The sequence below is a fragment of the Methylocystis sp. B8 genome, assembly GCF_005771425.1.
Taxonomy (GTDB): Bacteria; Pseudomonadota; Alphaproteobacteria; order Rhizobiales; family Beijerinckiaceae; genus Methylocystis.
In genome coordinates, this window is the sequence record NZ_VBTZ01000001.1 from 624,736 (window position 1) to 681,270 (window position 56,535).

The window sequence follows — 56,535 nt, forward strand, 5'->3', positions numbered from 1 at the left end:
ACTTGGGCCGCTGGTTCTTCCGGCGGCCCTTTTTTACGCCATGAGGTGGAAAAAGGAGCCGGAAACGCCGTTGCGCGTCAGCCCGGCGGGGCGCTCATCCTCGCTATAGGCGTCCTGCGCCAGCGCGAAAGGCGCGCCCTCTTCGCGCAGAACAGTCGCATAGTGGAACTCATGCCCGCGCAGTCGGAATCCGAGGACGCCCAACGGGTGATCTGCCGCCAGTCTCGCGTGGCGATAGCCGAGATGCAGCTTCCGCTTGGCGAAGCTCGTTTCCAGTTCGAGCAGTCCCGCCATTTCATGCGCCTCGCCAGCCGCATCGATCAGGGAGCGGCCCAAAACCATGTAGCCGCCGCATTCGCCGTGGACCCAGCGTGCTTCAGCGAAACGCCGCAACCCGCTCATGAAATTTTGAGCCGCCGCCAGCCGCCCGGCGTGCAACTCCGGATAACCGCCGGGCAGCCAGCAGAGATCGCAATCATTGGGCGGCGCCTCGTCGGCGAGCGGCGAAAAGAAAAAGAGATCTGCGCCGGCGTCGCGCCAACTCTGTGCGAGATGCGGATAAAAGAAGGAAAAGGCGTCGTCGCGCGCGACCGCGATGCGCTGGGCGGGGGGCGGAAACGCCCGCTCCCTGTCCCTCTCCTGCCTAGCGGCGCGAGATGTGACGCTGCGCACGCCCTCGATCACCGCCGTGACATCCACATGCGTTTCGACGAAATCAGCGAGAGCGTCGAGACGTTGATCGAGATCTTGTGTCTCGCCAGCCTGCACCAGGCCGAGATGGCGTTCGGGCAGTATGATCTTCTCGTCGCGCGGCAGCGCGCCAAGCACTTTTATGCCGAGCGCCTCTATTGCTTCAGCAGCGAGTCTGCGATGGCGCTCTGAGGCGACGCGGTTCAACACGACGCCTGCGACTTTCACGCGCGCGTCATGCGCAGCAATTCCGCGCACGATCGCCGCCGCCGTCTGCGCCTGGCCGGAAACGTCATGGATCAGCACCACTGGCCAGCCGAGCATGGCGGCGATGTCGGCGCTGGCGCCGACGCCAGCCGCTCCACCTGGCGCGCCGTCGAAAAGCCCCATGGCGCCTTCGGCGATCACGATGTCCGCGCCTTCGCTTGTGCGCGCGGCGAGGCGCGTGATCAAATCCGCATCCATCGCCCAGGAATCGAGATTGACGCTGGCGCGGCCGGTCGCCGCTGCGTGAAAAGCGGGGTCGATATAATCCGGCCCGCATTTGACGGGCGCGACGCACGAGCCGCGCCGCGTCAGCGCTCGCATCAGACCGAGCGTCAGCGTCGTCTTGCCCGACGAGGAGCGGGCGGCGCCGATCAGCAGGCCGGGCGCGTTCACCTTTCGCCTCTGGGCCGGAAGCGCCGATCATAACCCGCGTCATAGAGCGCGCTTTCGCGAAAATCTTCGCTCGCGAGCGCGCGCCCGACAAGAATGAGCGCGGTGCGGTCCATCGGCGTTTCGGCTGCGCGCGCGTCGATGTCTGCGAGGGTTGCGCGCACGATGCGTTCATCCGGCCATGAGGCGCGATAGACGAGCGCGACCGGACAGTCGGCGCCGTAAAAAGGAGTCAGTTCGTCCACGACTCGCGCGAGAACATGAATCGAAAGATGGATCGCGAGCGTTGCGCCCGATTGCGCGAAAGTCGCAAGCTTTTCATTCTCTGGCATCGACGATGCGCGACCTGACGTGCGCGTCAGCACCAGAGATTGCGCGACTTCGGGCAGGGTGAATTCGCGTTTCAACGCAGCGCTCGCCGCCGCAAAGGCTGGGACGCCCGGCGTCATCGTGTAAGAGATGCCGAGCGCGTCGAGGCGTCGCATCTGTTCCCCGACTGCGCTCCAAATCGAAAGGTCGCCGGAATGCAGCCGCGCGACGTCAAGCCCGGCGTCATGCGCCTCTTTCATTTGAGCGACGATATCGTCGAGCGACAGCGGCGCCGTATCGACGATGCGCGCGTCGGCTGGACAATGCGCAAGCACCCCCGCAGGCACGAGCGAGCCGGCGTAAAGGCACACCGGACATCGCGCGATGAGATCGCGCCCGCGCAAGGTGAGGAGATCGGCGGCGCCAGGACCGGCGCCGATGAAGTGCACGGTCATGAGTTTTCCTCTTCGCCGCGTTTCGCAAGAGCGCAGGCGGCGACCGGCGTCGTCACGCGCGGCGCGACGAGGCGGCTGTTCGCGCCGGCGCCGACGAGCGCCGCGGCCTCGGCGACGCTGCCGACTCCAAAGAGCGCCTGCACGCGTGGCGAATGCGTCGCCGCGGGGGCCTTGCGCGCGCGCAGCGCCGCGAGCGGCAGAAAGACGAGTTCGACGCCGAGTTCGCGCGCGGCCTCGTGCAGCCCGGCTTCCTCCGCCTTGCTTTCGAGCGCATATAGCCTCGCCTCGCGCAGATCGACATTATGCGTCTCAGCAACTCGGCGCACGAGTTCGACGATATCCTGCGCGGCGACGCCCCGTCGTGCGCCGAGGCCGAAGGCATAGAGCGCGTTCATCTCTTCACTGCGCGCCATTGCATCACCGCCATCGCCGGATCGAGCGTGTGAAAGCGGCCGATCGGGCGCGCATGCGCAATTTGCAGATGCAACAGCTCGCCGCCCTTTTCGTGATAAGCGCCAGCGAGAAGCGACTGTGTCTCTATCGTAACGGCGTTGACGACGATGCGCCCGAAGCGGGGCAGAGCGATCCATGCGGCGTCGAGCGTGGCGGCGTCTGCGCCGCCGCCGATGAAGATCGCCTGCGGCGGTTCGAGTTCCGCGAGCGCCTCCGGCGCTTCGCCATCAACGACGCGCAAATCTGGAACGCCGAGCGACAGCGCGTTGCGCGCGATGCGCGCCGCGCGCGCGTCGTCACGCTCAATCGCGATGGCGCGATTTGAGGGGTCGCTCAGCATCCATTCGATGGCGATGGAGCCCGCGCCTGCGCCCACATCCCACAGCAATTCGCCCTTGCGCGGCGCGAGCGCCGAGAGCGTCACGGCGCGAATGTCGCGCTTGGTGAGCTGTCCGTCATGCTCGAACCACTCGTCGGGCAGGCCCGGCGCAAGTGGAACGACCTGCGCGCCATCCTCGGCCTCGACTTCAACGGCGACGGTGTTGAGCGGCGCAATGTCGTTGAGAGCGAACGCGTCCGCGCGCGCATCGCGCATGCGCTCATGCGGACCGCCAAGACGTTCGAGCACATAGAGGCGCGATCCGCCCATCCCGCGCTCGACAAGGCATTGCGCGAGGCGCGCTGGCGTCGTCTCGTCCCATGAAAGCGCGATGATCCGCGCGCGCGGCTGCAAATGCGGCGTCACGCGCTCAAAGGCGCGGCCGTGCAGCGAAAGAAGCGCGCAATCCTGCTGGCTCCATTTGAGCCGCGCGGCTGCGAGCGAAAAGGCCGAAGGCGCCGGAACGCAGAAAATCTCATCGCGCGCGACATGACGCGCGATGAGATCGCCGACGCCATAGAAAAAAGGATCGCCTGAGGCGAGGATGACCGTCGGCTTGCCGCGTCGAGCAAGGATGTACGGCAATGCATCAGTCAGCGGCGAAGGCCACTGCAGATGTTCCGCTGGCGAGTCGACCATGGCGAGATGCCGCGCGCCGCCGACAATCAGCGAGGCTTGCGCGACGAGCGCGCGCGCCGCTGGCGTCAGCGCGTCGGCGCCATCTTCGCCAAGCCCGATCAGCGACAACCACGGCGCGCTCATGTCGCTTTCCGCGACGTATAGACCCAATCGCGGGCGCCCTCGCGCGCAACGCGGCGCGTGCCGCTCGCGCCGATCACGACAAGCGTCGACATGTCGACCTTGTCGCCCTCGGCTTCGTCGAGCCGCGTCAGAATGATCTCCTCATTCTCGCGGCCCACAGATTTTGCGAGGCCGACGAAGGTGTCGCCGGGAAGGTGACGACGGAGCAGCGCGAAAGCGTCATTAATGCGCGTGGGTCGAGCGCGCGACGCCGGATTGTAAAGCGCGATGACGAAGTCGCCTTGCGCCGCATGTTCGAGCCGCTTGGCGATGACGTCCCAGGGCTTGAGATTATCGGACAGCGAGATCGCGCAAAAGTCATGGCCGAGCGGGGCGCCGAGCCGCGCCGCCGCGGCTTGCATCGCAGAGACGCCGGGAAGCACGCGAATGTCGAGATCGCGCCACTCGCGCGGGCCGCAATCGACCGCTTCGAACACCGCCGCAGCCATGGCGAAAACGCCGGGGTCGCCGCCCGAAACGACGGCGACGCGGCGACCTTGCGCGGCGCGCGCGAGCGCTTCCTGCGCGCGATCAATTTCGACGCGATTGTCGCTTGCAAGCCGAGTCTGACCCGCGCGTTCGGGCACGCGCGCGACATAGGGCGCATAGCCGATAATGTCCTGCGCCCCGTCGAGCGCCTCTTGCGCCTCGTGAGTCAGCCACCGGGCGTCGGCCGGACCGAGGCCGACGATGTCAAGCGCGCCGCTCAAGGGCGCCGACCTCGCCCTGGCACAAGCGCCATCGAGAAATAGGGCGCCTCATCATCGCGCTTGTCCTCGAAGCGCATGATTTTCTCGCCGGGCATCGCGCCGCGCTCGACGTAGATTGCGCGATCGATGACGCCGGCGCGGGCCATTGCGCGACGCAGCTTGGCGAAATTGCCGCCGAGTTTCATCACCACGGCGGCATCCGTTTCGGCGAGACGCGATGCAAGTCTGTCTTCATCGAGCGTCGCCGGTAAAACGGTGAGAATGTCGTCGCCCCAGGCCATCGGCTGGCGCGCCGCGGCGAAACATCCCGACATGCCGGAGACGCCAGCGCAAATTTCGATGCGGAAGCGCGAGTCGAGCCGCGCGAACATATGCATGAAGGAGCCGTAAAGCAGCGGATCGCCTTCGCAGAGCAGCGTCACGTCGCGGCCCGCTTCAAGCACGGCGCGAATGCGCATGACGCAGTCTTCGTAGAATCGCTGAAGCGATTCGACATATTCCGGCCGATCGAATGGGATTTCCGTCGTCACCGGATAATCGAGCGCAATCTCTTCGCAGTCCGCTGCGAGATAGGGGGCGGCGATGGCGCGCGCCTGGCTCGCGCGTCCGCGCTTGGCGAAAAAAGCGACGACTTTCGCCGCGCCAATGAGGCGCGCGGCCTTTACCGTCACAAGCTCCGGATCGCCGGGGCCGAGGCCGACGCCGATCAGCGCGCCGAGCGCGGCGACGCCTTCCTGAGATGTTGACGCAAGCGCGTTCATTCCTTTTCGCTCGCGAGCGCGTTGATGGCGGCGGCGGCCATGGCGCTACCGCCCTTGCGGCCTTTCACGATGACGAACGGAATGCGGCCGTCTTCGCGCAGCGCTTCCTTTGATTCCGCCGCGCCGACAAAACCGACAGGCATGCCGATGATGGCGGCTGGCGGCGGCGCGCCTTCGTCGATCATCTCGAGCAGGCGGAACAAGGCCGTCGGCGCATTGCCGATCGCGACCACAGCGCCGTCCAAGCGATTGCGCCACAACTCCAGCGCAGCGGCGCTGCGCGTATTGCCGATCTCGGCGGCGAGCGCCGGCACGCTCGGTTCGAGCAGCGTGCAGACGACCTGGTTTTCCGCTGGCAACCGCGAGCGCGTGACCCCATGCGCGACCATGTTGGAGTCGCACAAAATCGGCGCGCCTCTTTGCAGCGCATCGCGCGCCGCCGCGACGAATTCGGGCGAGAACTCGATATCGTCGGCGAGCTCCACCATGCCGCAGGCGTGGATCATGCGCACCGCGACCTTTTCCTGCTCGGGCGTGAAACGCGTGAGATTTGACTCGGCGCGAATGGTCGCAAAGGAGCGCGCGTAAATCTCTCCGCCGTCGTGGATATAGTCGAAGCGGAGGGTCATTGCGGCCGTCCGGCCGCGCGCGCGGAAAGTTCGCGCATCACCGCTTCGAACGTCAGCGATCTGAAACGCGGCGCGCCGTCAGCGCCGCCGTTCTCGATGAGATCGAAACCCTCGGCGCAGGCAAGCAGCGTGATCGGCGACGCGCTCTGGCGCGCACAGCCCTTTGCGCAGCCCGAAAGATGCAGGCCGACGCCGTCAGCGCCGACAATTTTTTGCGCAAGCGGCGCCAGCTCCATGACATGCGCGCGGGTCTCAGCGAGCGCCTGCGGGCATTCTGGCGCGCCGGGACAGGCGATGACCGCGAGGCGCTGGTCATTGGACGATGTGATGAGATCATGATCTTGCGCGCGCGAAATGACGCGTCGCGCGGCCTCATTATCGGGCGTGACGATCAGCAAGGCGCGCCATGGCGTAAGACGCAACTCGCCCGTTCCCTCGTCTTGCGCAAATTCTGCAACAGCCGCGAGTTCGTCTGCACGCCAGCGGCCGAAAGGCGCGCCGACGCCCGCGTAAGCGACGGCGCCACAGCGTTGCGGACCAAAAATGCGCGCGCGAGGTGCAATCGTCCGCGATTCCTTAGAGACGCGCATCGTCAGCCCAGCCGCGTCGGGCAGCGCTTCGGCGCCTAGCGCCTCAACCAGCGTGCGGACGCGTTTGAAGGCATAAGCGTGTTGCGCGCGCAGCTCAACGAAGGCGCGCGCAAAACGCAACCCAACGTCGAGCGCTTCGTCGGCGGCGACGAATACTGCGCGATCGGGAACGCCGGCGATGCGGATCGCGACTTCTCCGTTTGCAATCGCTTCGATCCGAATGTCGGCCTCGACGTCGGCAAGCGACAGCGCCCCGCCGTCATCAAGCATGAACAGGAATTTCGGCGGCAGCGCGCGCAGCGTCGCATCGCGTTGCAGTTCGCCGGCGAGGACAGCGGCCATCTGGTTGGCGTCGAAGGCGCCCGGCGCGAGCCCGGCGAGCGGCGACGCGATGATATTCGTGACGCGCTCCGCGTCAGCATTCGGCGCAAGCATGCCGATCGCATCGAGCCGGCGCAGAGCTTCGGCGATCGTCGCCTCGCTGATGCCGCGCAACTGAAGTTGTGCGCGCTGCGAGAGGTCGATCAATCCATTGCCGCAGGCTTTGGCGATCTTCGCGATCCCTTGCGCCTGGGCCGCGCTCATGCACGAGCCGACCGCCTTGGCGCGGATCAGCAAACCATCGCCGCTCGGCATCGGCGCGAAGGCTCCAGGACACCAGCCTTTGATCTCAGGCCTCGGCTGCAAAACGCCCTCCCTCTTGGCGTTCGACATTGCTTAAGGCGTCGCGCACGCTGTTGCGTTGCGTATTCCACATGCCGCGCGCGAGCGCTTCGCTAAAAACGCGCGCGATCGCCGTGAGCGCGCGGGGATTTTCTGCGGCGAGAAAATCGCAGATCGCATCATCGCCCAAGGTGGCGTCAAAAGCGAGATCGAATTGCGCGTCGCTTATGAGACTGCTTGTCGCGGCGAAAGCATAGAGATTGTCGATCGTTTCGGCAATTTCGCCCGCGCCGCGATGACCGTGCCGCATCTGGCCTTGCAGCCATCGTGGATTTGCGAGCCGCATGCGCAAGATGCGCGCAATCTCGTCTTTCAAAGCGCGTGTCCGCAGTCGCTCGGGCCGAGTCGAATCGAGATGCAACAGATCGGCGTCGCCGCCGAGCATCGCGTTGGCGGCGGCGAAACCGCCTTCAAAATCGGCGAATGCGGGTCCGATCAAAACGTCGACCTCCGCCATGTCCTGAACATGGACATGCGCATCAGCCGCGGCGACGCGTTCGCAGAACGCCGCGACAGCTTCGTTGCTCTCTCCCGCGCGATCATAAGCGTGACCCGCTGCGGACAAATAGGCGCGCGCAAGATCATCGCGATTCGACCATTCGCCATGAACGACGCGGTCGCTGACGCCAAGGCCGTATGTTCCGTCAGCGGCGCCGAAGACACGGCGCAGATCGTCGGCCGTTTTCAGCGGATTGAACTCGGCGTCTTCATCGAGCGTGGCGACAGCGCGCACGGCGTCGTCGAACAGCGCGATGAGCCCCGGGAACATGTCGCGAAACAGTCCCGATACCTGCAGCGTCACGTCGACGCGCGGAAAGTCGAGCCGCGCTTGCGGCAGAATTTCAAAGCCAATGACGCGCGCGCTTGCGGCGTCCCAATGCGGCGCGACGCCGAGCAGCGCGAGCGCCTGCGCGAAATCTTCTCCGCCCGTGCGGATCGTCGCGCTGCCCCAGAGATCGAGCATGATGTGGCGCGGGAATTCGCCATGCTGTTGCGCGTGACGCGTCATCACTTCGGCGGCGGCGCGCCGGCCGATGTCGTGAGCTGTCTGCGTCGGCGCATGACGCGGATCGATGCAATAGAGATTGCGACCCGTGGGCAGGACGTCGGCGCGTCCGCGTGATGGCGCGCCGGCAGGTCCGGGTTCAATGAAACGCCCCGAAAGGGCAGCGATGAGCGCTTCACGTTCGGCGCTGGCGCTGGCGTCGCGCGCAGGATCGCGATCGGGGCGGCCGAAGACATGCAGTCCGTCGCCGATGCGCATTTCTTTCAGATCGCACATCCAGGCGTCGAGTCGAGTCAAAGTCTCGGCGATGTCCATGTCGCGCGAGACGCCGCATTCCGCTGTGAGACCATTGCGCTCGGCTTCGTCGATGATGGCGCCGGCGATGAGTTTCGCGCGTCGCGAATCGAGCGCGCTCGCCGTCGCATATTCATCGAGCAGCGTTTCAATCTTCGCCGCCGAGTCAAACAGTTCGGCGTCGACGAGCGGCGGGGTCAGATGGCCGATCGTCACCGCGCAGGTGCGGCGCTTCGCCTGCGCGGCTTCGCCGGGATCGTTGACGATGAAAGGATAGATGAGCGGCGTCGGGCCGAGCACGGCTTCCGGCGCGCATGTCTCAGACAGCATGACCGACTTGCCTGGAAGCCATTCGAGCGTGCCATGCGCGCCGAGATGAATGAGCGCGTCGATCTTTCGCACATGCCGCAGCCAGAGATAGAAGGCGACATAGGCGTGGCGCGGCGGGCGCTGAATGTCGTGATAGGTCTCGTAACGCTCAGTGCGCGCGCCACGATCATGCTGCAGCGCGATGACGAGCTTGCCAGCTTCGAGGCAGGAGAAGCGGAACGCTCCGTCGATAACAGCAGGGTCGTCCTGAGGCGCGCCCCAAGCGTCGTTGACGCCCATGACGAAATCAGCGGGAAGCGCGGTGAGCCAGTCGCGGTAATCGGAGAGCGAAATGTCGACGGTTTGCATCCCCTCTTCAAGGGCGCGGACCATCCTCAACGGACGGCTAAGGACTGGATCGACGTGATATCCTTCGTCGATCAGCGCCGAGATGATCTCATACACGCTCGCTTCGGCATCCAATCCGATGGCGTAGCCGCCGCGGCCGCGTCGCGCCGGATAATCCGAAAGAATAAGCGCGAGACCCTTCTCTTTGTTGGGCTTGCGCCGCAACCGCGCCCAGTTCAGCGCAAGATCAGCGACGAAATCGATGCGCGAGCGTTCCGGCCCATGGCGCGTTTCGCTGAATTCCGCCGCCAGACGCAGCGGCGCTTCTTCCTTGAAGGAAATCGCGCGCGTGAAAATACGTCCGTCAACTTCCGGCAAAACGACATTCATCGCGAGATCGGCGCCGTTCGCGCCGCGCGTCGATGACGCCCAGGTTTCGCGCGATGACGTCGCAAGAGCGACTTGCAGCACTGGCGCTTCGGCGAGGTCGAGAATGCTTCCCGCGTCGCGACGCGCCGAAAAGGCTGTGGCGTTCACTATGACGTCGGGCGCGAATGTTTCGAGCGAGCGCGATACGAAGACTTCGCTCTCGGCCTCTTTCAGGCTCGCGACATAGATCGCTTCGACGGCAAACCCGCGCTCAGCCAGAGCATCTGCGAGCGCGACGATCGGCGCGGAATCATCGGCGAGGAACATCGCGCGATAGAAGACGATTGTCGCGCGCAACGCGCCGCCAGCGCGGCATGCGGCGTCAAAACGCCCGGCGTTGGCGACCGGCGCGCTCTCGCGCCACTGCGTTGGATGGCCGGCGAGAGTCGATGCGTAACAGAGGAATGAATGCAAATTGTCAGGACCGCCGTCCTGAAAAAAGCGCCAGATCCGATTGAGCGCCTCTGCGTCGAGCGTTGAAGCCTGTTTCAGCCGCGCATCGTCATGTGCATCGCCGGGCACGATCGCGAGCGAGATTGAATTCGCGCGCGCGAGCGCTGCGAGCTGCTCGACGCCGTACACCCAATAATCCTTGCCGCCGAGCAGGCGTACGATAATGAGCCGTGCATGTCGCGCGACGGACTCGAGATAGAGATCGACGGAGTAGGGGTGCGTCAATTGCGCAAGCGACGCGCAGCGCAGGCTCGGAAGAGTCGGGGCTCCTTGTTCATAGAGCCGCGCAATCAACCGCAACTCCGAGTCCGAAAAAGATAGAAACACAATTTCCGCGGGAGATTGTCCAAGGTCGACCGCCGCGCCGGCGTCGTCGAGATTATGGAGATCGCGTGGGAGGAGATGCATCGCGCCTCACGGCTGCGCCAGCGTCGCAATAACGGCGTCGCGATTGAGGCCTTTCTCGCCGATGATCACGACGCGACTCATGCGCTGCTCGTCGGGCTTCCAGGCGCGATCAAAATGATGCTCGACGCGCGCGCCGACGCCCTGCACGAGCAGCCGCATGGGCTTCCCGACGACTTCAACGAAACCTTTGATGCGCAGCACGTCGTGCATGCGCGCCGTTTCGGCGAGTCTTGAAACGAGCGTCGCCGGATCGTTCACGGGCGAGAGAGACACGACGAAACTATCAAAGTCGTCGTGATCGTGTTCCGGTTCGGCGTCATGATGCGACGGACGGTTCGCAATATCATCCTCGGCTGCTGCGGAAAGGCCGAGCAACACGAGCGGATCGACTCGCCCGCTGCTGGCGCGCACGACCTTCGCCGCTTGACGCGCGCCTTGCGTCAGACGGCTGGCGACTTCTCGCTCTTCGTCGTCGTCGAGCAGATCGGTTTTGTTGAGGATGATGAGATCGGCGCAGGCGAGCTGATCTTCGAAGACCTCTTCAAGCGGATTGTCGTGATCGATGGTCCGCGCATCTTCACGCTCCTGCGCGATCGCCTCGAGATCATCGGCAAAACGGCCTTCCGCGACGGCCTTGCCGTCGATCACGGCAATAACGCCGTCGACGGTGAGCTTGGAGCGGATCGCCGGCCAGTCGAACGCCTTGACGAGCGGCTTTGGCAGAGCAAGCCCAGACGTTTCGATGATGATGTGGTCGGGACGCTTCTCATGCGCGAGCAGCGCTTCGATCGCCGGGACGAAATCATCGGCGACGGTGCAGCAGAGGCAGCCGTTGGCGAGTTCGACGATGTTCTCTTCGGGGCAGTTTTCGACGCCGCAGGCGCGCAGGATGTCGCCGTCGACGCCGACATCGCCGAATTCATTGATGACGAGCGCGAGGCGCCGATCTTTGGCGTTTTCGAGCACATGGCGAATGAGCGTCGTCTTTCCCGCGCCGAGAAAGCCGGTGACGATCGTTGCGGGAATTTTGGCGCCGCTCATCACGCCTCCTGTTCGCGCGACAAGAGCCGCCAGACGAGACCGACAAGCGCGCCTGCGAGCGCCCAGCTGATCGCCTGAACGGCAAGCGAGGAGGCCGCAAAGCGCGCGGCGAGTTCCGCCGGCGCCGTGCTTTCCGGAGTAGCGGGCTGCGGCGCGAAGAACTGCGGCGCGACGATCAATGCGACTCCGGCGATCTTCGCCGCCGTCGAGTCGAGCCGCAATAGGGCGAAGAGTCCGGCGCCGGTCGAAACCGCCGTCGCAATCCACCAGATTTGCCTCGCGGCGAGTTCCGTTTCCGCCATGCCAGGAAGCTGCGGCGCGAGGCCGAGAGCCGTCGCCAGTCCAGTCGCCGCGAATGCGCAGGCGCCCCACAGAGCAGCGCGTCGCGGCGCGATGGCGTCGCCCGAGAGAAGCATCGCGGCGAGCAGAATAAGAGCGTAGCCGATCGAGACGGCGATCGTCGCGACGCTGGTCGCCGCCGTGCGGCTTAGGCCTGATAGCGCAAGGCTTGCGTCGGCGCCCTCATGCGCATGCTGCGCTGTCTCATAAACCTCGGCGGCGAGGATGAGCGGCGTCGTCGTGAAATGCTGCAGGGCTGCGACCGCAAGCCCTGCGACAAGGCCGGCGATGACGCCGGTCGTCAATACGCGCGCGATCAAGCGCGTTACGGCCTAGTGGCAGGGGAAGGAGAGCGCGTGGCGCGTGTCATGCGCCGCGTCGTGCACGCTTTCGGGATAGGCGAAGCCGGCAAGCCAAACGAGGCCGAAGCCCAGAACGAGCGCGACGGCGGCGGCCTTTAGCGCCTCGAGCCTTGAAGGCGCGAGGACGGTGGAATTGACGGACGACTTGGCGTTCATATCGGTCTCCTTGCCGCCCCACCGGCGGCGATGCGATGCGCGGAGCGATCTAAAAGATCGCCATGACGGCAGGTCTCCTGGCTCCCGGGTCGTCGAACCGCGCCGCCTTCCCAAGCGTCACGCTCAGTGGCCGATGGCGCGGACCTTGCCGGCTACAGTTGCGGGGGCAGCCGCGGAAATGGGCTAACGCCCGCGCCGCGTTCCCTTTTCACTTCTTGCGAAGGACCGTCCCGACTAGTCATATGCGCGGCTCTTGCTTCCGTCAAACGGGCAAAGGAGCGCCTTGTGGCCGAAATGAACGAGGACGACGAGGCGCGGCGGCATCGTCTCAAAATGGAGAAGCGCAAGGCGGTTCAGGACGCAGAGGTCGCCGGCAAGACTATTGCGCGCAAGGGCCTGCTGATGGTCCACACCGGCGCCGGCAAGGGCAAGTCGACCGCGGCCTTCGGACTGGCGCTGCGCGCGCTCGGCCATGGCTGGAAAGTCGGCGTCGTTCAATTCGGCAAGGGCCAATGGCGCACGGGCGAGCGCAACATGCTGGAGAAGCTCGGCCAAGAGTTCGGTCAAGTTTCCTGGCACACGCTCGGCGAGGGGTTCACCTGGGAGACCCAGGACTGCGCCCGCGACGAAGCGGCGGCGCGGCGCGCCTGGGACAAGGCGCGCGAACTGATGGACGATCCCGAGGTTCGTTTGCTCGTGCTCGACGAACTGAACATTTCCTTACGCTATGAGCATTTGCCGCTGGACGAGGTGCTGGACGCGCTCACCGCGCGCCGCGACGACCTCAACGTCGTCGTGACGGGGCGCAACGCCAAGCCGGAGCTCATTGCAGCGGCCGATCTCGTCACGGAGATGACGCTGGTCAAGCATCACTTCGCGGCGGGGGTTAAAGCGCAGGAAGGGATTGAATTCTAGTCTCGAGCGTGAGCGCCAAGCCTGACGGCGCGTCGCTCTTGGCAGCGGCTCGGGTAGCGAATACGCTTTGCAGGCAGGCGGTCGCGTGATCAAAGGGGGCGCGCGCCGGCGCCGCGCAAGCGCTGGACGAGAAAGAGGCTGCCCAGGCGCGTTAGAATCCCTGCCGAATTCTCAAAGTCGTCTGGACCGAAAAGCTCGATGGACATTAACGACGCGCTCCGCTTTTCCGTTGCGAGGATATCCAACGAGTTGTTTTCGGCGGGCTCGATTTTTTCGGTCTATTCCCTGGCGACGACATTTCTCATCGCCGTTTGCGCGCTAGCCTATCAGCGCAAGATGCGCCGCGGACGCGTCAATCTAAGGGTTATCGCTCGCGCAATCTTCAACAAGAGAATCCTGCTCACGAAGTCGTCTGCTGCGGACGTTAAGCTCTTCTTCCTCAGCGTCGTTCTCATGCCGGTCGTGGTGGGCGCTCTCGTCATATCGACGAACGCCGTCGCCATCGTGGTCAGCGGGGCGTTGAACGGTTTGGTTGGCGCGCGCGCGCCGATTGCGTGCTGTGATCTGTCGATAAAAGTCTTTTCCACCGTCGTGTTGTTTCTGGCGTATGAGATCGGCTATTGGGTCGATCACTATCTCAAGCACCGGATCCCGTTTTTATGGGAGTTCCACAAGGTGCATCACACGGCGGAGGTGCTCACGCCGGTCACGAACTTTCGCAACCATCCGATCGACAACATATTTTTTGGCTACATGCTGGCGACATTCATTGGCGCGGCGTCGGGCGTATTGGCCTGGGTCTTCGGGCGAACCACAGAGTCGTTCACGGTCGACGGGAAGAACATCCTTTTCATCTTCTTCCTTTGGACGATCGGACATCTTCAGCATTCGCAGTTCTGGATTCCGTTTCGCGGCGTCCTGGGAAACATCATCTTGAGCCCCGCGCATCACCAGATTCATCATTCGACGGACCCTAAGCATTTCAATCGCAATTTCGGCAGCGTCCTTGCTATTTGGGATTGGATGTTCGGATCGCTCGAGATTCCCTCGACGACGAACCCGCGCCTTAAATATGGAGTCGTGGAAGAAGGCGCGGATCCGCACTCGGTGGTCGGCATATTAGCGACCCCGATTGTTAGAGCCGCTGCGGCGCTCTGGCGCGCGCCCGCTGAAATAGGGAATGCCTGGATGGAGCGAATGGAACAGCGTCGTCAGGAGTCCAAGAGCACAAGCATATCATGAGCCGCCTCCGCGCCTGCTGCTCGTGCTGGCCGCGCTGATTTGGGGCGCGGCCTTCATCACTCAGAAAAATGCTGGCGAACTTATGGGTCCGATCAGCTTCGTCGGCGTGCGATTTTTGCTGTCGTGGATCGCTAAGGCGCGTTAGCAGTCCAAAAAGGCGGAAGCCGACGCTCGATCATGTCGAGAACGTCGGCTCCAAAATGATCTGCGCCGTCGCCGGGCCGATCGTCCTCCCTAACAGACAAGGCCGGGAGCTCGCGCGCCCGGCAAGTCGTTCGGCAGGGGTATTTCTTACTGAATCATGCGGGCAGTAGAGCCAACGCCTTCGCCTTGCATGCCGTTGCGGTTACCCGTGCCGTTGGTTCCTTCGGGAGAAATCCAGTCCGGAACCCAGGTCAGAGCGACGATGACGAAAGCGACGAAAGCGGCGACCCAAAGCAGCATCTTGCCGATATCGCCGGAGTTGTGAACGTTGACGGCCATGCGTTTTCCCCCTGTTCTTGATTTTACGTGAATGCTTGCCGCATCGAGAGTGAGCCTAGCTTGTTTCCAGGCGGATGGCAATGCGCCCCTGAGCGGCCTGAAACGCGGGTCAAAAAATCTATATTTCTATTTGCATACAAAATGTTAACATGCGACAACTGGTCGCGGACAGCTGTAAGAATATTAGTCTCTTTTCGTCGGTTCGAAGACCCGCGCAAGCGCCGCCTGAGTCGGCTTGAACTGTTGCGTGGGCTTGGCTGTTACAGCCCTTGCCGAACTTAGGCGCATCGCCTATAAGCGCGCCATTCCACAGGCGAGAGTTATGCGGCGTCTGCCTCAAGACGTCGCTCCGGTGGCCGGTTCTCCGGCCTCTTTCATCTTTCGCCGAGGCTCAACCGGAGAAACGACAAAAATGGCTCTGCCCGATTTCACTATGCGCGGCCTGCTCGAGGCCGGCGCCCACTTCGGCCATCAGGCGCATCGCTGGAACCCGAAGATGGCGCCCTATATTTTCGGCGCCCGCAACAACATCCACATTATCGATCTCGCCCAGACGGTGCCGCTGCTGCATCAAGCGCTGAAGACGGTTTCGGACACCGTCTCCAAGGGCGGACGCGTGCTGTTCGTCGGCACCAAGCGCCAGGCGCAGGAGCAGATCGCCGACGCCGCCAAGCGCAGCGCGCAATATTACATCAACTCCCGCTGGTTGGGCGGCACGCTCACCAATTGGAAGACGATCTCTGGATCGATCAACCGGCTGCGCAAGCTCGATGAACAGCTTTCGGCCGGCGCTTCGGGCATCACCAAGAAAGAGCGGCTGCTCTTAACCCGCGAGCGCGACAAGCTCGAAAAGGCGCTGGGCGGCATCAAGGATATGGGCGGCACGCCGGATCTGATCTTTGTGATCGACACGAACAAAGAGCAACTCGCGATCAAGGAAGCTAATCGCCTCAAGATCCCGGTCGTCGCGGTGCTCGACACCAATTGCGACCCCGACGGCGTCAGCCATCCGATCCCGGGCAATGACGACGCCGGCCGCGCCATCGCGCTCTACTGCGATCTCGTGGCGCGAGCCGCCATCGACGGCATTTCGCGCAGCCAAGGCGCGATGGGCGTCGACATTGGCGCGGCGGAGACCCCGGAAGTCGAGCCGGCCGTCGAAGCGGGCCCGGTCATCCGCGAAGATTTGCGCACGGCCGAGGAGGTCGCCGCCGGCGATGTGGAGGCGCCCAGCGAGGCGTTCGAACTTCTGTCGGCGCCGCGCGGCGCTCCGGACGATCTCGCCAAGCTGCACGGCGTCGGCCCGCAGCTTGTCAAGAAACTGAACGACGCCGGCGTTTATCATTATTGGCAGCTTGCCGCGATGACTCCGGCGGATGTCGAAAAGCTCGACGGCGAATTGAAGTTGAACGGCCGCATTGCGCGCGACGGCTGGGTCGATCAGGCGAAGGCGCTGCTCGCCGCGTAATTCGATCTATCACGTCCGATGCTTAAGACGCGCGCGCCGGTCCAATGGGCCGGCGTCGTCGCATGACCCCTTGAGAAGGAATTTCGACCATGGCTACGATCACCGCCGCTCTTGTGAAGGAACTGCGCGAGAGCACCGGCGCGGGCATGATGGATTGCAAGGCGGCGCTCACGCAGACAGACGGCGACTTCGACGCTGCGGTCGACTGGCTGCGCAAGAAGGGCCTTTCCAAAGCCGCGAAGAAGGCCGATCGCGTCGCCGCCGAAGGTCTCGTCGCCGCGGTTGTCGCGGACAAGAAGGGCGTCGTCGTTGAGGTGAATTCGGAGACCGATTTCGTCGCCCGCAACGGCGACTTCCAGACGCTCGTCAAGAACATCGCCGAAGTCGCGCTCAAAAGCGGCAAGACCGACGTCGAAGCGCTCGGCAAGGAAGCCTATCCCGGCGGTGGAACGGTGAGCGAAGCGATCACCAACGCCATTGCGAGCATCGGCGAGAACCTGACGCTACGTCGCGCCGCCGCGCTCAGCGTCGGCGAGGGCGTCGTCGGCCGCTATGTGCATTCGCAGGTCGTCGATGGCCAGGGCAAGATCGCGGTGATCGTCGCGCTCGAGTCGAAAGGCGACAAGGAGGTGCTGGCGACGCTCGCGCGTCAGCTCGCGATGCATGTCGCCTCGGCCAATCCGCTGGCGCTCGACGCATCCGGCCTCGATCCGGCGACGGTCGAGCGCGAGAAGAAGCTCCTTGCCGAGAAGAACGCCGGCAAGCCGGAGAACGTGCTGCAGAAGATCATCGATTCAGGCCTCAAGACCTACGCCAAGGAGGTCTGCATGGTCGATCAGGTCTCCAACCATCCTGATCACAACAGCAAGACTGTCGCGCAGGCGGTCAAGGAGTTAGAGGGCAAGGCGGGCGCGCCGATCGCCATCAAGGGCTTCGAGCGTTACGCGCTCGGCGAAGGCATCGAGAAGCAGACGAGCGACTTCGCCGCCGAGGTCGCGGCCGCCGTGAAGGGGTGATTTTTCTGAGCGCGATCCTCTCACACGAGAGAGGATCGGCTAATTTTCAGCGCTTAAGACGTTTGGTCTGCTGAGCGGTACCAATCGGTTTGTTTTGATTGTGCTTTTTGACAAGGGCGTCTTTAAATTTGGACCGAAACTCAGAATTAAGCGGCTCCAACTCGACCGCCCTTCTGAATTCGGCGATGGCCTCTTCGTGCTTGTCTGCATCAGTAAGAGCATTGCCAAGAATAATGTAGAGCCATGTATATTTCGGGTTGAGCACGATAGCCTTTTTATATTCGCCGATGGCCTCCCCGAGTTTCTTTTGTATTTGGAGAACGACGCCGAGTTTGTAGTGAAAATCAGCGTCTTTCGGAAGGAGCTTGATTGCCTTCTTTATTTCGATAGTGGCTTCGCCGAAGTTCTCTTGGCTCGCCAGAGAAACGCCGAGGTTATAGTACGCAGCGTCATTGCTCGGATTAAGCTCGATGGCCTTCTTGAATTGCACGACGGCGTCACTGAACTTCTCTTGTTGTTGCAAAGCATTGCCAAGGTTGTTGTAGTAGGCGGCAACTTTAGGAGCGAGTTCAATCGCCTTCTTAAATTCGACAATAGCCTCGTCAAGTTTTTCTAGATCCGCGAGAACAATGCCGAGCATGTTACGGGGCAAAGCGGATTTTGAATCACTCCAGCCACCAAATATCCCCGCAATTAATGCCGGGACCTCGAACGGGAACTGCCGCTTTCTTTCGAAAGCGATCGCTTTTTCGCACTCCAAGAGCGCTTCGTTAAAGTCGCGTTTTTTCTCCACGAGATCACACAATAAAGTATGCGCCCAAAAACCCCCTACTTCGCTGTTCGGTTCGCGTTCTATGATTTTGTTCGCCAATTCTATGCTCTTATTTGGATCAGAGTCATAATATGAGGCTGCTAACAAATAGGTATCCGCAGCATCCAAAATTTCGCGCGCTGCTGTGTCCATTATCCTAGAAATTTCTTTATGCCCCGATGGAGCGCTCACGACTAGAGACGTCTTGTCGTTAGCAATTTTCAATTGCAGTTTATATTGATCGCCCTCGATGCTTATCCCGCCTGTGGCTTGCCAGCGATTCGTCAGTCCAAACAGTTTGCGGACCTGAGCAGCAATGGTTTCCACCGACAGCCCGGTGCGAGGCACGACAATGTCCGGGATATCGGATCGTCCTGCTACATCCGCAGACTTTTTGGCAGACTTCGCGTCTGCGACGACCTTGTTAAGAGCCGCTCGCAATTCATTCGCCGCGATCTCGCTCGTATAACCGCTTTTCTCCAATGTTTCAGGAACGGATATCGGAGAGATGGCGATGGTCGGTTGCATGACCCCATCATAAAGTAACATACTGGCGCCGATAAAGATCGCGGTGCCGACAACGTTAAGTAGCAAATTCCTTAAGCTCGTCCACCAGCCGACTACGCGGGCCAATAGAGAAGGTTTGGTTGGTGCGACGGGTGGCTCAGTCTCTGGCTTTGTCGTGAGTCGCGCCGCCCACTCAACCCGGCGCTTGGCTTCCATTCGTGCAACGAATGGATCAACAGGCCGAAAACGCCTATTCATGAAACGATTTCCAACTCAGCAGTATAAATTGCTACTACGTTAGCGCTCGGAGGATCATTGGACAATATGGAGCCTTTGCGGGGTCGCGGCCGCAGCGCAGGGGTAAGTCATTCCTTCTCCGCTCTCCGCGCTCGTTGGACTCCGTTGAACCCGGCCTTTTTTATTCCGCGAAATCTCTCCGCGTCATGCCCGGCCTTGCGCCGGGCATCCACGCCGGGTCTACGCAACGGCGTCGCGTGGATGGCCGGGACAAGCCCGGCCATGACGCCCAAAAGTCCGGCGAGCAAGCCATTCGTTCTCGGCGGCGCACGCTAAAGAGTGAACGAACGCGCCGTCACCCCTGATATTTGTAAAGCCCGCGGCCGGTGCGCTGAATCGCGCGGGCTTGCGTCATGCGCGACAGGATCACGGAGAGATTGCCGGGCGAGACGTCGATGCCGTGATCTTCTAAGGTGATCTGCAATTCGCGCACGGAAGCCTCGCGCTCGCGCAGCGTGGCCAGGATCAGCTCCTGCGCCGCGGCGGCGCCCGAGTCCCGCGGTCCGGCGTCGCCGACGCGGGAGGGGAAGTCTACAACAACATTAGAGGGCCCGGCGCCGCGCAGCTGCGCCGAGAGCGTGCGCGCGGCTTCCATGATGTAGCCCTCGACCTGATCGGGATAGTAAGCATTTTCCAGTTTGGCGATGGCGGTCGCAAGGGCGTAGGGTTGCTCCAGAGCCTTGGCCAGCTCTTGTTTGAGCATTGAAACCATACGCTGTTCGCTGAAGTCTGTTGTAGACATCACCGGCTCTTCGTCGCTTTGAGGCGACATTGTTGGCAACTCTTAACAAAACCTTACGACCTAAGGACCAACGAATCAATATTTCCGAGGGTTGAACGTCGAATTGCCGACAAAAATGGTTAATGGAAGCTTTCTTGGATTGACGGCATTCGCATTTGTTGTAATGTAATGTTTGGATGGCGGTCTTGTTGAAATGTTCAATCGGCGCCGCCCGACAGGAGTAAGCGTCATGAGCGCCTCGACCGAAGCCTCCTTTCATCGTGTGTCGTCCCGAACCGCCATGGACCTGCTGAGCTCTCTCACGCCGCGTCTGCGCCTCGCCGGCCGCCGACAGCGCGTCGGCGCCGTCACCGTCTGGGACGGTCAGGCCGGCTTTCGCCTGCCGTCGGCGGGCCGCAACTGCTTCCGCCTCGGCGTCTATGTGACGTTCCGGCGCGGCCCTGACGATGACGATCCCGACGGCCGCCCGCCCGCCGCGGCCGCGCGGCCGGCGCCGCCCGGGGTTGGGGACGGTGGCGGCGATTAACTTGAGGAGAGCAGACGCCTCGAAGGCGCGGGACCAATCTTTACGCGCTGTTCTTGATTACCAAAGCGGCCCTGCCGTACCTACGCCCGGGTTCGTCGATCATCAATACGAGTTCGATCGCCGCCGCCGAGCGGCGGGCAGTTCCCGGATCACCTTGCCGACTTAGGCGCCGACACGCCGCTCGGCCCGCTGGGCCAGCCAGCGGAGATTGCTCCCCTTTGTGTTCTGCTCGCGTCAAGCGAAGCGAGCTTCGTGACAGGTCAGGTGTTTGGCGCGCCGGGTAGAGACGTCGGGCCTTAAGTTAGCCGAATGGCGCGTTCACTGCGAAGTGCGCACATGTTGAAGGCGGGTGTCGCCAAAACCTCTGCCTTTTGCAAGACACGCAACTCATTATGGGACTTTGTGGTTCATACTGCCTTGTAAGGAATTTTTGAATGAAACGGTTCAAAGACCGTGTCATGAAAAGAACGGAGACAGTCCGCCGCAAACTGAAAAGCCTTTTCGCGATCAGCCGCAGGCCCGATGACAATTTCTTTGAGCGCCCCTGCCGCTGCGCTCCGCCAGTCAAATTCCCTATACTTGACCAATGAATAGGGACGACTCCTTAATTTTACCTCTGGAGGGGGCACGTCCGCCCTGTGTATTTGCAAGAACCTGTATTCGGTCTCGTTTTTGTAAGCTTCATGTTTAAAAAAAAGCACAGAACGCAAAGCGTGGATAGCAAACAAAACATAAAGCTCGCTGATGTATTCACGAATGCCTTCCGACGACAAGCCCCTGCCGTACGGCAGAGATAGCAAAGGGAACATTCTTTCAACAAGCTGCATGTGCAACTCGACAAGCTTACTGTCGTCATAGGTGATCGGAAATGTGCAATTGTTTGGGATCGGCACATCGCTTTCTTTCGTGAAGGCTTTTTCTAGCTCTTTGGCATCAAAGCCGAGTGCGTAGCCTCGCCCGTTGTCAGCGTAAGCTCGCCACTGCCCCAGATCGTCGCCAGTCGAACTGAACGAACTGACAAAATAATGAGCGGCGGCTTGGATTCCGCCTTGCACAAGGAGCGCCTCAATTTGCTGAGCGAATAGCTTGCTTGGCGGAGGACCATCAACCGCCTTGCTGTTCAGAATCTTGACCACATGTGAAAAACCGTAGCTCAATTCTGATGGGTCATTGAGATTGAAAATATCTGTGAGCCAAATATTCCCAGTTTCCAAAATACCTCTTAAACCAACATCATTTGTATAGTGATAGATGATTGACGGCGGTGGTGAAGCCTCTATTGTTCCAACAAATGAAGCGATGATTTGACCTGCTTCATGGTCAAACTTTTGAAGCTTCGCTCTCATGTCGGGCGGCACAAAGTCTAGATCAGTCATCGTTGTCCAAACCTCGAAATCGTACTCTGCGAAACATTGAACCGCCGCGCAAGGTCGGCTTGCGCGGCTGCGCCATGTGTAAGAGCTTTGCGCGCCTCCTCGCGCTGCTTTCGGGTGAGAGCAGAGGGTGTGAATCGCGCAGCAGCCCTGCGCATGGTCAAGGCACACTCCTGCTAAGCAGTATCAACGACCCGCGGCCGCGGTCGGCGCAGACATCGCGATGGCAGGTTCGATAGGTTCGCGCGGCTGACCGGCATGTTGCAGCAAGCCGATGATCGCTCCTCCTGCGCCACTTGGTGCCTGAGCGCCACGACCCCTCACTTGCCGGCGCGGCGCGGCGTCCCTATGAAGATTGCGCTCCGCCTCAGCCAGCGAGATTCGCCTCATGTCCGACCAAACGTCGACGCGAAAATTCAAGCGCGTGATCGTCAAGCTGTCCGGGGAGGCGCTTCAGGGCGCGGCCCCGCATGGTCTCGACGCAACGACGCTGGCCCGCATCGCCGCCGATCTCGCGACAGCCGCGGCGGCAGGACATGAGATCGCCGTCGTCGTCGGCGGCGGCAATTTCTTTCGCGGCATCAAAGGCGCGGACACCGGCATCGAACGCGCGCGCGCCGATTCGATCGGCATGCTGGCGACGGTGATGAACGGCTTAGCGCTCGAGCAGGCGGTCGAAGGGCAGGGCCGTCCGGCGCGCTGCCTATCTTCAGTGCCGATGCCGTCCGTATGCGAATCCTTTTCGCGCCGCGCGGCCTTGCATCATCTCGCGAAGGGGCGGGTCGTCATCGCGGCCGGCGGCACCGGCAATCCGTTCTTCACCACGGACACCGGCGCTGTGCTGCGCGCCGCGGAGCTCTCGGCCGACGCCGTGCTCAAGGCCACTCAGGTCGACGGCGTCTATACGGCCGATCCAAAACGCGATCCGAGCGCAAAGCGTTACGATCGGTTGCGCCATGACGAGGCGATCGCCCGCAATCTGGCGGTGATGGACACCGCAGCCTTCGCGCTCGCCCGCGAGAACAAGATTCCGATTCTTGTCTTTTCGATCGCCGAGGCGGGCGCAATTGACGCGGCGCTTTCCGGCAAAGGGCGCGCTACCCTCGTCGCGCCGTAAGGCCCTTTCGCGCGCGGCGGGAAATCGTGCAATAAATCCTGCGCCGCCGAGCCGAAGGCGGAGGCGTGCGCCGCTTTCGCTACGCCAAGTTTGAAAGCATCAAGAAGCCGCGCCGCGTTGGGCGACAGCGGCGAGAGATCAAAGACAGGTTGCACATATGACGGAAACTTTTGACCTTGCGGATTTGAAGCGCCGCATGCAGGGCGCGATCGCGACGCTCAAACACGAATTTGGCGGGCTTCGCACCGGACGGGCGTCGACGAGCCTGCTCGATCCGGTTCATGTCGACGCTTATGGGCAGGTTTCGCCGCTCAATCAGGTGGCCACCGTCAGCGTGCCCGAGCCCCGCCTTATTTCAGTTCAGGTTTGGGACAAGGCGCTGGTCATCGCCGTTGACAAGGCGATCCGCGAAGCCAATCTCGGTCTTCAGCCGACGGTCGAAGGACAGATCCTGCGCATACGCATGCCGGAACTAAATGAGCAGCGGCGCAAGGAACTTGTCAAAGTCGCGCATAAATACGCCGAGGAGGCGCGGGTCGCCGTGCGCCATGTGCGCCGCGACGGCCTCGACATTCTCAAGAAGTTGCTCAAGGATCACGCCATTCCCGAGGATGATGAGAAGCGCCACGAACAAGAGGTGCAGAAGGCGACTGACGAGATGGTGAAGGAGATCGACGCCGCGCTCGCCGCCAAGGAAAAGGAAATCATGCAGGTATAGAGCGCGGCTCGCGAAAAAGTGGAACCCGGTTTTTCGCGTAAAGCGCGCTCTAAACTTTTGGAATCGATCACGTCATCTACATTTGGGCGATTCCGCCCAAATGCAGCGTGATCTAGGACGCTGCGGCGTCGCCAGCTGCAGGTCCGACGGCCGTTCGGAACCCGAGTATGACGGAAAGCGACATTTTGGAGGAGGAGACGAACGCGCGGAACGCGCGCGCGGCGCCGCGTCATGTCGCGCTGATCATGGACGGCAACGGCCGTTGGGCGGCCAAGCGCGGCCTGCCACGCTTCGAAGGGCATCGGCGCGGCGTCGAAGCTTTGCGCCGGGCCGTGCGGGCATCGACCAAGCTTGGTATCGGCTATCTGACCGTTTATTCCTTTTCTGCGGAAAACTGGACGCGCCCGCGCGAGGAGGTCGAAAGCCTTCTCACGCTGCTGCATCGATTTATCCGTAACGATCTTGCGGAGTTGCACGCCAATAACGTTCGCGTGCGCGTCATCGGGGCGCGCGCCGACCTCGCGCCGGACATCTCAGATCTGCTGCGCGAGGCCGAGCAGGTGACGCAGGCGAACACGGGGCTCACCCTCGTCGTTGCGTTCAACTATGGCGCACGGCAGGAGATTGCGGCGGCCGCGCGCGCGCTTGCGGAAATGGTAGCGCAAGGCCGGCTGTCGCCCGAAGAGATCGACGCCGACGCGATTGCGCGGCGGCTCGACACTGCGGACATTCCCGATCCCGACCTCATCATCCGCACGTCGGGCGAGCAGCGGCTGTCGAATTTTCTGCTGTGGCAGGCGGCTTATGCTGAATTCGTCTTCCTGCCGATTCTCTGGCCGGACTTCGACGAAGCGGCGCTTGCCGCCGCGATCGCCGAATACGCGCATCGCGATCGCCGTTTTGGCGGACTTGAGGCTGCTGCGCGCAGCGCTAAGACCGCTTCATGACGGCGAATCCCAGGGAACGGATCGTTGGCAAAGCGGAACGGTCGCTCGGGCCCGCCGGAGGCTTCGGCGATCTTGGACCGCGCGTCGGCTCTGCTGCGGCGATGGTCATCGCGGCGCTTGGAACGCTCTATGTCGGCGGCGATATCTTCGCGCTTTTCTGGCTCGCCGCCGCCTTCGCCGTGAGCTGGGAGTGGCAAAATCTCATAGGCGGCGAGGGCCGCGCGGCTCGAATTGCCATTGGCGGCGCGGCGGTCGCCGCGGCCACGGCGTTCGGGCGCGCTTCAATGCCCGGCGCCGCCGCCCTTGCGATTGCGGTTCTCGCCCTGGCGGGCGCGGCCGTCGCGGGCGCTGAACGTCGACTCTGGGCGGCCGCCGGCGTCGTCTACGCCAGCGCGCTCGCCTTTTCAGTATGCCTTTTGCGCGAATCTCCTGCTGTCGGCGCGCTCGCCATCGCATTTCTATTCGCCGTGGTGTGGGGAACCGATATTTTTGCCTATTTCGGCGGCAGGCTGATCGGCGGACCCAAGCTTTGGCCGCGCGTATCGGCGGGAAAGACCTGGTCGGGCTCGATCACCGGCGTCGTTTCTGGCGCATTGTTTGGCGTCGCCGCAGTCTATTTCGGCGGTGGTCCACAACTTGCGAGTTGGCGTGTCTTCTTGGTGGGTCTCGCCGCCGCCGCTTTTTCCCAAGTCGGCGATCTTTTTGAATCTTCGGTCAAACGCCGCTTCGGCGTAAAGGATTCGAGCCGGCTCATTCCGGGCCATGGCGGCATGATGGATCGGCTCGACGGCTTCATCTTCGCCAGCGTCTTCGCGGCGATGGTAGGGTTGTTGCGCGGCGCGCCGTCGGTGGCCGCGGGTCTTTTCTTCTGGTAGGGCGGAGCGGATGGCATCAGGAAACGGACAGGTCCACGCTCACGCCCCGGCGCAATCGCGTGCGCGCGCTCCGCGTCGCATCGTTCTTTTGGGCGCGACGGGCTCGATTGGCCGTTCGACGGTCGATCTGCTCGAGCGCGATCCGGAAGGATTTTCGGTTTCGGCCGTGGCCGGCGGACGCGACGTCGAGGCGCTCGCACGGGTCGCCCGTGCCGTGAAGGCCGAATTCGCGGCGATCCGCGACGAGAGCGCCTATGTGGCTCTCAAAGAGGCGCTCGTCGGGACCAACACTCAGGTCGCTGCGGGACGAGAGGCGGTCATCGAGGCCGCGCTGCGCGACGCCGACCTCGTCGTCTCCGCCATCGTCGGCGCCGCCGGCGTGGAGCCAACCTACGCCGCGCTCGCCGCGGGCCGTGACGTGGCGCTCGCCAACAAGGAATGCCTTGTTTGCGCCGGCGGGCCCTTCATGCGAATGGCGGCGGAGATGGGCGTGCGGCTGCTGCCGATGGACAGCGAACACAACGCCATCTTCCAGGCGCTTGGCGGCGAGGATCCATCCCGCATCGAGCGCATGATCATCACAGCCTCCGGCGGCCCTTTCCGCACCTGGAGCAAGGAGCGCATCGCCGCGGCGAGCGTCGAGGAGGCGCTCAATCATCCCAATTGGGCCATGGGCCCGAAAATCACCGTCGATTCCGCTGGCATGATGAACAAGGGCCTCGAACTCATCGAAGCTCACCATCTCTTTGGCGTGCCAACCGAAAAGCTCGAAGTCGTCGTCCATCCGCAATCGATTGTGCATGGCCTTGTCGCCTTTTCCGACGGCTCGGTGACGGCGGGAATGGCCGCGCCGGACATGCGCACGCCGATCGCCCATTGTCTCGGCTATCCCGATCGGTTAACGACGCCGACGCCGCGCCTCGATCTGGCGAAAATCGCCACGCTGACGTTTGAAGCGCCTGATTTCGATCGTTTTCCGGCGCTGAGACTGGCGCTTGACGCTTTGCGCATGGGCGGCGGGTTGCCGACCGTGCTCAACGCCGCCAACGAAATCGCCGTTGAAGCTTTCCTCGATCGGCGAATTTCCTTCGACGGGATTTCTCGCCACGTAGCGGAGGCTTGCGAGGCGGCGCTACGCGACGGAAGCGCAAATGCGCCCGAAAGCGTTGAGGACGCCCTCGCCGTGGACCATATTGTCAGAGAGCGATCACGATTGGCCTTGGCCGGGCGCGTCGCCTCGGGCATGCTGACGCTTCAGTGAACGTGGCGTGCGCCGCAGATGGCGCAAGCGAGACCCGTGAGACAGCGCTTTGCTAAACCTCCTGACGACCTTCGCCTTCTACCTCATCCCCTTCGTGCTGGTCCTGACGCTGGTGGTGTTTGTGCACGAATTCGGGCACTTCATCGTCGGCCGCTGGTGCGGCGTGAAAGTGGACGCTTTCTCGATCGGCTTCGGTCCTGAACTCTGGTCCCGGGTGGATCGCCTCGGCACGCGCTGGCGCATCGCCGGCATCCCGCTTGGCGGCTATGTCACCTTCCATGGAGACGCAAACGCGGCGAGCGCGCCGGACCCCGCTGCCGTGCGCGCGATGCCGGAGGCCGAGCGCAAGGTCACCTTCGCCGCCCAGTCGGTTGGGAAGCGCGCCGCCATCGTATTCGCAGGGCCTTTCGCGAATTTCGTCCTAGCGATCGCGATTTTCGCAATTCTTTTTGGCGTTTACGGGCGCACTGTCTACGCGCCGCGCGTTGGCTCGCTTACGCCCGGCGGCGCCGGCGCCGCGGCCGGCTTCATGCCTGGGGACCTGGTGCTCACTGTGGACGCCGAGCCGATCGATTCCTTCTCGAAACTACAGGAAATCGTTTCAGGCTCAGCGGATAAGAAGCTCGTCTTCGTGGTTCAACGCGGCGATCAGGAACTGACCATTCCCGCCGTTCCCGCTTTGCGGGAAGTCGAAAGCGCGATCGGCAAAGTCCGTATCGGGATGCTGGGCATTCAGGCGTCGAAGGCCGCCGCCGACATTCGCCAGGAACGCTACGGACCTGCCGACGCAGTGGCGATGGGCGTGCAGGAAACCTGGACGGTCGTGCGCCGCACGGGCTCTTACATCGGCGGACTTGTTACGGGTCGCGAAAGCGCCGATCAGCTTTCGGGGCCGATCGGCATTGCGCAAGTCTCGGGACAAATGGCTCAGGCGGCTTCCAAGGTCGGCATGGCGCCCCTGCTGAGCCTCATCGCGATTCTCTCCGTGTCGATCGGCCTGCTCAATCTTATGCCGGTGCCGCTGCTTGACGGCGGCCATTTGCTGTTCTTCGCGATTGAAGCGGCGCGCGGTCGAGCGCTTAACGAGCGCGCGCAGGAAGTCGCATTCCGAGTGGGCCTCGCCATGGTGGGCGCGCTGATGATTTTCTCGACTTACAACGACATCGCGCGGCTCATTCACAAGCTCACGGGCTCCGGCTCCTAATCGCAGCGGCTGCCGCTGACGCGGCGCACACGCGCCGCCACGGAAGGGCGCGGCTCCCGACTCAATTTGGACATGTTCTCAGTTGCGCGCCACGTCTTAACCATGCGCTGACCATGAATCGTGGCTTTAACGTCACGCCTTCGACAAATCGCGGAAACCACATTTATTCTGCATTTGCAGGGTGGGTTAAACCCTGTAGAAGGAATCGCATAACGCTGGCGAGGCGCGCGCGTCGCCAGCGGTTTTACGATGAAGTTTGCGCCGCGGTGTGGGCGGCGACATTGCGACGAGGACGAGGACCTGCTTTACATGCGCTCAATCGGCGGCATTTGGAAATCTTCGTTCTTTTTTGCGGTTCTTGCCGCCATGCTGGTCCTAAGCGTTCCGGCATTCGCCGCGCCCGATATCAATCGCGTCGCATTCGAGGGCAACAGCAAGGTCAAGACGGACGTCCTGCAGGAGCAGGTGCGCTCGCGCGCTCACGCCGCCTTCAATCCGCAGGTCGCTGATTCTGACGTCGCGCGGTTGATGGAAGTTTATCGCCGGTCTGGCCGCGCCGCCGCGAAGATAAGCTACCGCACCGTGGAGCTGCCGAACGGACGAGTCGACCTCGTCTTCACTATCGTCGAAGGCGACAAAACCGGCGTCAAGGAAATCCGATTCGTCGGCAATGAAGTTTATTCTACGCGTCGTCTCGTCGGCATGATGGAGACGACGGAGATGAACTTCCTGTCGTTCATCAAGACGAGCGACGTTTACGATCCGGACCGCATCGCCGCGGACCTCGAACTGATTCGCCGCTTCTATCTCAAGAACGGCTACGCCGATTTCCGCGTGATCAGCTCTGATGCGCAGTTCGATCCGTCGGTCGGCGGTTACATCATCACCATCGTTGTGCACGAAGGGCCGCAGTATCGTGTGTCCGCCGTCAGCGTCGAATCTCATCTGCCGGACGTGGACGGGGCCGCGTTAACCGATTACCTGCGCATTGGGCCGGGCGACGTCTACAACGGCGACGCGGTGGAGAAAACCGTCGAGGCGCTGACGCGCGAGATCGCCAGGAAAGGATACGCCTTCACCCAGGCGCGCCCGCGCGGCGAGCGCAATCCTGCGGATCAGACGGTGGCGATCCAATTCCTTCTTGAGGAAGGGCCGCGCGTCTACATTGAGCGGATCAACATCCGCGGGAACACGCGCACGCGCGACTACGTCATCCGCCGCGAATTCGATATTGGCGAGGGCGACGCCTATAATCGCGTGCTCATCGATCGGGCTGAGCGTCGATTGAACGGCCTCGGCTACTTCAAGAAGGTGAAGATCACGAATGAGCCGGGCTCCGCGCCTGACCGCGTGATTCTGAACGTCGATGTTGAAGATCAGCCGACTGGCAACTTCGGCATCTCGGGCGGCTATTCGACGAACCAGGGCTTCATCGCCGAAGTGTCGGTGTCGGAAAGCAACTTCATGGGCCGCGGCCAAGCGGTTCGCCTTTCGGTGCAGGAAGGCCAGATCGCTCGCGGCGTCACGTTCAGCTTCACCGAGCCCTATTTCCTCGACCAGCGCATCGCCGCCGGATTCGACGTCTTCGCGCGCCGTCAGGACGCTTATAGCTACTCGATCTACAGCTCGACCTCGGTCGGCGGCACGGTGCGCTTCGGCGTTCCGATCACTGAGGAGCTCTCCTTCTCGCCGCACTATTCAATCTACCAGACGACGATCTCGATCCCGAACGACTCTAGGCGCCCGTACAACGACTGTTTGATCCCGGTGCCTGGGTATACGCCGGGATTCAGCCCATTCTTCCCGCAACCGGGTTATCCGAACCTGCTCGTGAACTGTCAGTCGAACGGTGAAGCCTCGCTCGCGATCAAGACTTCGCAGGGCACGTTGCTGACCTCGCTTATCGGCTACCAGCTGAATTACAACTCAATCGATAACTTCAAGAATCCTCATAACGGCTGGCTGGCGACGTTCGGCCAGGACGCGGCGGGCCTTGGCGGCGGCGCGCATTATCTGCGCACGACCGGCGACATCCGCTACTTCCGTGAGATTCCCTATCTCGATGACGTCGTCGGCATCGCTCGTCTGCAGGGCGGCGATCTGTCGACCTTCGGCGGCTACAAGGCCCGTATTCAGGACAATTTCAATCTCGGCCCGAGTCTGGTGCGCGGCTTTGCGCCGGGCGGCATTGGCCCGCGCGACTCCAATATCCTGACGAACTTCACCAACAACCGCGGCAATTCTCTCGGCGGCTCCGACTATGTCGGCGGGTCGCTCGAAGTTCAGTTCCCGATCTGGGGCTTGCCGAAGGATCTCGGGCTGAGGGGCGCCCTCTTCGCCGACGCCGGTTCGCTGTGGAATTTTCGCGGACGGACGAATTACGCCAATAACCTTCCGACCATTCCGGGCGTGACCTGCATCGGCGCCTATACGCCTCAGGCGGGCTTCGGCCAGGGCAACTGCGTTGTGCCGATCGCGAACAGGTTCGCGCTGCGCTCGTCAGTCGGCGCTTCGGTTCTATGGAATTCGCCCATGGGACCGATTCGCTTCGACTATGCGGTCGTGACCTCGAAGGTCTATGGCGACATCACACAGGCCTTCCGCTTTAGCGGCGGCACTAACTTCTGATGGGTGAACAGGATCGCCGGGCGAGTTGCGCCCGGCGGATGGTTGAACGCTTGGCTGGCGTCGTCGCTCAGGGCGTCGGATAGTGAGCGCGGCGGCTTTCTTTCCTTTGGCGCGTCCCACCCACTTGAGCCAGATTGCTCAGATCGCGGGGGCCGAAATTCGCGGACGCGAATCCGTGTCGGGCGAGGCTGCGCCGCCCGTCATCATCGGCGTCGCGCCGCTCGATTGGAGCAGGCCGGGCGATCTTTGCTTTTACGACAATCCGCGCTATCGCAACGCGCTGTCGGAATGCCGCGCGACCGCATGTTTCCTGCGCGAGCGGCATCTTGCGCTGCTTCCTAAGTCCGTCATCGCGCTCGTCGTCGACGATCCGCAACGCGCCATGACGCTGGCGACGGCGCATCTCTTTCCGGAGGCGCTGCGACCCGAGTCTCTGTTTCAATCCAGCGGCGTTTCTCCAGGCGCCGCCGTGCACCCTGAGGCGCGACTCGAACCTGGCGTCATTGTCGATCCGGGCGCCGTAATCGGGCCAGGCGCTGAGATCGGCGCGGGAACGATCGTCGGACCTCAGGCGGTGATCGGCCCCTATGTGCGCATCGGGCGCGACTGTTCGATCGGCGCGCATGTGAGCCTCACTCATGCGCTGATCGGCGATCGTGTCGTGATCCATCCTGGCGCGCGGCTAGGGCAGGACGGCTTCGGTTTTGCGCCGACGCGGCAAGGCTATCTCAAAACGCCGCAGATCGGTCGCGTCATCGTGCAGGACGACGTCGAGATCGGCGCCAATACGACGATCGACCGCGGCGCCTCGCGCGACACGATCATCGGCGAGGGAACCAAGATCGACAATCTCGTGCAGATCGGCCACAACGTGGTGATCGGCCGGTTTTGCGCGATCGTCGCTCAGTCCGGCGTCGCCGGTTCTTGCGAAATTGGCGATTTCGTCCAGCTTGGCGGACAGTCCGCTGTCGCGGGCCACATCACAATCGGAGAAGGCGCCGCGGTCGCGGCCAAATCCGGGGTGATGCGCGACGTGGCGGCTGGAGAACGGGTCGGCGGCGCCCCCGCGCGACCCCTGCGGCGGTTTCTGCGCGGCGCGGCGCTGCTTGACCGACTCGCGCGCAAGGACAAGCCGACGTAAGACAATCGAAGAAAACAAGCATGGCGATCGCCTTGCTTCAGAAGGAGGAAACAATGGTCGAGGCCGCGGCCGGCGCGACTCTCGAGAGCGCCGACATTTTGCAGATCATGCGGTGTCTGCCGCATCGCTATCCGTTCTTGCTGATAGATCGTATCATCGACATCCGCGGCGACGAATCGTGCATCGGCGTAAAAAACGTCACGATCAACGAACCGCAATTCCAGGGGCATTTTCCCGAGCGGCCGGTGATGCCAGGCGTGCTGCTGATCGAAGCAATGGCGCAGACGGCGGGCGTTATCGCGGCGCGCGCGCAAGGCGAAGTCGATCGTCCGCGGCTCGTCTATTTCGCGACGATTGACAGCGCCAAGTTTCGCAAGCCGGTCACGCCCGGAGATCGCGTCGAATTCCACATGACGAAGACCGCGCAGAAGCGAAACATCTGGTGGTATTCCGGGCGGGCCCTCGTCGAGGGAACCCTCGTCTGCGAGGCGCAAATCAGCGCCATGATGAGCGTGTGACGTCGCTGCGGCGAATGCGACAATGAACCCTTCGGTTCATCCGTCCTCTGTCGTCGAAGAAGGCGCGCGGCTCGGCGCCGACGTGACCGTCGGTCCCTTCTGCCATATCGGCGCCGGCGTCGAGATCGGCGCCGGCTCGACTCTCCGGTCCCACGTGGTCGTTGGCGGTCGGACGCGCATCGGCGCCGGCGCCCGAATCTTCCCCTTCGCCGCGATCGGGCTGCCGTCGCAGGACATCAAGGCGGCGCTGGCGGACGGCGAACTGACGATAGGCGAAGACTGCGTCATTCGCGAAGGCGTAACCATCAACGCCGGCGTGGGCGAAGGCACGCGCATCGGCGCGCGTTGCGTATTTCTCGCTTCCTCGCATATTGCGCATGACTGCCGGCTTGGCGACGACGTGATATTATCCAACCAGGTTCTGCTTGGCGGCCATGTCGAGATCGGCGATTGCGCAATGATTGGCGGCGCGACGGCGATACATCAGAATGTGCGCATCGGCGCGCATGCCTTTGTCGGCGGCCTCGCAGGTGTCGAAGGCGACGTCATTCCCTTCGCGATCGCTTCGGGAAACCGGGCGCATCTTTTCGGCCTCAATGTTGTCGGCCTGCAGCGGCGCGGCTTTGCGACGGCGCGCATCGAGCGGCTGCGTCGCGCCTACCGCTTGCTCTTTGCGCGAGAAGATGCGCGCGTGCTCAGCGAACGCATTGAAATCTTATCGCGAGATTTTGCTGGCGATGCGGATGTCGCCGCGATGCTCGATTTTCTGCGCGCGCCTTCGACGCGCCCGCTGTGCGCGCCTCGGGCGCGCTGAAGTCTTATGAAAGCGCCACGCATCTTTCTTGTCGCGGGCGAAGCCTCTGGCGATCAGCTTGGCGCAGCCTTGATGCGCGCGTTGCGCGCCGCGCGTCCGGAAATCGTTTTTGCGGGCGTCGGCGGCGAGGCGATGGCGAACGAGGGTCTCGCTTCGCTCTTTCCGCTTGCGGACATCTCGGTGATGGGCCTCATTCCAGTCCTGGCGCGTCTGCCGCGGCTCATGAGACGCATCGATGAGGCGGCGCGCGCGGTCGCTGATTGGGCGCCGGACTGTCTTGTCATTATTGACGCGCCAGATTTCACCCATCGCGTCGCGCGCCGCGTACGCGCCGCCCGACCGGATCTGCCCATCATCGACTATGTCAGCCCAACCGTCTGGGCGTGGCGACCGGGTCGAGCGCGCGCGATGCGGGATTATGTTGATTGCGTTCTGGCGTTGCTGCCATTCGAACCGCTCGCGCATGCGCGACTTGGAGGACCGAGATGCGTCTATGTCGGGCATCCGCTCGTCGAGCGGCTCAATGAGTTGACTACGCATGCTCCTGACCGAGATGGCGCTCGATCGCTGCTCGTTCTGCCGGGGTCACGCCTTGCCGAGGTGCGACGCATGACGCCAATCTATGGCGAGACGCTGGCGCTTCTTCTCCGCGAACGCGCTGATTTCGACGTCGTCATCCCCGTCGCGCCGAATATGAAGCGGGCGTTGCGCCACGAATTACGCGGCTGGCCGGTGACGCCGCGTCTTATCGGCCAGTCTGAGAAATTCGACGCATTTCGAAAGGCGAGCGCCGCGCTCGTCACGTCCGGTGCGGCCACGCTGGAATTGGCGCTCGCCGAAGTTCCAATGGCGGTCGCCTATAAGGTCTCGCGCGCTGAATCATTGTTGCGCTTTCTCATCAAGGTCGATTCGATCGTGCTTCCCAATCTTATCGTCGGCGAAAAAATCGTGCCGGAATTTCTGCAGGAGGCGGCGACTCCGCGCGCGCTTGCCCAGACCTTGCGGCCGCTGTTGCAGGAGAGCGCCGCGCGCGAGGCGCAACTCGCTGCATTCGAACGCGTTCGCGCGCGCCTGCTGGAAGCAGGCCGAACGCCCAGCGCTCGGGCGGCTGAGATCGTCCTTGAATATGCGTCGCGCTGTCGCGTGTAAGACGCCGCCGCACTCGGATCAGAACGGAATATCGTCGTCGAGTTCGTCGGAGAGTTTGCCGGCGGGCGCGGGACGCCTTTCGACGGGCCCGCGCTCCATGGGCGAGGAGCGGCCAAACGATCCGCCGCTCTGGCCGTAGCCGCTGTCGTAATCGCCTTCGCCGCGTCCGCCTTTACTGTCGAGTAAGGTCAACTCGCCGCGAAAACGCTGCAACACGACGTCGGTCGCCTTGCGCTGATTGCCGTCCTTATCCGTGTATTCCCGGGTCTGCAACTGGCCTTCGAGATAGACCTTGGAGCCCTTGCGGCAGTATTGCTCGGCGATCTTGCCGAGATTCTCGTTAAAGATCGAGATATTGTGCCACTCGGTCCGGTCCTTGCGCTCGCCGGTATTGCGGTCGCGCCAAGACTCGGTCGTCGCCAGCGAGAAGGAGACGACGCGATCGCCCGACGGCAGCGTTCGCACTTCTGGATCGCGGCCGAGATTGCCGATCAGGATCACCTTGTTGACGCTGCCCGCCATGTCGCTCTCCACTTGCTCAAAACGCTGGCACTCTAGTGCAAAGGCCCGTCCGCTGGCGCGCTGGCGCGGCTTGTCCACAGATGATGTAGTCCCGCCGCGGCGCTCGGAACGTTCGACGTTTGTTCTAGCATTGCCGCCAACATCGTGCAAGCAAAGGGGAATTTTGTTCCGCTTTTCCGAAGCTTAGCTGTTACGTGATCTCGCGCCTCGCCTCACTCTGTCGCGACGCCCGTCTCGACATCGGACACATCGATTTTACGGGCGAGCCCCGCGGTCAGTCTTGCGCGGTCGAGTTCGCCCTCCCAGGCGGCGATGACGATTGTCGCGACGCCGTTGCCGATGAAATTCGTCAGCGCGCGACACTCGCTCATGAATTTGTCGACGCCAAGCACGAGCGACATGCCGGGCGCGAGTTGCGGATCGACCGCCATCAAGGTGGCGGCGAGCGTGATGAAGCCTGCGCCGGAAACGCCGCTCGCGCCCTTCGAGGTCAGCATCGCGACGATGAGGATCGTCGCCTGATGCGAGAAGTCGAGCTCGACGCCCATGGCGCGCGCGATGAACAGCGTGGCGAGCGTCATATAAATGTTGGTGCCGTCGAGATTGAAGGAATAGCCCGTCGGCACGACGAGTCCGACGACAGACTTCGAGCAGCCGAGCCATTGCAACTTCTCCATCAAAGCGGGCAGGGCGCTTTCCGAAGACGAGGTGCCGAGCACGATCAGCAGCTCGTCGCGCAGATAGGCGACAAGGCTGAAGATGTTGAAACCGGCCGCGCGCGCGATGGCGCCGAGCACGAAGACGATGAAGAGCGCAGCCGTGAGATAGAACAGGCCGACGAGTCCTGCGAGCGACAGTAGCGCGACGGAGCCGTATTTTCCGACCGTATAGGCCATGGCGCCGAAAGCGCCGATCGGCGCCGCTTTCATGATGATGGCGATGACGCCGAACATGGCGTGGCCGACATCGTCGATAATCACCCGCAGCGCGCGGCCGCGTTCGCCGAGCGTCAGGAGCGCAAAGCCGAAGAGCAGCGAGAACAGCAGCACTTGTAGAATGTCGCCCTTGGCGAAAGCGCCGATCGCGCTGTCGGGAATGATGTCGAGAAGAAAATCGACGGCGCTGCGTTTCTCCGCGAGGGCCGTATATTTGGAGATCGCGGACGCGTCGGGCGTTCCCCCGAAACCAGCGCCGGCCTGTGAAAGATTGCCGACCAGCAGTCCAAGCGCGAGAGCAAATGTCGAGACGATCTCGAAATAGACAAGCGCTTTGAGACCGACGCGGCCTACCTTGCGCGCGTCTTCGATATGAGAGACGCCGGAGACGACCGTGCAGAAGATGATCGGGGCGATCGCCATTTTGATGAGCTTGACGAATCCGTCGCCAATGGACTTCACCCAGTCTTGCGCGGCGGCCTCCGGCGCGAGCCAGCCGAACAGCGCTCCGAGCGCAATTGCCGCGAGCACCTGGACATAGAGATGGCGGTAGAGGGCTTTCCCCTCCTTAGGTCTAAGATTGTACTTCAACACAGTCTTCGTCTAACGCTGATCGGAGATTGGGAATATGGCTGAGTTAACGCTTTTCGACAAAGCGCTTATTGTCTGGGCAGCGATTTTCCTGGTCACTCACGCAAATCCGTCGATTTTTTCAGCGGCTGCTTGTGATTTGCACAGCGCAGCGAGTGGCGTTTGACGGCGGTAGCGCCTAGATTAGCGTTTCTCGTTCCACGACCAACCCCGTCAATGGCCAGCAACAACAGGAAATCCGCGCAGGCGGTGGAGAAGGTGTTTGACGCCCAGCGCGCCGACTCCAAGTCCATCACCATCCGCGGCGCGCGCGAACATAATCTCAAAAACATCGATCTGACGATCCCGCGCGACAAGCTCGTGGTGTTCACCGGTCTTTCCGGCTCCGGCAAATCGTCGCTCGCCTTCGACACGATCTACGCCGAGGGCCAGCGCCGCTATGTCGAATCGCTTTCGGCCTATGCGCGGCAATTTCTGGAGATGATGCAGAAGCCCGACGTCGATCAGATCGACGGGCTTTCGCCGGCGATCTCCATCGAACAGAAGACGACATCCAAGAATCCGCGCTCGACCGTCGGCACCGTCACCGAAATTCACGACTATATGCGCCTGCTCTGGGCGCGCGTCGGCATTCCCTATTCGCCGACGACAGGACTACCGATCGAGAGCCAGACGGTCTCGCAGATGGTCGATCGCGTGTTGGCGCTTCCCGAAGGCTCGCGGCTCTATTTGCTCGCGCCTGTCGTGCGCGGCCGCAAGGGCGAATACAGAAAGGAAATCGCCGAATATACGAAGAAGGGCTTCCAGCGTCTCAAGATCAATGGCGCCTATTATGAAATCGCCGACGCGCCGGCGCTCGACAAGAAATTGAAACACGACATCGACGTCGTCGTCGACCGTATCGTCGTGCGTCCCGACATGAGCGCGCGACTGGCCGACAGTTTCGAGACGGCGCTAGAACTGTCGGGGGGACTCGCCGTCGTCGAATTCGCTGATGCGCCGAAAGGCGAGAATGTTCTGATTGCTCCCGTGCAACCGGCGGCGAATGTTTCGACGCATTACGCCCCGCATCACATCTTGTTTTCTTCAAAATTCGCTTGCCCGGTGTCGGGCTTCACGATCCCTGAGATCGAGCCACGGCTGTTTTCCTTCAACAATCCTTTCGGCGCTTGTCCGGTCTGCGGCGGCATCGGCCATGAGCAGAAGGTCGACGCCGACCTCGTCGTGCCGAATCCGAAGCTGACGTTGCGCAAAGGCGCGATCGCGCCCTGGGCGCGGTCGACCTCGCCCTATTACCAGCAGACGCTCGAAGCGCTCGGCAGGCATTACAAATTTCGGCTCGACGCCCCGTGGGAGACGCTCTCCGATAAGGCGAGAAACGTCATTCTCTACGGCTCTGGCGACGATGAGATCCGCTTCTCCTATGACGACGGCTTTCGCGCCTATGACGTGAAGAAGCCGTTCGAAGGCGTCGTCATCAATCTCGAGCGGCGTTATCTCGAAACCGACAGCGAATGGGCGCGCGAAGAGATCGGCCGTTATATGTCGGCGACGCCCTGTCTCGCCTGCGAAGGCTTTCGGTTAAAGCCCGAAGCGCTCGCCGTCAAAGTCGCCGGCAAACATATCGGCGAAGTTTCGGAACTTTCCGTGCGCGCCGCGCTCGACTGGTTTCGCGCGCTGCCCGATGCGCTCGACAAGAAGCGCAATGAGATCGCCTTCCGTATCCTGAAGGAAATTCGCGATCGCCTGACCTTTCTTGTCGACGTCGGCCTCGACTATCTGACGCTCTCGCGTAACTCTGGCTCGCTCTCGGGCGGCGAGAGCCAGCGCATTCGCCTCGCGTCGCAGATCGGGTCGGGACTGACCGGCGTTCTCTACGTGCTCGACGAACCGTCGATCGGTCTGCATCAGCGCGACAACGATCGGCTGCTCGATACGCTGCGGCGGCTGCGCAATCTCGGCAACAGCGTCATCGTCGTCGAGCATGACGAGGACGCGATCCTCGCCGCAGATTATGTCGTCGACGTGGGACCCGGCGCCGGCATTCACGGCGGCAAAATCATCGCGCAGGGGACGCCGCAGGAGATCATGGCCAATCCCGCTTCGCTCACCGGCAAATATCTGACCGGCGAGAAGCAGGTGATCCTGCGCCATAAGTTGCGCAAGCCAACGGCCGGCCGCTGGCTCAAGCTCTTCGGCGCGCGCGGCAATAATCTCAAAGATGTCACCGCGGAAGTGCCGCTCGGACTCTTCACTTGCATCACCGGCGTGTCCGGCGGTGGCAAGTCGACGCTCATCATCGAGACGCTCTACAAGGCCATTGCGCGACGGCTCGCCGGCGCGCATGAGCACCCCGGGCCTTTCGATCGCCTCGAAGGTCTGGAGCAGATCGACAAGATCATCGACATCGACCAATCGCCGATTGGGCGCACGCCGCGCTCGAACCCGGCGACCTACACCGGCGCCTTCACGCCCATTCGCGAATGGTTCGCGGGTCTTCCCGAGGCAAAGGCGCGCGGCTATGCGCCCGGACGCTTCTCCTTCAACGTCAAGGGCGGACGCTGCGAAGCCTGTCAGGGCGACGGCGTCATCAAGATCGAGATGCACTTTCTCCCAGACGTCTATGTCACTTGCGACGTCTGCAAGGGCAAGCGTTACGATCGCGAGACACTCGAAGTGAAGTATCGCGAGAAGTCCATCGCCGACGTGCTCGACATGACGGTCGAGGAGGCGGCGAATCTCTTCAAGGCGGTGCCGTCGATCCGCGACAAGATGGAAACGTTAAAGCGCGTCGGCCTCGACTATATCCATGTCGGCCAACAGGCGACGACGCTGTCGGGCGGCGAGGCTCAGCGCGTGAAGCTCTCCAAGGAGCTCTCGCGCCGCTCGACAGGCCGCACGCTTTATATTCTCGACGAGCCGACGACGGGCCTGCATTTCCACGACGTCGCCAAGCTCCTCGAAGTGCTGCATGAGCTTGTCGAACAAGGCAACACCGTCGTCGTGATCGAGCATAATCTTGAAGTCATCAAGACTGCGGACTGGATCATCGATATGGGTCCGGAGGGTGGCGACGGCGGCGGCGAAATCGTCGCGGCGGGGCCGCCATCAGAGATCATCAAGGAGAAGCGCAGCCACACCGGCCGCTATCTCGCCGAAGCGATGGCGCGGCGGCCGTCGGAAGCGGCGGAGCCGGCGAAGCCGAAGAAGGTGCGATCGCTTTAGAGGCGTCGCGCGTCAGCCTTTCAGAGGGGCAGGACGTTCGTCGCGTTCCTCATCGGAATTGCGCAGCGCCTCGCCGCCGCCAGACGCGGCTTCTTCCGCAGCGCGCTTCTTGCCGGCTTCGAGGATGTCGCGCTCAGGCCGCGGCAGCACTGGCCCTTCCGGGAAGACGAAGCCCAGTGATTTCACCCCGTTGTCGTCGCCGACGACAACGACGCGCACCGCGCCGCCGTTCTTAAGGCGGCCGAACAGCACCTCGTCGGCGAGCGGCGTCTTGATGTGCTGGTGAATGACCCGCGACATCGGCCGCGCGCCCATCGATTCATCGTAGCCGTGCTCGACGAGCCAGTCGCGCGCTTCGTCGGTGAGCTCGATGGTGACGTTCCGGTCGGCAAGCTGCGCTTCGAGCTGCATGATGAATTTGTCCACGACGCGCTTGATCACGTCGACCGGCAAATGCCCGAACGGCACGATGGCGTCGAGACGATTGCGGAACTCCGGCGCGAACAGCCGGTTGATCGCCTCGCTGTCGTCGAGATCGCGCCGGCTGCGGGTGAAGCCGATCGGCGTGCGCGCAAGATCCTGCGCGCCCGCGTTCGTCGTCATGATGAGAATGACGTTACGGAAGTCGATCGTCTTGCCATTGTGATCGGTCAGCTTCCCGTGGTCCATCACCTGCAGCAGGATGTTGTAGAGATCGGGGTGCGCCTTCTCGATTTCGTCAAGCAACAGCACGCAATGCGGATGCTGGTCGATCGCGTCGGTTAAGAGGCCGCCCTGATCGAAGCCGACATAGCCGGGAGGCGCGCCGATCAGCCGGCTCACCGTGTGGCGCTCCATATATTCCGACATGTCGAAGCGCACGAGCTCGATGCCGAGCGAGGTCGCGAGCTGGCGCGCGGCCTCCGTCTTGCCGACGCCGGTCGGTCCAGAGAAGAGATAGCAGCCGATTGGCTTCTCATGGTCGCGCAGGCCGGCGCGCGCGAGCTTGATCGCCGAAGTGAGCGCCGAGATCGCCTTGTCCTGTCCGTAGACGACACGCCGCAGCGTCTCGTCGAGATGCGCGAGAACTTCGGCGTCGTCCTTGGAGACGGTCTTCGGCGGCACGCGCGCCATGGTGGCGATCGTCGTTTCGATCTCTTTCAGCCCGATCGTCTTCTTGCGCTTATTCTCAGCGACAAGCATCTGCGCCGCGCCGGTTTCATCGATCACGTCGATCGCCTTGTCCGGCAGCTTGCGGTCATGGATGTAGCGGGCCGAGAGCTCCACCGCCGCCTTCAACGCGTCATTGGTGTAGCGGATTTTGTGGAACTCCTCGAAATAGGGCTTGAGGCCCTTCATGATTTCGATGGCGTCGGGGATCGAGGGCTCATTGACGTCGATCTTCTGGAAGCGGCGGACAAGCGCGCGGTCCTTTTCGAAATACTGGCGGTATTCCTTGTACGTCGTCGACCCGATGCAGCGCAGAACGCCTTGCGCCAACGCCGGCTTCAGCAGATTAGAGGCGTCCATCGCGCCGCCCGAGGTGGCGCCGGCGCCGATGACGGTATGAATTTCGTCGATGAAGAGAATCGCGTTCTTGTGATTCTCAATTTCCTTCACGACTTGCTTCAGCCGTTCTTCGAAGTCGCCGCGATATCGCGTGCCGGCGAGCAGCGCGCCCATGTCGAGCGCGAAGACGGTGGCGCCGGCAAGCACGTCCGGCACATCGCCGGAGACGATCTTGCGGGCGAGACCTTCGGCAATCGCCGTCTTGCCGACCCCGGGATCGCCCACAAGCAGAGGATTGTTCTTTTGCCTACGGCATAGAACCTGAATCGTGCGCAGCACTTCAGGTTCGCGGCCGATCAGCGGGTCAATGCGGCCGTCGCGCGCCTTCTTGTTCAGGTTGACGCAATAAGCCTCCAGCGCGCCTTCCTTTTTGCGGCTCTCTCCGTCGCGACCCTCTCGGCCTTCGCTGCGCTCGCCGTCATCCTCGACGCCGCGCGGCGTGCGGCTCGCGTCCGAAAGGCCAGGGCGCTTGGCGATGCCGTGGCTGATGAAATTGACCGCGTCGTAACGCGTCATATCCTGCTCCTGCAGGAAATAGACGGCGTGGCTCTCGCGCTCGGCGAAGAGCGCGACAAGAACATTGGCGCCGCTGACGTCTTCGCGGCCGGACGACTGAACGCTGATGATCGCTCGCTGCACGACCCGCTGAAACCCGGCGGTCGGCTTACATTCGTCAGCATCTTCATTGACGAGATTGTCGAGCTCGCGATCGATGTAGTCGCGCAAATTCTTGGTCAGAACGTCAAGGTCGACGGAGCAGGCGCGCAGCACGGCCGAAGCGTCGACGTCCTCGACGAGGCTTAGCAATAGGTGCTCCAGCGTCGCATATTCATGGTGACGCTCGCGGGCGGAGGCCAGCGCGCGGTCCAAGGTCTGCTTCAGGTTGCGCGAGAAGGTCGGCATGCGCTCGTCCTATTTCTTTTCCATGATGCATTGCAGAGGATGCTGGTGCTTCCTTGCAAAATCCATGACCTGGGTGACTTTGGTCTCCGCGACCTCGTAAGTGTAGACGCCGCATTCGCCGACGCCGTGATTGTGTACATGGAGCATGATGCGGGTGGCTTCCTCCACGGACTTGTTAAAATATTTGCGCAGCACGATCACAACGAACTCCTGGGTCGTGTAATCATCGTTCAACAGCAGCACCCGATACATATTGGGCTTGCGCGTCTGAGGACGCGTTCGGGTGACGAGCGCCGTGCCGGCGCCGGGACCGTCGCCTCCCTTTCGCGGCTCCCTGGCCGCACGCGGCGCCCAAACAGCCGCCGTCAAAAGAGCTAGATCCTCGGCCGCCACGTCCTTACCTCTTCGATCCTTTTCATGTAGGTCGACACAGTGGTTCTTTTAGGGTCGCTTCGCAGAATTTGGGCCACTTCCACGGTGAGGGAAATCAAGAACATCGACAGTTTTGAGCTTTCCCCCTGGCTTGGCAAGGGGTCGCCCGCGGCGTCGCCGTCGCACTCAGTGTAATGAAAAATTTACCCTGGAAAGGTTAGCGTCGACGCCGCTAACCTCAGGCCGGTAAGTGCGCGCAACTAACGAGCATCGCCGCTCAAGCCAACCCTGCGTCGGATTGCCCGCGGGCATGTGGAGCCTCGCGGCGCTCTCTGTCGCCGCTTGTTTGTGCAGCGTGCTGGGCGCGAAACTTCTTTCAAATATGTTCGAGCCGCCCGGAGCGCCAGCAGGAGCCCGCCCTCTTGGGGCTGCCTTTCCTGGGGCTACAAAGTCCGAATTGCGCGTCCCTGCCAAGTCGGCGCCGCACGTCGAGGCGCCGGCGCCTACAGAGCAGCGCAACGCCAATATTGACCCTTTACCAACGGGAACGATCTCCCCAATGCGGCAAGGGCATTCGGCGTTGACGCCCTGCGGCGCAGCCGCCGATCATTAGCTTTTTTTCGGACGAGCCCTCGCGCGCCGCCGCATGGGCGCATATATTCATTGACATTCCGGCAATTGCCCGTAAAGCATTCCCGTGGCTATCGCCCGCGCTTCTTTGCGGCGGACCGTCGGCGGGCCGGACAGTCGTCGCAGCGGCGACGGAATTTTCTCTCAACATCCAGGCGCGCTTTTACGGCTGGCGCGCAAGCGGGCGATCCGCAAAAGGCAAGCCGTAATCAGGATAATTGATGACATTCGAGGAACTGGGCCTTTCCCATAAGGTTCTCGAGGCTGTCCAAGCCTCCGGCTATACGACCCCGACGCCAATTCAGGCGCAGGCCATTCCACCCGCCTTGCAGGGGCGCGACATTCTCGGCATCGCCCAGACGGGCACTGGGAAGACCGCAGCCTTCACCTTGCCGATGCTGAGCCGTTTGGAAAGCGGCCGCGCCCGCGCGAGGGTGCCGCGCACGCTCATTCTGGAGCCGACGCGCGAACTTGCCGCTCAGGTTGAAGAAAGCTTCGCTAAATACGGCAAAAACCATCGGCTCAATGTCGCGCTGCTGATTGGCGGCGTATCGTTCGGCGATCAAGAAGCCAAAATCATGCGCGGCGCCGACGTGCTGATCGCAACGCCGGGCCGCTTGCTCGATTTCTTCGATCGCGGCAAGCTGCTGCTCACCGGCATTGAAATACTTGTCATCGACGAGGCGGACCGTATGCTCGACATGGGCTTCATCCCCGACATCGAGCGCGTCTGCAAGCTGGTGCCGTTCACGCGGCAGACTCTTTTCTTCTCTGCGACGATGCCGCCGGAAATCACGCGGCTGACCGAAGCTTTCCTGCATAATCCGATCCGCTGCGAAGTGGCGCGCGCCGCCACCACGGCCTCGACCATCCGCCAGGTTCTCGTCGCCTCGCGCGGCCACGCCGACAAGCGGGAAACCTTGCGCAACCTCATTCGCAGCGCGGAGAACTTCAAGAACGCGATCATCTTCTGCAACCGCAAGCGCGATGTGGCGGTCCTTCACCGCTCGCTGCTCAAGCACGGCTTTTCCACCGGCGCGCTGCATGGCGACATGGACCAGCTCGCGCGCATGGCCTCGCTCGACGCTTTCAAGAATGGCGAGGTCTCGCTCATCGTTTGCTCAGATGTGGCGGCACGCGGCCTCGACATTCCCGATGTGAGCCACGTGTTCAATTTCGACGTGCCGACGCATAGCGAAGACTACGTGCATCGCATCGGGCGCACGGGACGCGCCGGGCGGTCAGGCGTGGCGATGACGATCGTCACTGAAGATGACATGAAATATGTCGATCAGATTCAGGGCCTCATCGGCAAGGCGATCGACTGGGAAGGGCCGGGCTTTGAGGCTTTGCCGCCGCCGATGGAGACGAGCCGTCCGCAGGAGCGCCGCGGCGAGCGCGGCGAACGCGGGCCGCGTCGGGAGCGCGGCCGCAGACCAACTGTTGAACGCGAAGCGCCCGTGAGCATGGGCCGGCCGCGCGGCGGCCGATCCCAGCCGGAAGCGGAGAGCTTCCGGTCTCCGGCTTGTGCGGCGTCGGCTTCAGATCGTCGGGAGCGTCGGCCGCGCCGCTATGAAGAGGACGGGCCGCCCGTCGTCGGGCTGGGCGATCATGTGCCGTCCTTCCTGCTACGCCCGGTGGCGTTGCGGCCGGCGAAGGTTGCGGAAGACTAGTGTTTTCAGCAGAGCTTTCCGATGGGCAGGCCGCGGCTCAGTCCTCGAAAGGCTCCATCGCGTCGCGAATTTGCTTCGCCTGTTCGGCGAGCTTCGCGTCGTCCGCCATCGTTCCCGGCGGACGCAGGGCGACGCCATCCCAGCGCGGCAGCAGGTGGAAATGAAGGTGATAGATCACCTGGCCGCCGGCGCTCTCATTGAATTGATGCAGGGTTAGTCCGTCAGCGTCGAAGGCCCTTTCAATCGCCCTTGCGACATGCTGCACGCGCTTCATCAAGTCGCCGAGCGTTTGCGACGAAACGTCCAGCAGTCCGCGCGCGCCTTCTTTGGGGATCACCAGAACATGGCCTTCGGCGCGCGGCATGATGTCCATGAAAGCGAGCGCAACGTCGTCTTCATAAACTTTATGCGCGGGGATTTCGCCGCGTAAAATCTTGCCGAAAATGTTGTTTGGGTCGTAGACGGCGGCCATGGGTTGTTCCCTTCGAGCGCTTGCTCATGAATATCGTTTTGGCCGTTCCGACGTGCGCTTGCGTCTCAAGGGACGCGGCTCATGGCGCGAACGGATCGTCGCCGGGCGGCGATATTCCGGTTCCCGCTGAAAAGGCCGGCAAGGAAAGCAATTGCCTCCGCGGCCTGTCAATCCCCAAAGGCGAAGGCGCGGATATTCGTAATGCGGAAATCGCTCGCGGGATAAACCCCGAGGATCTCGACTTCCTTCGAGAAAAACTGCAGTTCTTCAAGCGCGCGCGCCATCGCCGGCTGTTCCGGATGTCCATCGGCGTCGGCAAGAAAGCGCGTCGCGGCGAACTCGCCGTCGACCATGTAACTTTCGAGCTTCGTCATGTTGACGCCGTTCGTCGCGAAGCCGCCAAGCGCCTTGTAAAGCGCCGCCGGCACGTTGCGCACGCGGAAGATGAAGGTCGTGATGGTCGAACCTTCGTTCGCCGCCGCCCATTGCCTCGTCTTCGACAGCACGATGAAGCGCGTGGTGTTGTGCGCCTCATCCTCTATGTTCTCAGCGAGCACGTCGAGATCATAGATCTCAGCGGCCAGCCGCGGCGCAATCGCCGCCTTGGCGAGATCTCCCCATTCGGCGATTTCGCGCGCTGCGCCTGCGGTGTCGCCGGCGGTATGCGCTTCTAGTCCAAACTGGCGGATGGCGCGCCGGCACTGGCCGAGCGCATGGACATGGCTGTAGACGCTCTTGAGCCCCTGTCGCGTAGCGCCTTTGGGCGCCATCAGATGGAAATGGATCGGCAGGAAATGTTCGCCGACGATATGCAGTCCGGAATGCGGCAGGAAATGATGAATGTCCGCGACGCGCCCGGCGATCGAATTTTCAATCGGGATCATGCCGAGCGCGGCGCGCCCTTCGGTCACCGCCGCGAAGGCGTCCTCGAAGCTTGCGCAGGGCAGCGGCGTCAGATGTGGATAGGCCGTGCGGCAGACGAGGTCGGAGTTCGCGCCGGGTTCTCCCTGATAAGCGATATATTGCGTCACTTTGCGTCCTGTTCGCGCGCGACGGCGCGCAGCGCGGCCAAATCGCGTTCCGTATCCACCGACGGGGCCGCTTTGTCCAGCAGAACGGCGTCGATGCGCATGCCGGCCTCCAGCGCGCGCAACTGCTCTAGCCGCTCGCGCACTTCGAGCGGGGAGGGCGGCAGCGAGACAAATCGCTCCAAGGCCGCGCGGCGGAAGGCGTAGACGCCGATGTGCTTTAAACGCGGGCCATCGCCATAAGGCGCGGGCGCTCGCGTGAAGTAGAGCGCACGCAGCCGGTTGGGCGTAAGCGAGGCTCCGATGAGCTTCACCGCGTTGGGATCGTCGGTCTCTTCCGCGCTCGCCGCACAGGCTAGCGTGCCGATGTCGACGGAAGAGTCATTGAGAAGCGCGAGCGCCGCTTTAAGGGCGCCGTCCGGAAGGAAAGGCTGGTCGCCCTGCAGGTTGATCACGGCGCCATGGCGGCCTTGCGGATCAAGCGTATTGAGCGCTTCGCCGATACGATCGCTGCCGCAGGCATGAGAGTCGCCCGTGAGCACGGCGTCTCCCCCGGCCGCCTCGACAGCGCGCGCGATTTCCGGCGCATCCGTCGCCACCACAACCGGTCCAAGCGCTGCTGCGCAGGCGCGCTCAAAGACGCGAACCACCATCGGCCGACCGTCGATTTCGGCGAGCGCCTTGCCGGGCAAACGCGTCGAGCCAAGGCGCGCCGGAATGACCACGATCGGCGCCAGCGTTCGCACGATGGCGTCAATAGGCGTGATTATCCTCGGCCATCCATCCCTTTTCGCTTTTCACGAAATGCAGCGTGCCTTCGCTCGTGTGCACTTCGGCCTTCGCGAATGTCCGGTCGTCGTCGATGCCGAGGAACGCGCATTTTCCGCGTTCGCGCTCATCGGCGCATTTGGCTTCAAAACCCTCAGGAAACTGGATTTCGGCCTCATACATCAATTCATAGGCGTCAACATTTTCACGCTTCACTTCGCGCCCCTGCACCTTCTTGAAGGAGACGAGCTTGGCGTCCACGCCATTCTTTTGCAGAAGATTGCGTAAGACCTTCGCGCCCGTAGCGTCGCCCGGCATATGTTCGCCGCAAGCAGAAAGGGTGAGGGCGAGACAAACGCCGGCCGCCATGCCAAGAACTAAGCGTAATCCAGATGCCATCTACCCCTCCGGCGCCGCGTTCATCGCAGCGCATTGTTGTTCTTTACGCTGCGCACAAACGCGTCACAGCTTCCGATGTGTGAAATTTCATATCAGATAGTTGCATTTTTGTGCAGCCGGAGTAACGTGACTGCGCCAAATGAGTTGCGCGTCTGGCGGCGTCGAAGGGCCTGAAACAAGACCCATGGCGCGCTTAAAGCGTTCGATGCGTATTCGGCACAACTTTGAATACCCTGCGGAGTGCTCAGGTCCGCCGCATCTCCTGGGTCCGTGGGGTTGGCCGACTGGCGGTGGTTGGAGTGGCCTCCTTGAAGCCATCGTCAGTCGGCCGCCTTGCTCCCGACGAACGTTGATCTTCCAACCGACGCGCGAACGCGCTCGGACCAACGAGCTCTCGCTACATCACGGTGGTCACGAAAGCGTCGTAAAAAACCCGCGCGTTCTTCACGCGCGCTTACTTGATCTTGGTTTCCTTGAATTCGACGTGCTTGCGCGCGACGGGATCGTATTTCTTGAAAACGAGCTTTTCCGTCTTGGTGCGCGCGTTCTTCTTGGTGACGTAGAAATAGCCCGTATCCGCCGTGGACAGGAGCTTGATCTTGATCATGGCGGATTTGGCCATCTCTCGTTCCAGTCTATCAGAGAAAGAAAATCGCCCCGGCCGCGGGGCGCGCCGGGAGCGAATTTGCGCGCAACATACGTGCGGCGCACACGATGTCAAGAAGGCGCGGGCGGCGTCGAGCGCTGGATAAAGCGCCGCTGGGCCACATTGCTCAGAATCGGCAAAGTACAGCCATAATTTTATTGGCTAATCTTAAAGAGCAGCGGCGCGTGTCCGGGCCCTGCCTGGCTAATTGCGCAGCAATATTCCGGCAGGGAGAAATATCTCCCAAGAAGCCGACGGTTTGCGCGAGTTAAGCGCTGAAATCCGCATGTATCGACGTGGGAGAACTTCTACCTCGTGCATTATGCGGCGGCGCTCGGAGTGAGTAATATGAGCGTAATAGTCGAGAAACGACGAAAAGTCGCGGAGTTAGAGAACTTCGAACGGAAGGTCCTTCAAGAGAAGCGGCGCTTGATGCGTGAGCTGGAAAGCTTGGAGAGACCCTTCCGCAAGACGCGCGCGATAGACTGGATCAAGGATTTCGTAAGCGACCTCATTGGCGAATGGCGCGCGATGCAGGACTCAGCGTCCTCGAAAGCGCCCCTCTGGTTTTTCGTCGTAGGGGCGATCATCCTGCTCGGCGGCGGCGTCCTCGTCGCGCATTTGGCGCTGAAAGGCGCGCCGCAGCAGCGCAATGACGTGACGGCGCTGCGCAGCAACGAGACGCCGCCGACCCAACCCGCCGCGCCGGCGCCTGAGACCCAAGCCGCCCAAATCGCCGAAGCGGCGCCGGTTGCGACGGCTCCCGCGAGCGCAGAGCAGGAAGCGATTGCGCCGCCCGCGCAGCAGGCGGCCGGTGTGACGGCTCTGCGCGAGCGACTCATAGAGGCCCAGTCGGCGACGGAGCCCTTGCCCGAGCCGCTGCCGCCGCCAACGGCAAAAGCCGAAGCGCCGGCCTCGCCGCCGTCTCTGGACGCTGCGCCGGCTTCCCCGCTCGACGAGGCGCAATCAAAAACCGCATTCGACGGCGCGCCGCCAGTCGACGCGGCGGGGCCGGCGGAGCCGGAAAGCGTCGCCCCGGTTCGCGAAGTTGAGCGTCAGCAACAACCGGCCGACGAAGGCCGCCCTGTGCAATGTTTCGTCAAGGTCGACGGACGCGTGCTCTTCGAGAAGAGTTGCTTGCTTCGCCAGGCCGGACGCTCGTCCTTCACGCTCATTGCGGGGAAAAATTCGGTCGTTTTAAAGCTCGATCATGGAAGGTCGTGGACCGCGACTCTCGGCGGCGAAAGTCTTGGCCCGGTCTATCGAACGGGGCAATGCTGGGGCCGGCGCCGAGAGGTCTACATCTGCGCGAAAGGCGCGTGAGTCGCGCTCTTTATCGCTTCTTCCTGCGCGCAGACGGGCGACGTTCCTTCGATCTCGCGCTCGCCCGTGGCGGCGGCGCACGGCGTTCGCCGCCGCTCACGACCTCGAAACGCAAGGCGCCGGCGATCGGCGCCGCCTCGATGAGCCGCACCTCGATGACATCCGCGAGCCGGTAGCTGACGCCGGAGCGCGAGGTGAGCGCATGCGCCGCTTCGTCATAGGCGTAATATTCGCGGCCCAAAGTCGCCGCCGGGACGAAGCCGTCGGCGCCAGTCTCAGCGAGACGCACGAAGAGCCCCGATCTTGTCACGCCGGAAATGCGCGCCTGAAAGCGCGCGCCGATCTGGTCGGCGAGATGATGCGCGATGAGCCGGTCGACCGTCTCGCGCTCCGCCGCCATGGCGCGCCGCTCCGCGGCGGAAATGCGCGCGGCGATTTCCGCAAGTTCGCCAACGGGCATTTCCGGAAGCGCGCCTTCGCCAAGCTTCAAGGCGCGAATGAGCGCGCGATGCACGATCAGATCGGCATAGCGGCGAATGGGCGAGGTGAAATGCGCGTAGCGCCGCAGATTGAGGCCGAAGTGCCCGTAATTTTCATGGGTATATTCGGCCTGCGCCTGCGTGCGGAGAATGATCTCATTGACGATGTTCTCATGCTCCATGCCCTTCACGCGATCTAGGATCACGTTGAAATGCGCGGCGCGCAGCGTCTGACCCTTGGCGAGCTTGACGCCGATCGTCGCGAGGAACTCCGAGAGCGCCGAGACCTTTTCGCGCGAAGGTTCATCATGGGCGCGATAGATCAGCTGCTGACGATGCTGCTCCAAGGTTTCGGCGGCGGCGACATTGGCCAGGATCATGAACTCTTCGATCAGGCGATGCGCTTCGAGGCGCGGCGGAATGACGACGCGGTCGAAGGAGCCGTCTTTCTTCAAAAGAATTTTGCGCTCGGGCAGGTCGAGATCGAGCGGCGCGCGTAGATTGCGCGCGTGCTGCAGCGCCTCATGCGCGGCGTAAAGTGGCTTGAGCACGGGGGCGAGCAACGGCTTCGTGATTTCATCCGTGCGGCCCTCGATCGCGTCCTGCGCCTGCGCATAGGCGAGCTTCGCGTGCGAGCGCATCATCACGCGATGAAATTTGTGGTCGATCTTCTTGCCATTGCTCGTGACGCGCATGCGCACGGCGAGGGCGGGCCGGTCTTCGCCGGGACGCAATGAGCAAAGGTCATTGGAGATGCGCTCGGGCAGCATCGGCACGACGCGGTCCGGAAAATAGACCGAATTGCCGCGCTCCAACGCGTCGCGATCGAGCGCAGAGCGCGGCATCACATAATGCGCGACGTCGGCGATTGCGACCGTAAGGATAAAGCCGCCGTCATTGTCCGGCGCATCGTCTCGCGTGGCATGCACCGCGTCGTCGTGGTCCTTGGCGTCGGGCGGATCGATCGTGACGAGCGGCAAGTCGCGCCAGTCCTCACGTCCGTGCAACGTCGCGGGCTGCGCGCGCTCGGCTTCCGCCGTCGCTTCGAGGCGAAACACGTCGGGAATATCATGCGCGCGCAGCGCGATAAGGCTCACCGCCTTCTCGCCAGTCACCGAGCCGAGCGTTTCCCGCACGCGGGCGCGCGGCGCGCCGAAGCGCGTCTTGCCGACGAGATCGACTGACACGAGGTCGCCATGCTTGCCTTCGCCGATGTCGGACGCCGCGACGGCGAGTTCGCGTCCTGCCTGTTTCTTGTCGATCGGTTCGATACGGCCGGCGCCATTCGCTTCGACATGCAGCACGCCGAGCACGCGCTGGCGCTGGCGCGACAAGAGCTTGACGACGCGCCCGACGTAGGGCGGCTCATCTGGCGCCGCGTCGCGATCGGGTTCGGCGCGAACCAGCGCGCGGTCGCCGACGCCGGGCAGGGGTTCGCCGGGCCGCGCGCGGCGCGGCGCATGTATCCGGATGCGCGGCGCCGGCCCCAGCTCGTCCTCGTCCCATTCGACCGGCGCGGCGATCATCTCTCCATCGCGGTCGCGCGCGACGATGTCGACGAGTGCGACGGGCGGCAGAGCGCCCTTGCGCGTCACGCGGCGGCCGCGTTTCTCAAGAACGCCTTCCTCGGCGAGCCCCGCGAGCATGCGCTTGATGGCGATGCGATCGTCGCCAGTGAGGCCGAAGGCGCGGGCGATTTCGCGCACGCCGATCTTGCGCGGGCCGCCCGCCTCGGTTTCGCGGGAGATGAAGGCGAGGATATCTTCGCGAGAGGGCGGGCGCTTTTCTCTAGTGTCTTTTTTCGCCAAGGGTTCGCTCAAAAAGAGGCGGGATCGCCAATCAACGCGGCGGCATACAGTTCAATTGAACTCGGCATCCCACATATATGAAGCGCGCGGCGAAGTTGAAGCGCGCCTCCAGAATCAGCGCAACTTAAGAGCGCCCTCCTTTTAGTTTGTGGCGGCCTTCTTCGCCTTCGCAGGGACGAGTTTCTTCGCCGCCGGCTTTTTTGCAGGCGGTTTTTTCGTTGCCGTTTGCTTTGCGGTCGCCTTCAGGTCTTGTTTCACAGGCCGCGAATCGTCGAAGGGCATCTCATCGCTGTCTTCGATTTTCTTCTTGGCTTTGGCCGGCGCCTTCTTCGCTGATTTCCTCGGCGCGGCCTTCTTCGGCGCGCCGACCTTGGCTTCAATCAGGCGTAGCGCCTCTTCGAGAGTCACCTCTTCCGGCGAAGCCCCCTTGGCGAGCGTCGCGTTGATCTTGCCCCAGTTCACGTACGGGCCGAAGCGGCCGGCGCGCACCGTGATCTTGCCGCCGTCTGGATGGTCGCCGAGCGCGCGTCCGCCAGTCGACCCACCGCCGCCGCCCGCCGCCTTCTCGGCAAGAAGTTCGAGCGCCTGTTCGAGCGTCAGTGACGCGGGGTCGACGGCCCTCGGTATCGTCGCGTTGACCTTGCCCCAGTTCACATAAGGACCGAAGCGGCCGGATTTGACGCTGACAGATCCGCCTTCCGGGTGATCGCCGAGCACGCGCGCCGGCTCCGCCGCCCCGCGCGAGAAGCGCGAGCCGCCGCCCGATTCCTTCTGCACGATGAGGTCGATGGCGCGGTTTGCGCCGATGCTCAGCACATCGTCGTCGCGGCCGATATTTGCGTAGGTCTTGCCGTGTTGGACATAGGGGCCGAAACGCCCGATGCCGGCAACGATCGGCTCGCCGCTCGTCGGATGTTTCGCGACTTCGCGCGGCAGAGAGAGCAGGGCGATGGCCTGGGCGAGCGTGAGATCGTCGGGCCTGATGTTTTTGGGCAGCGAGGCGCGTTTGGGCTTCTCGCCGCCCTCCTCCTGTTCGCCTTCCTGCACATAGGCGCCGAAGCGGCCTTCCCGCAGCGTGACTTCCGCGCCGCTTTCGGGATTGACGCCCAGGACTTTCACGCCCGGTCTCGCCGCGTCGGCGGCGTCGCCCGTTGGCGGCGAGAGCGTTCGCGTGTAGCGGCACTCGGGATAGTTCGAGCATCCGACAAAGGCGCCGAATTTGCCGATCTTCAGCGAGAGTTGGCCGCTGTTACAGGACGGGCAGAGCCGCGGATCGCTACCGTCCTCCTTTGGCGGAAAGACATGCGGGCCGAGCAGCTCGTTGAGGCTGTCGAGCACCTCGCTGACGCGCAAATCCTTGGTGCCGTCGACGGCCGCCGAGAAGTCGCGCCAGAAGTCGCGCAACACCTCTTTCCAGTCGATCTCATTATTCGAAACGAGATCGAGCTTTTCTTCAAGGTCGGCGGTGAAGTCGAACTCGACATAGCGCGTGAAGAAGCTCTCAAGAAAGGCGACGACGAGGCGTCCCTTGTCCTCGGGCACGAGCCGCTTCTTGTCGAGCCGCACATAGTCGCGGTCCCGCAGCACGGCGAGCGTCGAGGCGTAGGTCGATGGCCGCCCGATGCCGAGCTCCTCCATGCGCTTGACGAGCGTCGCTTCGGTGTAGCGCGGCGGCGGTTCGGTGAAATGCTGGGTCGCGTCGATCTTCTCGCGCGTGACCGGTTCGCCCTGCGCCATGGCGGGCAGGCGGCCGCCGTCCTCATCGGCGTCGTCGTCGCGGCCTTCCTGATAGAGCTCCAGGAAGCCCGAAAAGCGGACGACCTGGCCCGTTGCGCGGAGTTCGAGCGCTCGCGCGCCTGCTTTGGCGTCGATGTCGATCGTGGTGCGCTCCAGTTCGGCCGACTCCATCTGGCTGGCGATGGTGCGCGTCCAGATCAGCTCATAGAGCTTGGCCTGTTCCGGCTCGAGATATTTCGCCACATGCTTCGGCAAGCGGCCAGGGTCGGTCGGGCGGATCGCCTCATGCGCTTCCTGGGCATTCTTGGCTTTCGTCGTGTATTTGCGCGGAACTGAGGGAACGAAGCGGTCACCGTATTCCTTTCCGATCACGCGGCGCACGCTGGCGACCGCCTCTGGCGCCATGTCGACGCCGTCGGTTCGCATGTAAGTAATGAGACCCGCCGTCTCGCCGCCGATGTCGACGCCCTCGTAGAGCCGCTGGGCGATGCGCATGGTGATCGCCGGCGCGAGCCCGAGCTTCCGCGACGCCTCCTGCTGCAAGGTGGAGGTCGTGAACGGCGCATAGGGGTGACGCTTGACGGGTTTCGCTTCGACCGAGCGCACGACGAAGGCGGCGCTCTCAAGCGCCTTTTTGAAGTCCTCGGCCTCCTGACCGGCGCCGATGTCGAGCCGCTGGATCTTCTTTCCGTCCGCGCCGACGAGGCGGGCCGTGAAGGGCTCGCCCGCCTTGGTCTTCAGATGCGCGACGAGCGACCAATATTCGCGCGGGACGAATTTTTCGATTTCGAGCTCGCGGTCGCAGACGAGGCGTAGCGCCACCGACTGCACGCGGCCGGCTGAACGCGCGCCGGGGAGCTTGCGCCACAGCACCGGCGACAAAGTGAAGCCGACGAGGTAGTCGAGCGCGCGGCGGGCGAGATAGGCGTCGACCAGCGCCTGATCGATCTGGCGCGGATGCGCCATCGCCTCCTTGATCGCGTCCTTGGTGACGGCGTTGAAGACGACGCGCTCGATCTTCTTATCCTTGAGCACGCGCTTCTTGTTCAAAATGTCCAGCAGATGCCAGGAGATGGCTTCGCCCTCGCGGTCCGGGTCGGTCGCGAGGATGACCGTGTCGGCGCCTTTCACCGCGTCGGCGATGGCCGAGACGCGCTTTGCGCCCTTGGCGTCCATTTCCCAGACCATGGAGAAATCCTGGTCGGGATCGACCGAGCCATCCTTGGCGGGGAGGTCACGAACATGGCCGTAGCACGCTAACACATTGAAATTTTTGCCTAAATATTTGTTGATCGTCTGCGCTTTGGCGGCTGACTCGACGATAACGACGTTCATTCGCGACAATTCCAGCAAGTGCGCCGGCTCGGCGCGAGGGGCGGAAGATGGTCAAAATGGGCGCTGCCTGTCAAATTGGCCACCCTCGGGCCTTAGGGAAGCTGCGCCATGGAAAAGTCTGTTCCGCGCCGGCCGGCCGCGGTCGAGGCGGCCAATGTCGCGCCGCGCGCCAAGCCGTCGAGCTATCCAGAACCCTTCGCGACGCGGGTGCGTGGGCGCGAAAAGCGGACCCTCGGCGACCTTTTTGGCCTGACCAATTTCGGCGTTAACCTCACGAGGCTCGCGCCCGGCGCGCAGTCCGCGCTGAAGCATCGCCATAGTCGGCAGGACGAGTTCGTCTTTATTCTGGAAGGCGAGCCAACCCTCCTATTTGACAACGACGAGGTCGTGTTGCGCCCAGGCATGTGCGCGGGGTTCCCGGCTGGGGGCGCCCGCCCACTGTCTTATCAACCGGACTGATCGCGACGTCGTCTATCTCGAAATCGGCGACAGATTGCCCGGCGATGAGGCGAGCTATCCTGATGACGACCTAAAGGCCGCGCTTGGCGTCGATGGCCGCTGGATCATGACCCATAAGGACGGTCGTCCGTATTGAGGCGCTGATATCTTCTCGCCTTGGCTTGCTCGCCCTTATGCCCTCCTGTATGAGCGAGCGCACGCGGCGCGCGCCGCGTTAAGGCCTCGTGGCGGAGTGGCTACGCAGAGGACTGCAAATCCTTGTACGGGGGTTCGATTCCCTCCGAGGCCTCCAGATAAGCGAATGCTTGCCAAGAAAAACAGAAGCCGAAGCTGCTCATCGATTTGATAAAAATCGGCGATGGGCTTGAATGCGCTTCTATGGGGTCTCTTACCGGGTAACCCATTTTCCTGTTTTGATTTTGGACGCGACCTACACGGCTGCGTCTCTATATGGCGCCGACGATTTGATCAGCCGCGCTCATGAAGGCGCTCGCCTGTCGACGGAACAACAAAACAACGCGTGCGTTAGACGGGCGGCCGGGGGGTCACAAGGACCTGGAGGTTCGCCATGAAGAACCTACGCAAGCTGCTTACCGGCGCGCTCGCTGCAACCATGCTCGTGGGCGCAGTATCGGTTTCGACCCCGGCCGCCGCGTGGCACCGTTGGGGCTGGGGGCCCGGTACTTACTGGGGCTACGGCGGCGCGTGGCGGCGCCCCGGTTATTGGGGATATGGCGCGGGCCTTGCCACTGGCCTGGCGCTTGGCGCCTCGTCCTACCCATATGGCTACGGCTATTGGGGCTCCGCTTCTCCTGGCTACTATGGCTATAGCGGCTATGGCGGCTATGGCGGCTATAGCGGCTGCGGCTGCGACTGGTAACGGCATCCGTCATAGGCCAGCCTAAGGCGCGCAGCCTGGAGCGTCGAACGAAGGCGCAACCGCTATGCGGTTGCGCCAGAAGCGTAACGCGATGTGATTTCTTCGATCCCTGCGCGTAAGTCTCAGCATTCCTTCGCAGCTGCGGTATAGTCCTCCGCGATATCACCATCGACGAGGGTTATGATGCTGAATGCGTTGATTGCGGATGCGCAGGCGCGGCTGGATCAGGCGCGGCGCGAGTTGAGATCCGCCGTGCTCGATTTTGACGTATCCGATGAAAAGCTCTTGGAAATACGGGCCGCCGCGCGTCAAGTCTACGATGAGCTCCGCGATCTTGACCGCAAGAAGCTGAAGAGGGGCTTCTTCGGTTTTTTGAAATTCCGCTGACCTCAATGCGGCGTGTCCGGCTCTTTCGCCGGCCGACGCGCGCTCCATAATGATTGAGGAGCGCGCGTTCATCGCGCAGCAGAACGAGGTCGCCAATGATTAGTCCCGAAACGCCTCCTGGCGCCGAGGTTGTCTGCGTTGACGCGACTGCGGGGCCCTATGGACGTTGCAACGGTTTGGCCCGCGGCGCGATTTACACGGTGGCGCGGATCGCTCGCGGCATCGACGGCGGTCATGTCGTGATTCTAGCCGAAGTCTCGCCCTGGCGGACCTATGCGCCGCCCTGGGGCGTGATCGAAGTTGGTTTTGAACTTCGCCGCTTCCGCTATCTCGACATCCCCGACGAGTTGACCAGGCTGTT

Annotated in this window: 51 protein-coding genes, 1 tRNA gene, 1 pseudogene and 1 riboswitch (1 of these 54 only partly in view); of the genes and pseudogenes, 26 read left to right on the forward strand and 27 right to left on the reverse strand. The window is 62.6% G+C overall.

The annotated features are described in order from the left end of the window. Positions 1–33 precede the first annotated feature (33 nt). Genes FEV16_RS02945 through FEV16_RS03000 form a run of 12 tightly spaced genes read right to left on the reverse strand, consistent with a single transcriptional unit; the run spans position 34 to position 12,302 of the window. Positions 34–1,350 (reverse strand): cobyrinate a,c-diamide synthase, encoded by a 1,317-nt coding sequence (locus tag FEV16_RS02945; RefSeq protein ID WP_138166089.1) that lies wholly within the window; start codon positions 1,348–1,350, stop codon positions 34–36. Continuing rightward, entirely contained in the window at positions 1,347–2,111 is a 765-nt protein-coding gene (gene cobM / locus FEV16_RS02950) for a precorrin-4 C(11)-methyltransferase (RefSeq protein WP_138166090.1), read from the reverse strand. Before cobM ends, FEV16_RS02945 begins: the two co-directional genes overlap by 4 nt. After that, positions 2,108–2,524, reverse strand: a complete 417-nt coding sequence (locus FEV16_RS02955; RefSeq protein ID WP_138166091.1) for a cobalamin biosynthesis protein — start codon at positions 2,522–2,524, stop codon at positions 2,108–2,110. The genes cobM and FEV16_RS02955 overlap by 4 nt, the downstream gene beginning before the upstream one ends. Next, positions 2,503–3,705, reverse strand: a complete 1,203-nt coding sequence (cbiE, locus tag FEV16_RS02960; RefSeq protein ID WP_138166092.1) for a precorrin-6y C5,15-methyltransferase (decarboxylating) subunit CbiE — start codon at positions 3,703–3,705, stop codon at positions 2,503–2,505. The genes FEV16_RS02955 and cbiE overlap by 22 nt, the downstream gene beginning before the upstream one ends. After that, positions 3,702–4,454, reverse strand: coding sequence for a precorrin-3B C(17)-methyltransferase (cobJ, locus tag FEV16_RS02965; protein ID WP_138166093.1), 753 nt, complete (start codon positions 4,452–4,454; stop codon positions 3,702–3,704). Before cobJ ends, cbiE begins: the two co-directional genes overlap by 4 nt. Further along, entirely contained in the window at positions 4,451–5,215 is a 765-nt protein-coding gene (locus FEV16_RS02970) for a precorrin-2 C(20)-methyltransferase (RefSeq protein WP_138166094.1), read from the reverse strand. Before FEV16_RS02970 ends, cobJ begins: the two co-directional genes overlap by 4 nt. Continuing rightward, positions 5,212–5,844, reverse strand: coding sequence for a precorrin-8X methylmutase (locus FEV16_RS02975; protein WP_138166095.1), 633 nt, complete (start codon positions 5,842–5,844; stop codon positions 5,212–5,214). The genes FEV16_RS02970 and FEV16_RS02975 overlap by 4 nt, the downstream gene beginning before the upstream one ends. After that, positions 5,841–7,121 carry a precorrin-3B synthase gene (cobG, locus tag FEV16_RS02980; protein ID WP_138166096.1) on the reverse strand — a complete coding sequence of 427 codons (1,281 nt, stop codon included), beginning with the start codon at positions 7,119–7,121 and terminating at the stop codon, positions 5,841–5,843. Before cobG ends, FEV16_RS02975 begins: the two co-directional genes overlap by 4 nt. Further along, entirely contained in the window at positions 7,105–10,404 is a 3,300-nt protein-coding gene (gene cobN, locus FEV16_RS02985; RefSeq protein ID WP_138166097.1) for a cobaltochelatase subunit CobN, read from the reverse strand. The genes cobG and cobN overlap by 17 nt, the downstream gene beginning before the upstream one ends. A 6-nt stretch (positions 10,405–10,410) precedes the next feature. After that, positions 10,411–11,445 carry a cobalamin biosynthesis protein CobW gene (gene cobW, locus FEV16_RS02990; protein WP_138166098.1) on the reverse strand — a complete coding sequence of 345 codons (1,035 nt, stop codon included), beginning with the start codon at positions 11,443–11,445 and terminating at the stop codon, positions 10,411–10,413. Then, a complete protein-coding gene (locus FEV16_RS02995) occupies positions 11,445–12,104 on the reverse strand; it encodes a CbtA family protein (protein WP_138166099.1) in 660 nt (219 codons plus the stop codon). Before FEV16_RS02995 ends, cobW begins: the two co-directional genes overlap by 1 nt. A 12-nt stretch (positions 12,105–12,116) precedes the next feature. Beyond that, positions 12,117–12,302: a CbtB domain-containing protein gene (locus FEV16_RS03000; RefSeq protein ID WP_138166100.1), complete on the reverse strand. Its 186-nt coding sequence runs from the start codon at positions 12,300–12,302 to the stop codon at positions 12,117–12,119. Between the two features lie 49 nt (positions 12,303–12,351). Continuing rightward, positions 12,352–12,547: riboswitch (cobalamin riboswitch) on the reverse strand. Positions 12,548–12,596: 49 nt separating this feature from the next. Between FEV16_RS03000 and cobO the strand changes: the two genes are divergently transcribed. From cobO to FEV16_RS03015, 3 genes are all read left to right on the forward strand, one after another. Next, positions 12,597–13,217: a cob(I)yrinic acid a,c-diamide adenosyltransferase gene (cobO, locus tag FEV16_RS03005; RefSeq protein ID WP_138166461.1), complete on the forward strand. Its 621-nt coding sequence runs from the start codon at positions 12,597–12,599 to the stop codon at positions 13,215–13,217. Between the two features lie 198 nt (positions 13,218–13,415). Next, a complete protein-coding gene (locus tag FEV16_RS03010; protein ID WP_138166101.1) occupies positions 13,416–14,459 on the forward strand; it encodes a sterol desaturase family protein in 1,044 nt (347 codons plus the stop codon). After that, on the forward strand, positions 14,398–14,604 hold the full coding sequence (locus tag FEV16_RS03015; RefSeq protein WP_246657139.1) for an EamA family transporter: 207 nt from the start codon (positions 14,398–14,400) through the stop codon (positions 14,602–14,604). Before FEV16_RS03010 ends, FEV16_RS03015 begins: the two co-directional genes overlap by 62 nt. A gap of 146 nt (positions 14,605–14,750) precedes the next feature. On the opposite strand, the gene FEV16_RS03020 is transcribed toward FEV16_RS03015, so the two are convergent. Next, positions 14,751–14,942 (reverse strand): hypothetical protein, encoded by a 192-nt coding sequence (locus tag FEV16_RS03020; RefSeq protein WP_138166102.1) that lies wholly within the window; start codon positions 14,940–14,942, stop codon positions 14,751–14,753. A 412-nt stretch (positions 14,943–15,354) separates the two neighbouring features. Between FEV16_RS03020 and FEV16_RS03025 the strand changes: the two genes are divergently transcribed. After that, on the forward strand, positions 15,355–16,410 hold the full coding sequence (locus FEV16_RS03025; RefSeq protein WP_138166103.1) for a 30S ribosomal protein S2: 1,056 nt from the start codon (positions 15,355–15,357) through the stop codon (positions 16,408–16,410). 89 nt (positions 16,411–16,499) lie between these two features. Beyond that, positions 16,500–17,426: a translation elongation factor Ts gene (gene tsf, locus FEV16_RS03030; protein ID WP_138166104.1), complete on the forward strand. Its 927-nt coding sequence runs from the start codon at positions 16,500–16,502 to the stop codon at positions 17,424–17,426. A 46-nt stretch (positions 17,427–17,472) separates the two neighbouring features. Here tsf and FEV16_RS03035 read toward each other — a convergent pair whose 3' ends face one another. Together FEV16_RS03035 and FEV16_RS03045 are read right to left on the reverse strand one after the other, a co-directional pair. Beyond that, a complete protein-coding gene (locus FEV16_RS03035) occupies positions 17,473–19,002 on the reverse strand; it encodes a tetratricopeptide repeat protein (RefSeq protein ID WP_138166105.1) in 1,530 nt (509 codons plus the stop codon). A 334-nt stretch (positions 19,003–19,336) separates the two neighbouring features. Next, entirely contained in the window at positions 19,337–19,783 is a 447-nt protein-coding gene (locus FEV16_RS03045) for a hypothetical protein (protein WP_138166107.1), read from the reverse strand. Positions 19,784–20,012: 229 nt separating this feature from the next. Between FEV16_RS03045 and FEV16_RS03050 the strand changes: the two genes are divergently transcribed. Together FEV16_RS03050 and FEV16_RS17120 are read left to right on the forward strand one after the other, a co-directional pair. Then, a complete protein-coding gene (locus tag FEV16_RS03050) occupies positions 20,013–20,309 on the forward strand; it encodes a hypothetical protein (RefSeq protein ID WP_138166108.1) in 297 nt (98 codons plus the stop codon). 189 nt (positions 20,310–20,498) lie between these two features. Continuing rightward, positions 20,499–20,609, forward strand: a complete 111-nt coding sequence (locus tag FEV16_RS17120) for a hypothetical protein (RefSeq protein WP_246657181.1) — start codon at positions 20,499–20,501, stop codon at positions 20,607–20,609. 107 nt (positions 20,610–20,716) lie between these two features. Here the strand turns inward: FEV16_RS17120 and FEV16_RS03060 are convergent, their stop codons facing one another. Then, positions 20,717–21,685, reverse strand: coding sequence for a DUF2971 domain-containing protein (locus tag FEV16_RS03060; protein WP_138166109.1), 969 nt, complete (start codon positions 21,683–21,685; stop codon positions 20,717–20,719). A 385-nt stretch (positions 21,686–22,070) separates the two neighbouring features. On the opposite strand from FEV16_RS03060, the gene pyrH reads away from it, so the two are divergent. The 11 genes from pyrH (at position 22,071) to lpxB (ending at position 34,054) form a co-directional block, all read left to right on the forward strand. Continuing rightward, positions 22,071–22,799, forward strand: coding sequence for a UMP kinase (gene pyrH / locus FEV16_RS03065; protein WP_138166110.1), 729 nt, complete (start codon positions 22,071–22,073; stop codon positions 22,797–22,799). 157 nt (positions 22,800–22,956) lie between these two features. Next, on the forward strand, positions 22,957–23,517 hold the full coding sequence (frr, locus tag FEV16_RS03070) for a ribosome recycling factor (protein ID WP_138166111.1): 561 nt from the start codon (positions 22,957–22,959) through the stop codon (positions 23,515–23,517). 167 nt (positions 23,518–23,684) lie between these two features. After that, on the forward strand, positions 23,685–24,464 hold the full coding sequence (locus FEV16_RS03080; protein WP_138166112.1) for an isoprenyl transferase: 780 nt from the start codon (positions 23,685–23,687) through the stop codon (positions 24,462–24,464). Then, on the forward strand, positions 24,461–25,339 hold the full coding sequence (locus tag FEV16_RS03085; protein WP_138166113.1) for a phosphatidate cytidylyltransferase: 879 nt from the start codon (positions 24,461–24,463) through the stop codon (positions 25,337–25,339). The genes FEV16_RS03080 and FEV16_RS03085 overlap by 4 nt, the downstream gene beginning before the upstream one ends. 10 nt (positions 25,340–25,349) lie before the next feature. Further along, on the forward strand, positions 25,350–26,600 hold the full coding sequence (dxr, locus tag FEV16_RS03090; RefSeq protein ID WP_138166114.1) for a 1-deoxy-D-xylulose-5-phosphate reductoisomerase: 1,251 nt from the start codon (positions 25,350–25,352) through the stop codon (positions 26,598–26,600). Between the two features lie 49 nt (positions 26,601–26,649). Continuing rightward, positions 26,650–27,804 (forward strand): RIP metalloprotease, encoded by a 1,155-nt coding sequence (locus tag FEV16_RS03095; protein ID WP_138166115.1) that lies wholly within the window; start codon positions 26,650–26,652, stop codon positions 27,802–27,804. Positions 27,805–28,113: 309 nt separating this feature from the next. Continuing rightward, entirely contained in the window at positions 28,114–30,432 is a 2,319-nt protein-coding gene (gene bamA / locus FEV16_RS03100; protein ID WP_138166116.1) for an outer membrane protein assembly factor BamA, read from the forward strand. 82 nt (positions 30,433–30,514) lie between these two features. Then, positions 30,515–31,573 (forward strand): UDP-3-O-(3-hydroxymyristoyl)glucosamine N-acyltransferase, encoded by a 1,059-nt coding sequence (gene lpxD / locus FEV16_RS03105; protein ID WP_138166117.1) that lies wholly within the window; start codon positions 30,515–30,517, stop codon positions 31,571–31,573. 53 nt (positions 31,574–31,626) lie between these two features. Beyond that, positions 31,627–32,091 carry a 3-hydroxyacyl-ACP dehydratase FabZ gene (fabZ, locus tag FEV16_RS03110; RefSeq protein ID WP_138166118.1) on the forward strand — a complete coding sequence of 155 codons (465 nt, stop codon included), beginning with the start codon at positions 31,627–31,629 and terminating at the stop codon, positions 32,089–32,091. Positions 32,092–32,113: 22 nt separating this feature from the next. Beyond that, on the forward strand, positions 32,114–32,905 hold the full coding sequence (lpxA, locus tag FEV16_RS03115; RefSeq protein WP_138166119.1) for an acyl-ACP--UDP-N-acetylglucosamine O-acyltransferase: 792 nt from the start codon (positions 32,114–32,116) through the stop codon (positions 32,903–32,905). A gap of 6 nt (positions 32,906–32,911) precedes the next feature. Then, positions 32,912–34,054 carry a lipid-A-disaccharide synthase gene (lpxB, locus tag FEV16_RS03120; RefSeq protein WP_138166120.1) on the forward strand — a complete coding sequence of 381 codons (1,143 nt, stop codon included), beginning with the start codon at positions 32,912–32,914 and terminating at the stop codon, positions 34,052–34,054. 18 nt (positions 34,055–34,072) lie between these two features. Here lpxB and ssb read toward each other — a convergent pair whose 3' ends face one another. Together ssb and dctA are read right to left on the reverse strand one after the other, a co-directional pair. Continuing rightward, positions 34,073–34,576, reverse strand: a complete 504-nt coding sequence (gene ssb / locus FEV16_RS03125) for a single-stranded DNA-binding protein (RefSeq protein ID WP_138166121.1) — start codon at positions 34,574–34,576, stop codon at positions 34,073–34,075. Between the two features lie 212 nt (positions 34,577–34,788). Next, entirely contained in the window at positions 34,789–36,105 is a 1,317-nt protein-coding gene (gene dctA, locus FEV16_RS03130; RefSeq protein WP_138166122.1) for a C4-dicarboxylate transporter DctA, read from the reverse strand. 213 nt (positions 36,106–36,318) lie between these two features. On the opposite strand from dctA, the gene uvrA reads away from it, so the two are divergent. Next, the gene (uvrA, locus tag FEV16_RS03135; RefSeq protein ID WP_138166123.1) at positions 36,319–39,327 is read left to right on the forward strand and encodes an excinuclease ABC subunit UvrA; all 3,009 of its coding nucleotides are present in this window, start codon (positions 36,319–36,321) and stop codon (positions 39,325–39,327) included. A gap of 12 nt (positions 39,328–39,339) precedes the next feature. On the opposite strand, the gene clpA is transcribed toward uvrA, so the two are convergent. Both clpA and clpS read right to left on the reverse strand, forming a co-directional pair. Beyond that, on the reverse strand, positions 39,340–41,778 hold the full coding sequence (gene clpA / locus FEV16_RS03140; RefSeq protein ID WP_138166124.1) for an ATP-dependent Clp protease ATP-binding subunit ClpA: 2,439 nt from the start codon (positions 41,776–41,778) through the stop codon (positions 39,340–39,342). A 9-nt stretch (positions 41,779–41,787) separates the two neighbouring features. Next, positions 41,788–42,171, reverse strand: coding sequence for an ATP-dependent Clp protease adapter ClpS (clpS, locus tag FEV16_RS03145; RefSeq protein WP_246657140.1), 384 nt, complete (start codon positions 42,169–42,171; stop codon positions 41,788–41,790). 830 nt (positions 42,172–43,001) lie between these two features. Here clpS and FEV16_RS03155 point away from each other — a divergent pair. Beyond that, the gene (locus FEV16_RS03155; RefSeq protein WP_138166127.1) at positions 43,002–44,453 is read left to right on the forward strand and encodes a DEAD/DEAH box helicase; all 1,452 of its coding nucleotides are present in this window, start codon (positions 43,002–43,004) and stop codon (positions 44,451–44,453) included. A gap of 37 nt (positions 44,454–44,490) precedes the next feature. Here the strand turns inward: FEV16_RS03155 and FEV16_RS03160 are convergent, their stop codons facing one another. From FEV16_RS03160 to rpmG, 5 genes are all read right to left on the reverse strand, one after another. Continuing rightward, positions 44,491–44,925 carry an HIT family protein gene (locus FEV16_RS03160; protein WP_138166128.1) on the reverse strand — a complete coding sequence of 145 codons (435 nt, stop codon included), beginning with the start codon at positions 44,923–44,925 and terminating at the stop codon, positions 44,491–44,493. A gap of 167 nt (positions 44,926–45,092) precedes the next feature. Further along, positions 45,093–45,956 carry a prephenate dehydratase gene (locus FEV16_RS03165; protein ID WP_138166129.1) on the reverse strand — a complete coding sequence of 288 codons (864 nt, stop codon included), beginning with the start codon at positions 45,954–45,956 and terminating at the stop codon, positions 45,093–45,095. Then, positions 45,953–46,699 (reverse strand): 3-deoxy-manno-octulosonate cytidylyltransferase, encoded by a 747-nt coding sequence (locus FEV16_RS03170; RefSeq protein WP_138166130.1) that lies wholly within the window; start codon positions 46,697–46,699, stop codon positions 45,953–45,955. Before FEV16_RS03170 ends, FEV16_RS03165 begins: the two co-directional genes overlap by 4 nt. Positions 46,700–46,706: 7 nt before the next feature. Then, positions 46,707–47,120, reverse strand: a complete 414-nt coding sequence (locus tag FEV16_RS03175) for a hypothetical protein (protein ID WP_138166131.1) — start codon at positions 47,118–47,120, stop codon at positions 46,707–46,709. Between the two features lie 454 nt (positions 47,121–47,574). Next, the gene (gene rpmG / locus FEV16_RS03180) at positions 47,575–47,742 is read right to left on the reverse strand and encodes a 50S ribosomal protein L33 (protein ID WP_036286758.1); all 168 of its coding nucleotides are present in this window, start codon (positions 47,740–47,742) and stop codon (positions 47,575–47,577) included. A gap of 456 nt (positions 47,743–48,198) precedes the next feature. Here rpmG and FEV16_RS03185 point away from each other — a divergent pair, with 456 nt between their 5' ends. Continuing rightward, entirely contained in the window at positions 48,199–49,089 is an 891-nt protein-coding gene (locus FEV16_RS03185) for a hypothetical protein (protein ID WP_138166132.1), read from the forward strand. A 10-nt stretch (positions 49,090–49,099) separates the two neighbouring features. On the opposite strand, the gene rnr is transcribed toward FEV16_RS03185, so the two are convergent. Both rnr and topA read right to left on the reverse strand, forming a co-directional pair. After that, a complete protein-coding gene (rnr, locus tag FEV16_RS03190) occupies positions 49,100–51,376 on the reverse strand; it encodes a ribonuclease R (protein WP_246657141.1) in 2,277 nt (758 codons plus the stop codon). Between the two features lie 141 nt (positions 51,377–51,517). After that, the gene (topA, locus tag FEV16_RS03195; RefSeq protein WP_138166134.1) at positions 51,518–54,448 is read right to left on the reverse strand and encodes a type I DNA topoisomerase; all 2,931 of its coding nucleotides are present in this window, start codon (positions 54,446–54,448) and stop codon (positions 51,518–51,520) included. Positions 54,449–54,556: 108 nt separating this feature from the next. Between topA and FEV16_RS03200 the strand changes: the two are divergent. The 5 genes and pseudogenes from FEV16_RS03200 to FEV16_RS03220 form a co-directional block, all read left to right on the forward strand. Next, a pseudogene (locus FEV16_RS03200) lies at positions 54,557–55,043 on the forward strand (cupin domain-containing protein). An 82-nt stretch (positions 55,044–55,125) separates the two neighbouring features. After that, positions 55,126–55,199 (forward strand) — tRNA-Cys (locus FEV16_RS03205). A 276-nt stretch (positions 55,200–55,475) separates the two neighbouring features. After that, positions 55,476–55,787 (forward strand): hypothetical protein, encoded by a 312-nt coding sequence (locus FEV16_RS03210; protein ID WP_138166135.1) that lies wholly within the window; start codon positions 55,476–55,478, stop codon positions 55,785–55,787. 180 nt (positions 55,788–55,967) lie between these two features. After that, the gene (locus tag FEV16_RS03215) at positions 55,968–56,174 is read left to right on the forward strand and encodes a hypothetical protein (protein WP_246657142.1); all 207 of its coding nucleotides are present in this window, start codon (positions 55,968–55,970) and stop codon (positions 56,172–56,174) included. A gap of 95 nt (positions 56,175–56,269) precedes the next feature. Beyond that, positions 56,270–56,535 carry the 5' portion of a hypothetical protein gene (locus FEV16_RS03220; RefSeq protein ID WP_138166136.1) on the forward strand. It continues 28 nt past the right edge of the window, so 266 of the gene's 294 nt are visible here — the first part of the coding sequence; the start codon lies at positions 56,270–56,272; its stop codon lies off the right edge, out of view.

What these genes read in the sequence shown, in the direction of transcription:
- FEV16_RS03020 (WP_138166102.1), bottom strand. Translation starts at nt 14,942, where the DNA reads ATGGCCGTCAACGTTCACAACTCCGGCGATATCGGCAAGATGCTGCTT.
- pyrH (WP_138166110.1), top strand. Translation starts at nt 22,071, where the DNA reads ATGTCCGACCAAACGTCGACGCGAAAATTCAAGCGCGTGATCGTCAAG.
- FEV16_RS03160 (WP_138166128.1), bottom strand. Translation starts at nt 44,925, where the DNA reads ATGGCCGCCGTCTACGACCCAAACAACATTTTCGGCAAGATTTTACGC.
- FEV16_RS03210 (WP_138166135.1), top strand. Translation starts at nt 55,476, where the DNA reads ATGAAGAACCTACGCAAGCTGCTTACCGGCGCGCTCGCTGCAACCATG.
- FEV16_RS03215 (WP_246657142.1), top strand. Translation starts at nt 55,968, where the DNA reads ATGATGCTGAATGCGTTGATTGCGGATGCGCAGGCGCGGCTGGATCAG.
- FEV16_RS03175 (WP_138166131.1), bottom strand. Translation starts at nt 47,120, where the DNA reads ATGGCATCTGGATTACGCTTAGTTCTTGGCATGGCGGCCGGCGTTTGT.
- topA (WP_138166134.1), bottom strand. Translation starts at nt 54,448, where the DNA reads ATGAACGTCGTTATCGTCGAGTCAGCCGCCAAAGCGCAGACGATCAAC.
- cobW (WP_138166098.1), bottom strand. Translation starts at nt 11,445, where the DNA reads ATGAGCGGCGCCAAAATTCCCGCAACGATCGTCACCGGCTTTCTCGGC.
- FEV16_RS03080 (WP_138166112.1), top strand. Translation starts at nt 23,685, where the DNA reads ATGACGGAAAGCGACATTTTGGAGGAGGAGACGAACGCGCGGAACGCG.
- rpmG (WP_036286758.1), bottom strand. Translation starts at nt 47,742, where the DNA reads ATGGCCAAATCCGCCATGATCAAGATCAAGCTCCTGTCCACGGCGGAT.
- FEV16_RS02975 (WP_138166095.1), bottom strand. Translation starts at nt 5,844, where the DNA reads ATGACCCTCCGCTTCGACTATATCCACGACGGCGGAGAGATTTACGCG.
- cobN (WP_138166097.1), bottom strand. Translation starts at nt 10,404, where the DNA reads ATGCATCTCCTCCCACGCGATCTCCATAATCTCGACGACGCCGGCGCG.
- frr (WP_138166111.1), top strand. Translation starts at nt 22,957, where the DNA reads ATGACGGAAACTTTTGACCTTGCGGATTTGAAGCGCCGCATGCAGGGC.
- FEV16_RS03025 (WP_138166103.1), top strand. Translation starts at nt 15,355, where the DNA reads ATGGCTCTGCCCGATTTCACTATGCGCGGCCTGCTCGAGGCCGGCGCC.
- FEV16_RS03060 (WP_138166109.1), bottom strand. Translation starts at nt 21,685, where the DNA reads ATGACTGATCTAGACTTTGTGCCGCCCGACATGAGAGCGAAGCTTCAA.
- cobO (WP_138166461.1), top strand. Translation starts at nt 12,597, where the DNA reads ATGAACGAGGACGACGAGGCGCGGCGGCATCGTCTCAAAATGGAGAAG.
- FEV16_RS03050 (WP_138166108.1), top strand. Translation starts at nt 20,013, where the DNA reads ATGAGCGCCTCGACCGAAGCCTCCTTTCATCGTGTGTCGTCCCGAACC.
- FEV16_RS03000 (WP_138166100.1), bottom strand. Translation starts at nt 12,302, where the DNA reads ATGAACGCCAAGTCGTCCGTCAATTCCACCGTCCTCGCGCCTTCAAGG.
- ssb (WP_138166121.1), bottom strand. Translation starts at nt 34,576, where the DNA reads ATGGCGGGCAGCGTCAACAAGGTGATCCTGATCGGCAATCTCGGCCGC.
- FEV16_RS03015 (WP_246657139.1), top strand. Translation starts at nt 14,398, where the DNA reads ATGCCTGGATGGAGCGAATGGAACAGCGTCGTCAGGAGTCCAAGAGCA.
- lpxA (WP_138166119.1), top strand. Translation starts at nt 32,114, where the DNA reads ATGAACCCTTCGGTTCATCCGTCCTCTGTCGTCGAAGAAGGCGCGCGG.
- cbiE (WP_138166092.1), bottom strand. Translation starts at nt 3,705, where the DNA reads ATGAGCGCGCCGTGGTTGTCGCTGATCGGGCTTGGCGAAGATGGCGCC.
- lpxB (WP_138166120.1), top strand. Translation starts at nt 32,912, where the DNA reads ATGAAAGCGCCACGCATCTTTCTTGTCGCGGGCGAAGCCTCTGGCGAT.
- FEV16_RS02970 (WP_138166094.1), bottom strand. Translation starts at nt 5,215, where the DNA reads ATGAACGCGCTTGCGTCAACATCTCAGGAAGGCGTCGCCGCGCTCGGC.
- FEV16_RS03085 (WP_138166113.1), top strand. Translation starts at nt 24,461, where the DNA reads ATGACGGCGAATCCCAGGGAACGGATCGTTGGCAAAGCGGAACGGTCG.
- FEV16_RS03045 (WP_138166107.1), bottom strand. Translation starts at nt 19,783, where the DNA reads ATGTCTACAACAGACTTCAGCGAACAGCGTATGGTTTCAATGCTCAAA.
- FEV16_RS03035 (WP_138166105.1), bottom strand. Translation starts at nt 19,002, where the DNA reads ATGAATAGGCGTTTTCGGCCTGTTGATCCATTCGTTGCACGAATGGAA.
- fabZ (WP_138166118.1), top strand. Translation starts at nt 31,627, where the DNA reads ATGGTCGAGGCCGCGGCCGGCGCGACTCTCGAGAGCGCCGACATTTTG.
- FEV16_RS02955 (WP_138166091.1), bottom strand. Translation starts at nt 2,524, where the DNA reads ATGGCGCGCAGTGAAGAGATGAACGCGCTCTATGCCTTCGGCCTCGGC.
- clpA (WP_138166124.1), bottom strand. Translation starts at nt 41,778, where the DNA reads ATGCCGACCTTCTCGCGCAACCTGAAGCAGACCTTGGACCGCGCGCTG.
- bamA (WP_138166116.1), top strand. Translation starts at nt 28,114, where the DNA reads ATGCGCTCAATCGGCGGCATTTGGAAATCTTCGTTCTTTTTTGCGGTT.
- dxr (WP_138166114.1), top strand. Translation starts at nt 25,350, where the DNA reads ATGGCATCAGGAAACGGACAGGTCCACGCTCACGCCCCGGCGCAATCG.
- tsf (WP_138166104.1), top strand. Translation starts at nt 16,500, where the DNA reads ATGGCTACGATCACCGCCGCTCTTGTGAAGGAACTGCGCGAGAGCACC.
- FEV16_RS03155 (WP_138166127.1), top strand. Translation starts at nt 43,002, where the DNA reads ATGACATTCGAGGAACTGGGCCTTTCCCATAAGGTTCTCGAGGCTGTC.
- cobM (WP_138166090.1), bottom strand. Translation starts at nt 2,111, where the DNA reads ATGACCGTGCACTTCATCGGCGCCGGTCCTGGCGCCGCCGATCTCCTC.
- uvrA (WP_138166123.1), top strand. Translation starts at nt 36,319, where the DNA reads ATGGCCAGCAACAACAGGAAATCCGCGCAGGCGGTGGAGAAGGTGTTT.
- FEV16_RS03185 (WP_138166132.1), top strand. Translation starts at nt 48,199, where the DNA reads ATGCGTGAGCTGGAAAGCTTGGAGAGACCCTTCCGCAAGACGCGCGCG.
- FEV16_RS03010 (WP_138166101.1), top strand. Translation starts at nt 13,416, where the DNA reads ATGGACATTAACGACGCGCTCCGCTTTTCCGTTGCGAGGATATCCAAC.